The sequence below is a fragment of the Pseudomonas sp. NMI760_13 genome, from assembly GCF_021283245.1.
GTDB lineage: Bacteria > Pseudomonadota > Gammaproteobacteria > Pseudomonadales > Pseudomonadaceae > Aquipseudomonas > Aquipseudomonas peradeniyensis.
In genome coordinates this window covers 341,848-396,786 of the sequence record NZ_JAJSRC010000001.1, presented here as the reverse complement: position 1 = coordinate 396,786, position 54,939 = coordinate 341,848, and the positions used below count along the sequence as shown (strand labels likewise).

General features: G+C 64.6%; 56 protein-coding genes and 1 pseudogene (1 of these 57 only partly in view). 19 read left to right on the top strand and 38 right to left on the bottom strand.

Annotation, left to right across the window (positions count from 1 at the left end):
- The first annotated feature begins 729 nt into the window (after positions 1-729).
- The 3 genes from LU671_RS01770 (at position 730) to LU671_RS01760 (ending at position 2,219) form a co-directional block, all read left to right on the top strand.
- Positions 730-867, top strand: coding sequence for a hypothetical protein (locus tag LU671_RS01770; protein ID WP_155721688.1), 138 nt, complete (start codon positions 730-732; stop codon positions 865-867).
- Positions 860-1,090, top strand: coding sequence for a hypothetical protein (locus LU671_RS01765; RefSeq protein WP_186594201.1), 231 nt, complete (start codon positions 860-862; stop codon positions 1,088-1,090). Before LU671_RS01770 ends, LU671_RS01765 begins: the two co-directional genes overlap by 8 nt.
- A gap of 160 nt (positions 1,091-1,250) precedes the next feature.
- Complete coding sequence (locus LU671_RS01760; RefSeq protein WP_232854763.1) at positions 1,251-2,219, top strand: LysR family transcriptional regulator; 969 nt, start codon at positions 1,251-1,253, stop codon at positions 2,217-2,219.
- Between the two features lie 19 nt (positions 2,220-2,238).
- Here LU671_RS01760 and LU671_RS01755 read toward each other — a convergent pair whose 3' ends face one another.
- The gene (locus LU671_RS01755; protein WP_062575164.1) at positions 2,239-2,700 is read right to left on the bottom strand and encodes a RidA family protein; all 462 of its coding nucleotides are present in this window, start codon (positions 2,698-2,700) and stop codon (positions 2,239-2,241) included.
- Positions 2,701-2,959: 259 nt separating this feature from the next.
- Here LU671_RS01755 and LU671_RS01750 point away from each other — a divergent pair, with 259 nt between their 5' ends.
- The 4 genes from LU671_RS01750 (at position 2,960) to LU671_RS01735 (ending at position 5,819) form a co-directional block, all read left to right on the top strand.
- Positions 2,960-3,646, top strand: coding sequence for a hydrolase (locus LU671_RS01750; protein ID WP_096049340.1), 687 nt, complete (start codon positions 2,960-2,962; stop codon positions 3,644-3,646).
- A gap of 163 nt (positions 3,647-3,809) precedes the next feature.
- A complete protein-coding gene (locus LU671_RS01745) occupies positions 3,810-4,193 on the top strand; it encodes a helix-turn-helix domain-containing protein (RefSeq protein WP_232854762.1) in 384 nt (127 codons plus the stop codon).
- A 160-nt stretch (positions 4,194-4,353) separates the two neighbouring features.
- Positions 4,354-4,773 (top strand): organic hydroperoxide resistance protein, encoded by a 420-nt coding sequence (locus tag LU671_RS01740; protein ID WP_186714190.1) that lies wholly within the window; start codon positions 4,354-4,356, stop codon positions 4,771-4,773.
- Between the two features lie 32 nt (positions 4,774-4,805).
- Positions 4,806-5,819 (top strand): alpha/beta hydrolase, encoded by a 1,014-nt coding sequence (locus LU671_RS01735; protein ID WP_232854761.1) that lies wholly within the window; start codon positions 4,806-4,808, stop codon positions 5,817-5,819.
- A gap of 128 nt (positions 5,820-5,947) precedes the next feature.
- On the opposite strand, the gene LU671_RS01730 is transcribed toward LU671_RS01735, so the two are convergent.
- The 5 genes from LU671_RS01730 to LU671_RS01710 form a co-directional block, all read right to left on the bottom strand.
- The gene (locus LU671_RS01730) at positions 5,948-6,544 is read right to left on the bottom strand and encodes a transglycosylase SLT domain-containing protein (RefSeq protein WP_203648025.1); all 597 of its coding nucleotides are present in this window, start codon (positions 6,542-6,544) and stop codon (positions 5,948-5,950) included.
- A 258-nt stretch (positions 6,545-6,802) separates the two neighbouring features.
- Positions 6,803-7,504 carry a hypothetical protein gene (locus LU671_RS01725; RefSeq protein ID WP_186714187.1) on the bottom strand — a complete coding sequence of 234 codons (702 nt, stop codon included), beginning with the start codon at positions 7,502-7,504 and terminating at the stop codon, positions 6,803-6,805.
- Positions 7,505-8,284 carry a MarR family transcriptional regulator gene (locus tag LU671_RS01720; RefSeq protein ID WP_232854760.1) on the bottom strand — a complete coding sequence of 260 codons (780 nt, stop codon included), beginning with the start codon at positions 8,282-8,284 and terminating at the stop codon, positions 7,505-7,507.
- 283 nt (positions 8,285-8,567) lie between these two features.
- Complete coding sequence (locus LU671_RS01715) at positions 8,568-9,035, bottom strand: hypothetical protein (protein ID WP_186714185.1); 468 nt, start codon at positions 9,033-9,035, stop codon at positions 8,568-8,570.
- A gap of 42 nt (positions 9,036-9,077) precedes the next feature.
- Positions 9,078-10,118, bottom strand: a complete 1,041-nt coding sequence (locus tag LU671_RS01710; RefSeq protein WP_232854759.1) for a DMT family transporter — start codon at positions 10,116-10,118, stop codon at positions 9,078-9,080.
- A 199-nt stretch (positions 10,119-10,317) separates the two neighbouring features.
- On the opposite strand from LU671_RS01710, the gene LU671_RS01705 reads away from it, so the two are divergent.
- The gene (locus tag LU671_RS01705; protein WP_232854758.1) at positions 10,318-11,091 is read left to right on the top strand and encodes a carbon-nitrogen hydrolase family protein; all 774 of its coding nucleotides are present in this window, start codon (positions 10,318-10,320) and stop codon (positions 11,089-11,091) included.
- Positions 11,092-11,093: 2 nt separating this feature from the next.
- Here LU671_RS01705 and LU671_RS01700 read toward each other — a convergent pair.
- From LU671_RS01700 to LU671_RS01690, 3 genes and pseudogenes are all read right to left on the bottom strand, one after another.
- A pseudogene (locus tag LU671_RS01700) lies at positions 11,094-11,384 on the bottom strand (type II toxin-antitoxin system RelE family toxin).
- Positions 11,374-11,613: a type II toxin-antitoxin system RelB/DinJ family antitoxin gene (locus LU671_RS01695; protein WP_232854757.1), complete on the bottom strand. Its 240-nt coding sequence runs from the start codon at positions 11,611-11,613 to the stop codon at positions 11,374-11,376. The pseudogene LU671_RS01700 and the gene LU671_RS01695 overlap by 11 nt, the downstream one beginning before the upstream one ends.
- A gap of 92 nt (positions 11,614-11,705) precedes the next feature.
- Complete coding sequence (locus LU671_RS01690; RefSeq protein ID WP_232854756.1) at positions 11,706-13,193, bottom strand: methylenetetrahydrofolate reductase C-terminal domain-containing protein; 1,488 nt, start codon at positions 13,191-13,193, stop codon at positions 11,706-11,708.
- A 351-nt stretch (positions 13,194-13,544) separates the two neighbouring features.
- Here LU671_RS01690 and metE point away from each other — a divergent pair, with 351 nt between their 5' ends.
- The gene (gene metE / locus LU671_RS01685; protein ID WP_232854755.1) at positions 13,545-15,848 is read left to right on the top strand and encodes a 5-methyltetrahydropteroyltriglutamate--homocysteine S-methyltransferase; all 2,304 of its coding nucleotides are present in this window, start codon (positions 13,545-13,547) and stop codon (positions 15,846-15,848) included.
- A gap of 37 nt (positions 15,849-15,885) precedes the next feature.
- On the opposite strand, the gene LU671_RS01680 is transcribed toward metE, so the two are convergent.
- From LU671_RS01680 to LU671_RS01670, 3 genes are all read right to left on the bottom strand, one after another.
- Positions 15,886-18,360: a TonB-dependent siderophore receptor gene (locus LU671_RS01680; RefSeq protein ID WP_232854754.1), complete on the bottom strand. Its 2,475-nt coding sequence runs from the start codon at positions 18,358-18,360 to the stop codon at positions 15,886-15,888.
- A gap of 95 nt (positions 18,361-18,455) precedes the next feature.
- The gene (locus LU671_RS01675) at positions 18,456-19,406 is read right to left on the bottom strand and encodes a FecR domain-containing protein (RefSeq protein WP_232854753.1); all 951 of its coding nucleotides are present in this window, start codon (positions 19,404-19,406) and stop codon (positions 18,456-18,458) included.
- A complete protein-coding gene (locus LU671_RS01670) occupies positions 19,399-19,914 on the bottom strand; it encodes a sigma-70 family RNA polymerase sigma factor (RefSeq protein WP_186735844.1) in 516 nt (171 codons plus the stop codon). The genes LU671_RS01675 and LU671_RS01670 overlap by 8 nt, the downstream gene beginning before the upstream one ends.
- 168 nt (positions 19,915-20,082) lie before the next feature.
- On the opposite strand from LU671_RS01670, the gene LU671_RS01665 reads away from it, so the two are divergent.
- From LU671_RS01665 to LU671_RS01655, 3 genes are all read left to right on the top strand, one after another.
- The gene (locus LU671_RS01665; protein WP_232854752.1) at positions 20,083-20,709 is read left to right on the top strand and encodes a DNA-3-methyladenine glycosylase family protein; all 627 of its coding nucleotides are present in this window, start codon (positions 20,083-20,085) and stop codon (positions 20,707-20,709) included.
- 202 nt (positions 20,710-20,911) lie between these two features.
- Positions 20,912-21,970 carry a bifunctional DNA-binding transcriptional regulator/O6-methylguanine-DNA methyltransferase Ada gene (ada, locus tag LU671_RS01660; protein ID WP_232854751.1) on the top strand — a complete coding sequence of 353 codons (1,059 nt, stop codon included), beginning with the start codon at positions 20,912-20,914 and terminating at the stop codon, positions 21,968-21,970.
- A gap of 54 nt (positions 21,971-22,024) precedes the next feature.
- On the top strand, positions 22,025-24,427 hold the full coding sequence (locus LU671_RS01655) for a DUF3772 domain-containing protein (protein ID WP_203648009.1): 2,403 nt from the start codon (positions 22,025-22,027) through the stop codon (positions 24,425-24,427).
- 175 nt (positions 24,428-24,602) lie between these two features.
- Here LU671_RS01655 and LU671_RS01650 read toward each other — a convergent pair whose 3' ends face one another.
- Positions 24,603-25,820 (bottom strand): DUF3422 domain-containing protein, encoded by a 1,218-nt coding sequence (locus LU671_RS01650; RefSeq protein WP_232854750.1) that lies wholly within the window; start codon positions 25,818-25,820, stop codon positions 24,603-24,605.
- A gap of 256 nt (positions 25,821-26,076) precedes the next feature.
- Positions 26,077-26,334 carry a hypothetical protein gene (locus LU671_RS01645; RefSeq protein WP_232854749.1) on the bottom strand — a complete coding sequence of 86 codons (258 nt, stop codon included), beginning with the start codon at positions 26,332-26,334 and terminating at the stop codon, positions 26,077-26,079.
- 429 nt (positions 26,335-26,763) lie between these two features.
- Between LU671_RS01645 and LU671_RS01640 the strand changes: the two genes are divergently transcribed.
- Entirely contained in the window at positions 26,764-26,955 is a 192-nt protein-coding gene (locus LU671_RS01640; protein WP_181427794.1) for a hypothetical protein, read from the top strand.
- 519 nt (positions 26,956-27,474) lie between these two features.
- On the opposite strand, the gene LU671_RS01635 is transcribed toward LU671_RS01640, so the two are convergent.
- From LU671_RS01635 to LU671_RS01625, 3 genes are all read right to left on the bottom strand, one after another.
- On the bottom strand, positions 27,475-28,905 hold the full coding sequence (locus tag LU671_RS01635; protein WP_232854748.1) for an aldehyde dehydrogenase family protein: 1,431 nt from the start codon (positions 28,903-28,905) through the stop codon (positions 27,475-27,477).
- A 13-nt stretch (positions 28,906-28,918) separates the two neighbouring features.
- Complete coding sequence (locus LU671_RS01630) at positions 28,919-30,418, bottom strand: purine-cytosine permease family protein (RefSeq protein ID WP_110735906.1); 1,500 nt, start codon at positions 30,416-30,418, stop codon at positions 28,919-28,921.
- Between the two features lie 85 nt (positions 30,419-30,503).
- Positions 30,504-30,893, bottom strand: a complete 390-nt coding sequence (locus LU671_RS01625; RefSeq protein WP_203648005.1) for a YybH family protein — start codon at positions 30,891-30,893, stop codon at positions 30,504-30,506.
- A 467-nt stretch (positions 30,894-31,360) separates the two neighbouring features.
- On the opposite strand from LU671_RS01625, the gene LU671_RS01620 reads away from it, so the two are divergent.
- The 6 genes from LU671_RS01620 to LU671_RS01595 are packed head-to-tail and all read left to right on the top strand — an operon-like array spanning position 31,361 to position 37,039.
- The gene (locus tag LU671_RS01620; RefSeq protein ID WP_232854747.1) at positions 31,361-32,050 is read left to right on the top strand and encodes a hydrolase; all 690 of its coding nucleotides are present in this window, start codon (positions 31,361-31,363) and stop codon (positions 32,048-32,050) included.
- Positions 32,051-32,086: 36 nt separating this feature from the next.
- The gene (gene ycaC, locus LU671_RS01615; protein ID WP_110735902.1) at positions 32,087-32,707 is read left to right on the top strand and encodes an isochorismate family cysteine hydrolase YcaC; all 621 of its coding nucleotides are present in this window, start codon (positions 32,087-32,089) and stop codon (positions 32,705-32,707) included.
- 60 nt (positions 32,708-32,767) lie between these two features.
- Positions 32,768-34,924, top strand: coding sequence for an FUSC family protein (locus LU671_RS01610; protein WP_232854746.1), 2,157 nt, complete (start codon positions 32,768-32,770; stop codon positions 34,922-34,924).
- Positions 34,914-35,120 (top strand): DUF1656 domain-containing protein, encoded by a 207-nt coding sequence (locus tag LU671_RS01605; RefSeq protein WP_110735900.1) that lies wholly within the window; start codon positions 34,914-34,916, stop codon positions 35,118-35,120. Before LU671_RS01610 ends, LU671_RS01605 begins: the two co-directional genes overlap by 11 nt.
- Before the next feature lie 9 nt (positions 35,121-35,129).
- Positions 35,130-36,074 carry an HlyD family efflux transporter periplasmic adaptor subunit gene (locus LU671_RS01600; RefSeq protein WP_232854782.1) on the top strand — a complete coding sequence of 315 codons (945 nt, stop codon included), beginning with the start codon at positions 35,130-35,132 and terminating at the stop codon, positions 36,072-36,074.
- A 38-nt stretch (positions 36,075-36,112) separates the two neighbouring features.
- Positions 36,113-37,039 carry a LysR substrate-binding domain-containing protein gene (locus LU671_RS01595; RefSeq protein WP_232854781.1) on the top strand — a complete coding sequence of 309 codons (927 nt, stop codon included), beginning with the start codon at positions 36,113-36,115 and terminating at the stop codon, positions 37,037-37,039.
- Here LU671_RS01595 and LU671_RS01590 read toward each other — a convergent pair.
- The 21 genes from LU671_RS01590 to LU671_RS01495 all read right to left on the bottom strand — a co-directional run.
- Complete coding sequence (locus LU671_RS01590; protein ID WP_232854745.1) at positions 37,017-38,186, bottom strand: MFS transporter; 1,170 nt, start codon at positions 38,184-38,186, stop codon at positions 37,017-37,019. The genes LU671_RS01595 and LU671_RS01590 overlap by 23 nt on opposite strands.
- A gap of 470 nt (positions 38,187-38,656) precedes the next feature.
- On the bottom strand, positions 38,657-39,628 hold the full coding sequence (locus LU671_RS01585) for a hypothetical protein (RefSeq protein WP_232854744.1): 972 nt from the start codon (positions 39,626-39,628) through the stop codon (positions 38,657-38,659).
- Positions 39,601-40,305, bottom strand: coding sequence for a hypothetical protein (locus tag LU671_RS01580; RefSeq protein WP_232854743.1), 705 nt, complete (start codon positions 40,303-40,305; stop codon positions 39,601-39,603). Before LU671_RS01580 ends, LU671_RS01585 begins: the two co-directional genes overlap by 28 nt.
- Positions 40,302-40,841 carry a baseplate complex protein gene (locus LU671_RS01575; protein WP_232854742.1) on the bottom strand — a complete coding sequence of 180 codons (540 nt, stop codon included), beginning with the start codon at positions 40,839-40,841 and terminating at the stop codon, positions 40,302-40,304. Before LU671_RS01575 ends, LU671_RS01580 begins: the two co-directional genes overlap by 4 nt.
- Positions 40,838-41,740, bottom strand: coding sequence for a hypothetical protein (locus tag LU671_RS01570; RefSeq protein WP_232854741.1), 903 nt, complete (start codon positions 41,738-41,740; stop codon positions 40,838-40,840). Before LU671_RS01570 ends, LU671_RS01575 begins: the two co-directional genes overlap by 4 nt.
- 16 nt (positions 41,741-41,756) lie before the next feature.
- The gene (locus tag LU671_RS01565) at positions 41,757-42,401 is read right to left on the bottom strand and encodes a hypothetical protein (protein WP_232854740.1); all 645 of its coding nucleotides are present in this window, start codon (positions 42,399-42,401) and stop codon (positions 41,757-41,759) included.
- Positions 42,401-44,533, bottom strand: coding sequence for a phage tail protein (locus LU671_RS01560; protein ID WP_232854739.1), 2,133 nt, complete (start codon positions 44,531-44,533; stop codon positions 42,401-42,403). The genes LU671_RS01565 and LU671_RS01560 overlap by 1 nt, the downstream gene beginning before the upstream one ends.
- A gap of 9 nt (positions 44,534-44,542) precedes the next feature.
- Entirely contained in the window at positions 44,543-45,067 is a 525-nt protein-coding gene (locus LU671_RS01555; RefSeq protein ID WP_232854738.1) for a phage tail protein, read from the bottom strand.
- Complete coding sequence (locus LU671_RS01550; protein WP_232854737.1) at positions 45,064-46,236, bottom strand: baseplate J/gp47 family protein; 1,173 nt, start codon at positions 46,234-46,236, stop codon at positions 45,064-45,066. The genes LU671_RS01555 and LU671_RS01550 overlap by 4 nt, the downstream gene beginning before the upstream one ends.
- Positions 46,233-46,550: a DUF2590 family protein gene (locus LU671_RS01545; RefSeq protein ID WP_232854736.1), complete on the bottom strand. Its 318-nt coding sequence runs from the start codon at positions 46,548-46,550 to the stop codon at positions 46,233-46,235. The genes LU671_RS01550 and LU671_RS01545 overlap by 4 nt, the downstream gene beginning before the upstream one ends.
- The gene (locus tag LU671_RS01540) at positions 46,550-48,664 is read right to left on the bottom strand and encodes a phage tail tape measure protein (protein WP_232854735.1); all 2,115 of its coding nucleotides are present in this window, start codon (positions 48,662-48,664) and stop codon (positions 46,550-46,552) included. Before LU671_RS01540 ends, LU671_RS01545 begins: the two co-directional genes overlap by 1 nt.
- Positions 48,665-48,670: 6 nt before the next feature.
- Positions 48,671-48,817 carry a DUF6890 family protein gene (locus LU671_RS29625; protein ID WP_442964116.1) on the bottom strand — a complete coding sequence of 49 codons (147 nt, stop codon included), beginning with the start codon at positions 48,815-48,817 and terminating at the stop codon, positions 48,671-48,673.
- Positions 48,818-48,837: 20 nt separating this feature from the next.
- Positions 48,838-49,125 carry a putative phage tail assembly chaperone gene (locus LU671_RS01535; RefSeq protein ID WP_050703720.1) on the bottom strand — a complete coding sequence of 96 codons (288 nt, stop codon included), beginning with the start codon at positions 49,123-49,125 and terminating at the stop codon, positions 48,838-48,840.
- A gap of 55 nt (positions 49,126-49,180) precedes the next feature.
- Positions 49,181-49,387, bottom strand: coding sequence for a TraR/DksA C4-type zinc finger protein (locus LU671_RS01530; RefSeq protein WP_232854734.1), 207 nt, complete (start codon positions 49,385-49,387; stop codon positions 49,181-49,183).
- Positions 49,387-49,836, bottom strand: coding sequence for a phage protein (locus tag LU671_RS01525; protein WP_232854733.1), 450 nt, complete (start codon positions 49,834-49,836; stop codon positions 49,387-49,389). Before LU671_RS01525 ends, LU671_RS01530 begins: the two co-directional genes overlap by 1 nt.
- A gap of 3 nt (positions 49,837-49,839) precedes the next feature.
- Entirely contained in the window at positions 49,840-50,955 is a 1,116-nt protein-coding gene (locus LU671_RS01520) for a DUF2586 domain-containing protein (RefSeq protein WP_232854732.1), read from the bottom strand.
- Positions 50,956-51,048: 93 nt separating this feature from the next.
- The gene (locus LU671_RS01515; RefSeq protein WP_232854731.1) at positions 51,049-51,525 is read right to left on the bottom strand and encodes a phage tail protein; all 477 of its coding nucleotides are present in this window, start codon (positions 51,523-51,525) and stop codon (positions 51,049-51,051) included.
- A 664-nt stretch (positions 51,526-52,189) separates the two neighbouring features.
- Complete coding sequence (gene ychF / locus LU671_RS01510; protein WP_203648000.1) at positions 52,190-53,290, bottom strand: redox-regulated ATPase YchF; 1,101 nt, start codon at positions 53,288-53,290, stop codon at positions 52,190-52,192.
- 22 nt (positions 53,291-53,312) lie between these two features.
- Positions 53,313-53,897, bottom strand: a complete 585-nt coding sequence (pth, locus tag LU671_RS01505; RefSeq protein WP_023629555.1) for an aminoacyl-tRNA hydrolase — start codon at positions 53,895-53,897, stop codon at positions 53,313-53,315.
- Between the two features lie 79 nt (positions 53,898-53,976).
- Complete coding sequence (locus tag LU671_RS01500; protein ID WP_232854730.1) at positions 53,977-54,573, bottom strand: 50S ribosomal protein L25/general stress protein Ctc; 597 nt, start codon at positions 54,571-54,573, stop codon at positions 53,977-53,979.
- A gap of 119 nt (positions 54,574-54,692) precedes the next feature.
- A protein-coding gene (locus tag LU671_RS01495; RefSeq protein ID WP_016391678.1) for a ribose-phosphate pyrophosphokinase crosses the window boundary here: on the bottom strand, positions 54,693-54,939 show its 3' portion. Its footprint extends 695 nt past the window's final position; 247 of the gene's 942 nt are visible here — the last part of the coding sequence; the start codon falls outside the window, past its right edge; its stop codon occupies positions 54,693-54,695.

The window sequence follows — 54,939 nt, the reverse complement described above, 5'->3', positions numbered from 1 at the left end:
TATTTCCTTAACGGGTGGTGGCGTTTTGCCTCATAATCGCTTGAGTCGTGATTTTTTGCATGCTCGGGCGCCAAATTTTTTTACTCGGCCCAGTCAGCGTCCCCATGGCTTTATGGATAGAGCACACTGGCCAGGAGGTATGCAGATTCCTAATCTCGCAGGGCACCAATCAAAATAGCCTAGTATTTCCCGATGCGATTCCGCAGAAAGCCATAACTAGCTGATTTTTTTGTAGATACCTATGAGGTACATCAAAAAATCCACCAAATTCCAGCCCTACGAAAGCCGGGCCCTCACGCCTAACAACCGTCCGTCTGTCTCCGCACTGTTTTTCGTAGACCTCGATCAAGCCTCGTTCAGCTGCGCCGAACCGGCCTACTGAGGGGGCTATCTGAGCGCCCTTGTGATGTAGGCAGTTTCCCGCAGCACCAATCGCCTTTTCCCAGCCGTCCTAAGCTTGCATTAGCAGCCCTCAAGGAATAAATTCCCTCCGTCGCCGAAGCATCGGCGACGCGACCTTGGCCGGTCGGAATCGAAAGGCGCAACAGCGCCCAGTCTTCATCGCAGGCGCTTTTTTGTGCCCGCGATGTCGCGTCATGGCGGTGGTGCGCGGGACACCTTCGGGTGTGTCGGGCCCCTTTCGTCCCGGTCGGCCAACCCGCGTACTGCTGCCACCTAAACTTGCTTGGCCGCGAGCGGTGGCAGTTCCACAACGAAAGGAACTCATGCATGACCACCAAGATACTGAGGATCCTCGCATCCGCTCTCCGCCGCCCAACCCCTGCGGCCACCCCATCCCCAACCTTCTACCCGATCGACAGCCACTCCCTCGCCACCCGCGCCAACCGGGAGGTGCCCCATGCCTGACCATGAACGCCTGTCCACTCTCCAGAGCTACGTCTGGACCCTCGAACTGCTCGGCGAGGCGCTGGTGCAGCACGACGAGGTGCTGGAGTGCGAGCACAACCCGCAACTGAGCTTCCGCAACACGGCGGGCATCCACCAGGCGATCCGGATCATCAGCCGGTTGGCCAGCGAGCAGTTCGGCAAGCTGGAGGCGATGAAAGAAGAGTGTGTTTCTAGAGACTGATGCCACGCATCATCGGGGCCGCCTTGCGGCCCTACTGCGTGGCATGCCCTGATCGGCCGTCACTTGCACCGCCCCGTTCTCAACCATCGCCAGAACATTGTGGCTGCTTCACCCACCCCCTTCTCGTATCATCAGCGCCTTCGCATCCGGAACGAACTGTGTGAAATCGCCAACTGGAAAAGCGCCAACTGCCGCTGATGGGCCGAAGTGGGACGTCGCCGAGGCTGTCAATCAGCTCTCGTGGGACGACTTGCGCATCATCAAGACGCTCAGTGATTGCGGCAATCGTGCGGCGACGGCCAAGAAGCTTGGCATCAATGTCTCCACCGTTTCGCGCCGGGTTGCCCAGGTCGAGCGTACGCTCGGCATCGCGCTGTTCGACCACCGCAAATCAGGCTATCTGCTCACCGCCGAGGGTGCCGAATTGCGAGCACTCGCCGAGCGCGTGGAGCTGGATATCGTCAGTGTCACGCGACGTGTTTCACGTTCAGGCCAAGGCCACCTGGGGAAACTTCGCATCACTACCAGCGACTCGCTGCTGCTGTACTTCTTCACCCCCATCATCGCGGACTTCAAGGCCCTGAACGAGGGGATCAGCCTCGAGGTGCTGGTGGGCAATGAGACCCTCAGCCTCGCCCGGGATGAATCGGATATCGCCATTCGGGCGACGAGAAAACCTGCGGAGAGCCTGGTGGGCCGTAAACTGGCGAACATTGCCTGGGCTCCTTACTGCAGCGCCAAGCAGGTGACCGCCGAGCCCCTGTTCGAAGAGGGGCAGGCATGGGTGTCCTACTCGGCGGCGCTCTGTGGTTTGAGGGCGACAAGCTATGTCGAAAGCCGGGTCGCCGCTGAGCGCATTGCCTACCGCACCGATTCTGTTGCAGCCGCAAGCGTCGCCATCGCGGCGGGCCTGGGGTATGGATTCCTGCCCTGCATGCTGGGCGACATCACCCCGGGGTTGGTACGCGCAGGCCCGGTGGTGCCAGAGCTTCAGGACGAATTGTGGCTGCTGACGCACCAGGACATTCGCAAGTCGTGGCGCGTCAAAGCATTCATGACCTTCTGCGCCGCTGCCGTGGCCAGTCAAAAGCCCTTGGTCGAGGGGCAGTCGGTACTCCCGGTCAGCTGATCGCAACCGGGAGTGCAGCTTAGATTTCCCGGGCGCCAATCACGGCCTTGCAGGCGATCTCGATCAGCTGCGGGCGCTGGGCAAGCCGCGACACCCCAATGATATTGCTCGCGCACTGAGGCCGCTCAGTGCCATAGGCCGCCTTGCGCACTTTGCCGACCACCGCGAACGCGGCATCCATGTCCAGTACATAAAGCGTTTCCTCGACAACGTCTTGCAGCGTCGCGCCATACAAGGCGAGGAGCTTTGAGATGTTGTCGTAGGCGACCTGCATCTGCTCGCCCATCGATGAGAAATCGCTGGGCTTGCCGTCGGCGTTCAGCGGCGCGGGGGCCAGCAGATTACCGGCCTCGTCATGGTTGAACTGGCCTGAGACGTAGATCTCGTTGCCGACCCGCCGTGCCTGCGGATAGCCATACGCCTCCTCCCAGGAAACGCCCCAGTAGGCGGTCTGTTTATTGAACGGTTGTGAAGCTGCCATTGCATTCTCCTGCACATGACGGACCGGCTTGATCCGAATGGAACGGCGAATGCTAGCAGCGCGGCTGCGTATTCAATGGCGCAAAAATGAGCCGGTAGAGGCGCAAAAGTGCGCCACCGAGAAGCGCTTTGTTTCGTTATCTTCTGCTCGTCCTCAAGCAACGACGCTGAGGCGAGCACTCGTGGCTACGGTGATGCCCGCAACGTGCGGGCCCCGAAACGGGTGCGATCGAACTTCATCAAATTGAAAGGAAACAACAATGAGCAATCCTAAGACTGAAGTCCTGACCCCGTTCAACAGCCAGCTGATCTTCATCGACCAGCAGCCGCAGATGGCCTTCGGTGTTCAGAGCATCGACCGGCAAACACTGAAGAACAACACCGTTGGCCTGGCCAAGGCCGCGAAGATTTTCAATATCCCCACCACCTTCACCACGGTCGAGACACAAAGCTTCTCGGGTCACACCTACCCCGAGCTGCTCGCGGTGTTCCCCGACGCGCCGCTGCTGGAGCGCACCTCGATGAACTCCTGGGATGACCAGAAGGTGCGCGACGCCCTCAAGCGCAATGGCCGCAACAAGATCATCGTCTCCGGCTTGTGGACCGAGGTCTGCAACGCCACCTTCGCCCTGTCGGCTATGAACGATGCCGGCTATGAAATCTACATGGTCGCCGACGCCTCCGGCGGCACCACCAAGGAAGCCCACGATTACGCCATGCAGCGCATGATCCAGGCCGGCGTGGTGCCGGTGACCTGGCAGCAGGTGCTGCTGGAATGGCAGCGGGACTGGAAGAACCGCGACACCTACGACGCCGTGATGGAGCTGGTGAAGGAGCATTCCGGTGCCTATGGCATGGGCGTCGACTACGCCTACACCATGGTGCACAAGGCGCCTGAGCGCGTTCAGCATGGCCCCACCTTGGCGCCTGTCGCTGCCGCTGTCTGAGCCATCGCCAGCCCCTGCCCTGGGGGCTGTTCACTGACGTGCGAAGGGTGCGCAGTGGGCTGATCCGAATCAACGAGCCTGGCCTGGAACCTCTGGGGTCTCCAGCGCCCAGCGCTGTTCGCGTCAGGCGCTCGCATCCTGCTACCTGGATTAATGGGTGTGTATGAACAAGGACAACTCTACCGTGCTGGCGACGCTCACTCTGGCTTCGACAGGGCAGCTCAAATCCTGGCAGTTGAGAACGGCCAAACAGCTGATGCTGGACAGGCTGGATACCTGCCTATCAGTGACTGAAATCGCCGAAGCGTGCGCATTGTCGCGTAGTCACTTCTCACGCATGTTCAAGGAAAGTACCCGGATGTCCCCGCAACAGTGGTTGCGTGAGCAGCGGGTGATGAAGAGCAGGGAGCTATTGAAGACTTCCACGATGTTGCTCGCGGAGATCGCACTGGAATGCGGCTTCTGCGATCAATCTCACTTCTGCCGCACCTTTGTGAAGGCTGAAGGCATGACACCAAAGGCTTGGCAGCAACAAGCCATTGCCTGAGGTGTAACCCCCCCTTGCAAACCAATTTGTTACAGCGGCAGATTATTTCTAAAAACAGTGCGCACTAAATTATTGCGCAACAACTAATTGCGAATTTTTGGCGTACAAACAGTGAAATCGCCAACAGCATTCCCCAAAGACATTAAAAGTGAGGAAAGCCATGAACGTTCTCTACACCGCAGTCGCCACCGCAACCGGTGGTCGCGATGGCCGAGCCATCTCCAGCGACAAGCACCTCGATGTGAAACTCGCCACGCCGAAGGAACTGGGCGGTGCCGGTGGTGATGCCACCAACCCTGAGCAACTGTTCGCCGCGGGTTACTCGGCCTGCTTCATCGGCGCGCTGAAGTTCGTCGCCGGCCAGCGCAAACGCAGCATTCCAGCCGACGCCTCGATCACTGCGCAGGTCGGCATTGGCCAGATCCCAGGCGGCTTTGGCCTGGATATCGACCTGCACATCAACCTGCCAGGCCTGGAGCACGCTGATGCACAAGCGTTGGTGGAGGCGGCCCACCAGGTGTGCCCGTACTCCAATGCCACCCGTGGCAACGTCGATGTCCGTCTGCACGTCACCGTCTGACCTACCGCCTCAGCAGAATCAGGGGATTTGAAATGAACGTTTTGACCAAAGCACTCGCGGGCTCGCTCCTTGCCTTGTCGATCGGTAACGCATTCGCTGACGCTGGCGTCGAGCACAACACCCAGGCATTCCTCGATGCCTTGAACGCGGGCGGTGGCAAACCCATTGAGCAGCTTTCGCCGAAGGATGCCCGCGCGGTGCTGAGCGGCGCCCAGGCCGGGGTGAAACTGACACTGCCCAAGGCGGATGTCAGCGAGAAGACCATCACCGTCGATGGCCAGGCCATTCGCTTGACCATCGTGCGCCCGGCGGGTGTGAAGGGGACCTTGCCGGTGTTCATGTACTTCCACGGCGGCGGCTGGGTGCTCGGCGACTTCCCGACCCATGAGCGCCTGGTGCGCGACCTGGTCGTCGGGTCCGGAGCGGTGGCGGTGTTCGTCAACTACACCCCGTCCCCTGAAGCGCACTACCCGACGGCGATCAACCAGGCCTACGCGGCAACCCGATGGGTGGCCGAGCACGGCAAGGACATCAATGTCGACGGCAAGCGCCTGGCGGTCGCGGGCAACAGCGTCGGCGGCAACATGGCCGCGGTGGTCAGCCTGATGGCCAAGGACAAAGGCACTCCGGCCATCAAGTACCAGGTGCTGCTGTGGCCGGTGACCGACGCCAACTTCGAGACCGCGTCGTACAACCAGTACGCCGAGGGGCACTTCCTCACCCGCAACATGATGAAGTGGTTCTGGGACAACTACACCACCGACCCCAAGCAATGTGCCGAGATCTACGCCTCGCCGCTGCGCGCGACCACCGAGCAGTTGAAAGGCCTGCCGCCAGCGCTGGTGCAGACCGCGAGTGCCGATGTGCTGCGTGATGAGGGGGAAGCCTATGCTCGCAAGCTGGACCAAGCCGGTGTGCCGGTCACGGCGGTGCGTTACAACGGGATGATCCATGACTATGGCTTGCTGAACGTGGTCAGCCAGGTGCCGGCGGTACGTTCTGCAATGCTGCAGGCTGGCGAGGCGCTGAAAGTGCATTTGAAGTGAGCCCACCCAAGCCCGCAAGTGGATGCCAGGAACAGGCGATCACCGCTGGAAACGAAAAACCCGCCAGACAGCGGGCTTTTTCGTTTCTGGTTTGACGGTAGCGATCGGCAACGTATCGCCAGGCGGGTCTACCAGAACCACCCACCCCGCGCGAGCTCCTGCTCGCAACTCCGATACTGCGCCCCGAACACCGAAGCGCGGGTCTGGACCTTCTGCGAGACGTTCTTCAACCACGGCTTGGCGTCATAGCTGCGGTTGCGGTAGCCGCCCCAGCCTTCGTGGTAATTCAGGTACTGGCCATAGGCGTCCCACTTGGACACGCCGTTGACCTGCTGGCTCTTCTGCATGTACCAGCCCATGAAGTCGATCGCGTCGGCGAAGTCGTCGCGGGCGGCGCCCCAGCCGCCGGCATCGCGCTTGTAGTCGGCCCAGGTCTCGTCCTTGGCCTGGGCGTAGCCGTAGGCGCTGCTGACCCGGCCCCAGGGGATGAAGCCGAGGAAGTAGTAGCGCGGCGGCAGGGCGTCGTGCTTGAACGAGGACTCCTGGTACATCATCGCCATCGGCACCTGCACCGGCGCACCCCAGCGCGCCTGCATCTTCAGCGCCGCCTCGTGCCATTTCGGCTTCTCGCGGAAGATCTCGCAGAGGTTGTCGGGGTTGGCCGGGGGCTTGGTGGCGCAGCCGGCTACAGCCAGGAGAAGGGCCGGCATGGTGAGCCGAAGCATGGAGAGGGGTTCCTTGTGCGGACGTCGGGTCGCAGGGCGCTGACGCTTTATACATTCTTTTGAGACGTAGATGAATCAGCGGGCGATCACACGATTGCAGTGTGGTGGCGTAAGCCATTCGATCCCAGCCCCTGCCGTGACAAGCCTACAGCAATACTATTCATACGCGACGCTCAGGTAGCCGTTCGATATCACCCCCGACAGATAGCGGCATGTGCCTGTCAGGCGACGCTCCCTTGAGCGACCTCGTCGTGCACCTCATTTCAAGGCGGCCAGTTCATGCAAGCGTTGAAAGATCAGGCTTTCCCGGCCTGGGGTGGACCTTACGGAGTTGCTGCTCTGAACCGCATAGTCAATCCCGTCGAGTCTCAACAGTTCGGTGATCCCGGCGGCAACGTACTGCCTGAGCTCGTCTTCGGCCGCCTTGAGTTCCTGCATCAGTTCGGGGCGCCCATCGATCACGATCAGGATGTCTTCTACATCCTTGTGATAAGGGTCGTTTCCCCCTCGGCCTTTGAACGCTTCCAGTTTGGTAGCCAGGAAGTACGGGGCCCTGAATATTTTTATCTCCAAGCCACTTGGAAGTGGTTGTGTAGCGGAATGAGCCAAACCTTCGACAAACCATCTGTTGGTGTAGCCCAGGACTTCTGCGGCTGTGGGCATGATATCTACGATCACGTCGTTGAAACGAAACCGGCAATTGACGTCATCCTCGCCGGTTATTTTTATGTTTTTTGCGGCGAGCCGTTCCGTGAGGCGGGTCCATTGAACGATACCGGCCAACTCGATAACCAGGTCGACGTCCTCTGTGTAACGTATGTCATCGATGATTACCGGATCGGTAACCAACATGGCCGTTGTGCAGCCGCCCACGAATGCGACTTCATCCAGCAAGTCTTCACCAAGCCCGTGAGCGACCAACTCAAGGAGCTCGTAGTTGTGGTCAGCGCTGAAGGGCATTTACTTCACCCCCAATCCAGCTTTGAGAATGCCTACCGCGACACTTGTTTCGCGAGGGCCGCCTATACGTATTGCGTCAACCAGGGCCAGATAGTGGTACAGCGTACGGTCCTGCTTCACCGCATGGGGGACCGTCTTGTAGAGAGGTTCTATCAGCTGGCCGCGCTCGACCCCCAGTGGGTCGGGCCAGACGTAGAGGGTCTCTCCAGCACTGCGGATGCTGCGGTTCAATGCGGGAGCGGCGAAACAGGTCGGTATCCCGCGAACCAAAGCGCCTGGTCGTACGGGAAAGAAGTACTTGAGCGCGTGCTCGGCAAGCTTGAGAAGCTCACGGCGATTGACCTTCGGCAGCCCGGTAGCATGGTCGTTGATCAGCAGGCCTGATTCGCGGCACCTGCCCATGGCATTTGACACTTCGCTCTTGCTCAGGCCCAGCGATGCCGAAAGCGCCCTGACTGAGTAGCGATCACTCCAGGACGAGCGCGCTGCGTCAACAGGTTCAACGGGATCGGTCCAGCCCTCCCAGCTTTCGCCCCCCATGAGGATCAAACGCGCTTCCTTGGCGACATTTGAATAGGAAAGAGCTGGCGCCGAATCAGTGTCGGGATATTCAGAGCCGCTTGGCCTCAAAAACCTTCCCGTTCGGTTGTATTCCCAGTCAGGCGCCTGCATGGCGCTCTCAACCGCGCGGTCGAGCTGCTCGTTGTCTATCAGCAAGTTCTCCTCCTGGGCATAGAGGCTCGCCATCTTGAACAGGAGCAAAATATCTTGACTCTTCATTCGAGTAAAAGTCCTGGTCGTCCACATTCCATGATTCGTGGACACTTTAGCCTCTGACTTGCTGATTATGTCAAGAGTTTTGTAACTGCCCATAGGCTGGATTCGAAAGTGATAGAGAGGGTGGGGGCGACGTTCCACGCCCATCATCTGCCACTTTGGGTTAGAGGCCGATTCATCCCTTTCCTATACACCTGAAGGACCTTTCAGGTTGTCTTGAGGCTCGGCAATCGGGTGCTGATGCTACTGCTGGCCGGTTCCTAAGGGAGTAGGCGGTCCAGTGAATTTAGAACGCAGCGGTTACTTGGGCGTTTTTCCCTACGCTCACTACGCCAGACCCCAACCATTCCACCCGCTCCCTCAGTTCATCGAGCGCCATCTGGACGCGCTCATCTTGGGCATTGTCCAGGCTCAGGAACAGGGAAGCTGCATCGGCACGGTTGCCGGATGTATCGAGGGTGTCGTAGGCCCAGATTTCCACCCACGCCCGGGTGTCGTCCACCGATTGGCTGAGGCGCAACGAGCCATCGGCAAGCAGCGCATCAAAACGTCGCTTGGTCATGCCGTAGATGGGCTGCGTGGGTGCGGCCAGGAGCGTTTGGCTGGCCAGGGCCGTTTCACCGGCCAGGAAAACACCATGGCCGAGAGGTGGTTCGGTAGAAATTGCGACTTTGCGTTTCACAGGGGAGCGCAGGTAAGGCCGAGCCTGTTTGAACAGCTCGGGCGCGCTGGCGCTGAAGGCATAGGTCTGCACCGCGCCGTTGTGCTAGTTGGCATCAGCAGCTTGCAGACTGGCTCAGTGCCTATGCCGATGATGAACATCCGGAAAATGCGCATGGCTATGTCGAAGCGGCGCATGCACATGCGGGTGGCTGTGCGGCTCGGTGCCATCCCACTCAAAGTCATGCTCATGTTGATGGTGCTCATCGTGCGTATGCCGGTGGCTGTGATCGAGGGCCTCATGCTGATGCTCGTGAACATGATTCTCCATCAGGTGAATCCACACCCCCAAGGCCATCAGCGCCGCGGCGAGCAGGAACATCACGGACACCGTCTCACCCAGCATCAGGATCGCGACAGCCGCACCCAGGAACGGCGCCGTGGAAAAGTAAGCCCCGGTGCGCGCACTCCCCAGCCCGCGAAGCGCCAGGACGAACAGCACCAGGCTGACGCCGTAGCCGAGAAACCCAACCAGCATGATCGACCCCAGCGTGCCCAGGGCCGGCAGTTGCGAGCCGATGGCCAAGGCCAGGCCGCCATTGACCACGCCCGCCGTCATGCCTTTGCTGCCGGCGATGAACAACGCATCCGAGGCGGAGACCTTGCGGGTCAGGTTGTTGTCGATCGCCCAGCAAAGGCAGGCGAACGCCACCGCCAGCGGGCCGATCCAGTCATGGGCGGTCGCGGTCTCCTGCGGCCATGACAGCACGATACCGCCCAGGACGATGGCGACCATGCCGATCACGATCCGGCGGTCGGCGTTTTCCTTGAATACCACCCACGCCAGCACTGCCGTGAGGACGGATTCGAGGTTGAGCATCAACGATGCAGTGGCCCCCGCTGTGCGAGTGAGCCCGAACATCAGCGCCACAGGTGCAAGCACGCCACCGAAGAGGATGGCACCCAGCAACCAGGGCCATTCTCCGGCAGGCAGCCCGGGCCGCTGCCAGCCGCGATCGCGCACAAGGCGGACGAGAGTCAGGCCGATGCCGCTGCCCAGGTAGAGCAGCCCGGCCAGCAGGATGGGCGGGGTATCGACACCCAACAGTTTGGCGAGCGGCGTGCTTGCGCCAAACAATGCCGCTGCAACCAACGCGTAGAGAACACTCAGATTCATGATGGGGCCGCCCTGTCAGGCTGATTGCGTGCAGGAGAGCATCATAGCCTTTCTGCACAAGGGCTGGAGCCAAGCTGTGGGGCTAGTGGGAGAGCCATCGCGGGGCAAGCCCGCTCCCACGCTGATCCTATCGTTGATGTAACAGTTGTCTTCTGGGTGGTAGCCGAGCAGAGTCCACTTACCTTGTCAGGAGACGCCCATGCCATCCGCCGTTTTCGCCGCCGCCCAATGCGCCATTGGTGATGGCGACATCCCCGCCAACCTGGCCTTGCACCTGGCGTTCATGCGCCAGGCCCATGAGCATGGCGTGGACCTGTTGCTCTTCCCCGAACTGTCGCTCACGGGCTATGCCCCCGCCGTGGCCAGTGGCCTGGCGCAGGGCCTGGACACGCCGCTGCTGGCCCCCCTGCGCCGGTTCGCCCAGGAAGCGGGCATGACCACCGTGGTCGGGATGCCGCTCAAGGTGCCGGGCCAGGACAAGCCGCGGATTGCGGCCTGCATCCTCCACCCGGATGGCTCGATTGCGGTCTATACCAAGCAGCACCTGCATACTGGCGAGGACGTGTTCTTCAGTGCGGGGAGCGGCGGTGAGTTGTTGTCCGTTTCCGGGCTGTCCGTGGCCTTGTCGGTATGCGCCGATTTCAGCCATCCGGAGCATGCCGCCCAGGCAGCGCAGCGCGGTGCGCAGGTGTACGCGACGGGTGTGCTGATCGGGGAGGGTGGGTATCCGGCGGATAGCGCGTTGCTGCAGGGTTATGCACAGCGGCATGCTATGGCCGTGCTCATGGCCAACCATGGCGGCACCACGGGAGGCTGGGCGGCGGCTGGGCGCAGCGCGTTCTGGGACGAGCAGGGGCGGTGTGTCGTGGCTGCTTCAGGGGACGGAAATCGGTTGTTGGTTGTTTCTGGGCAGTCGGGCAAATGGCAAGGACGCGAGGTATTCGTGTCTCTCGATGTCGCGGGGTCAGCCTGAAATCACTTGGCTAATCGCTCGGCTGCTTTGCGGTAAACCTGATCACGCTCACGTTTATCCACGGCGATCACGAATACCACGACTTCCTGGTCGATGACCTGATAGATCAATCGATATCCACTGCTGCGCAGCTAGATCTTGTAGCAGTCCGGGAAGCCATGCAGACGGTTGGCTTCGACCCTCGGGTTGAGCAGCACGGTTGCCAGCTTCTTCTTGAGCTGTTGGCGAATGGTGTCGCCGAGCTTCTGCCATTCCTTGAGTGCGCGCGCATCGAAATCGAGGTTATAGGTCATCCAGCGTTACCCTTACCCTCTGCGGCGCGGCCAGGCGTTCGCGTACCGTGGCGAGCAGTGCTTCGTCCTCTTCGGTCTGCAACACGGGTTTGAACGGCAGTTGTCCGCGCTCAGCGACGTATTGCAGTGCCTGGCGCATCAGCTCGGAAGGGGTTACACCCAGTTTTTCCAGCTCACGGTAGGCGCGCACCTTGAGTTCGTCGTCGATACGCACATTGATGGACGCCATGCTTGCAGTCTCATTTGTAATGACAGTGGTCTGTACAATGTGGCAAAGCAGTCTGTTGGACAAGGGTGGCAACGAGATTACCGACAGGCATATTACTCGTTGAACTCCGGAGCGACATCGGGCTGCAGGGAGGGCGATTTCGAGGTGGCCGCTTCGAACCACACGGGCCACGAACTGCGATGCCGGCTCTCCACCTGCACACAGTGAATCAACCGCTCGCGCAACACCTCGGTCCTGCCCACGCTCACCGCCAGCCGATACTTGGCACTGTGCACGCACTCCCGGTCGCCAAACTCGCAACGGTCCAGGCTCGTGCCGCCGCATGGCCCGTTCGCCAGGCCTTTGGGGCAGGTCTCGGGGCAGATGTAGAGCGTGTCCTCCAGCCGGCAACTGCCGCAGGTATCGCACCCCACCAGCGGGCGTTTGATACGCCGCTCCAGCTGATGCAGCCACGTCGCCGCCGTGGGGTTGGCCCACAGCGGCCGGGTCACGGCCCAGCCGAAGGCCTTGCTCAAGGCCGTGGTGCGGCTGAACAGCTGATGGTGCATCGCCGAGAGCAAGTGATAGCGGGCCTTTTCCTTGTTCGATGCATTGATCTGCCGTTGCCCGAGGTACCAGGCGTGCCCGGGTGGGTGGAAGGTGACCGGCGCCAGGCCAGGTGCCTGCCAGGCTGCTTGCCAAGCCGGGGCCCAGTCCTGCAGTGAGGTGAACTGCGGCTGCAGCGCGTCGATGGCCTGCTCCAGGGCCTCGAACTGAGCCACCTCGTGGATGCCGGACAGGTGCACGCCGGCATAGCCCATCAGTTTCAGGCCGATCACCTGCAAGGCCAGGCGATGGTTGGCGCGTTCCCTGGCGTAAGCCTTGGACACCGCCGTTTCGGCGGCCAGCAGCGCGCGCATCGACGGCGTGACGGTTACCCCGGCAACGTGATCGAGCATCCCGGCGCGGCCTTCGGTCAGCGCCATGATGCAGGCCATCAGTGGCTTGGGCCGGGGCTGGCGCTGCATCCAGTCGAAGGCTTCCTGGTGTTTGTCGATATCGAAACCGAGCTGCAGGATGAACAGGTCGGCGCCGGCGGCGAGTTTCTTTTCGGCCTTGCAGTACTGCGCGCCGCCTTCGGCCTCCTGGTACTTGAATGGGTTGAGCGCGGCGGCCAGCAGCCAGTGGGGGCGGGCCTGGCGGACGATCTGCAAGGCGGCCACGGATTCCAGGTAGCGTACCGGCCGTTCGCCCGGGTTGTGGCCGGGCAGGCGGTCGCCGGTCAGCAGCAGGAGCTGGTCGAGGCCGGCGGCATCCATGCGTTGCAACTGGGCTAGCAGGTCGCGGCGTTCGCGGTCCTTGCCGGAGAAGTGCAGCAGGGCGGGGACAGGGTTCGAGAGACTGCTGAAGGCCTCCAGCGGCGACATGTCCAGGGCGCTGGCGACGCGGTCGCCGATGGCCACGGTCATGGGCCAGCCGCACAGCCGGGTGCGGGCCATGAGGGTTTCGAGGGTGGCGAAACGCTCGGCGCCGGGCTTGGGGACGAATTCCAGGATGCAGGCGAAGGCGTTGGCGTCCAGGGTCGTTTTCAGCAGGCTCATGGGGTGCGGGCTACCGGGTTGGGGCAGGGTGGCAGTGTGCGGCAGATTGGCGGGTGGGGCATGTCTGATTGCGCGGGGGAATGTGTTGATTGAGACATCCTAGGCGACCCAGCCCCCTGTAGGAGCGGCCTTGTGCCGCGAAAGGGCTGCGCAGCAGCCCCAGGATGTCAGTGTTGATGCAACGATCGCCGGGGCCGCGTTGCGGCCCTTTCGCGGCATAAGGCCGCTCCTACAGGCAGATCACCGATCATGAACAGATCTTGAGTTCATCTCAAATTTAATGAGTTTGTCTCACCTTGTTACAGCGCCCAGAATCCCCTCATTCACATTCAAGGCTCGAGGGACGACAACATGGCACTGGCACACAACCTGGGGTTTCCGCGCATTGGCCGCGACCGCGAGCTGAAGAAAGCCCAGGAAGCCTTCTGGAAGGGCGAGCTGGACGAAGCCGGCCTGCGTGCCGTGGGCCGTGGCCTGCGCGCCGCGCACTGGCAGGTGCAGCAGGCCGCGGGCATCGAGCTGCTGCCGGTGGGCGACTTCGCCTGGTACGACCAGGTGCTCACCCACTCGCTGACCTTCGGCGTGATCCCCGAGCGCTTCCGTGCCAAGGACGGTGCCAAGCCGACCCTGCAGACCCTGTTCGCCATGGCCCGTGGTGCCGTAGGAACAAAGGGCAGCGACAACTGCTGCGGCGGCGCCCACGCCCAGGAAATGACCAAGTGGTTCGACACCAACTACCACTACCTGGTCCCCGAATTCACCGCCGACCAGCAGTTCGCCCTGAGCTGGGAGCAGTTGTTCGAAGAGGTTGAAGAAGCCAAGGCCCTGGGCCACGCCGTCAAGCCCGTGCTGATCGGTCCGCTGACCTACCTGTGGCTGGGCAAGACCAAGGGCGCCGACTTCGACAAGCTGGAGCTGCTCGACCGCCTGCTGCCACTCTATGACCAGATCCTCAACCGCCTGGCCGTGCAGGGTGTGGAGTGGGTGCAGATCGACGAGCCGATCCTCGCCCTCGACCTGCCGCAGGACTGGAAGAACGCCTACGAGCGCGTCTACAACATCCTCCAGCGCGCACCGCTGAAAAAGCTGATCGCCACCTACTTCGGCGGCCTGGAAGACAACCTGGGCCTGGCCGCCAACCTGCCGGTCGATGGCCTGCACATCGACCTGGTGCGCGCCCCGGACCAGTACCCGACCATTCTCGACCGCCTGCCGGCCTACAAGGTGCTGTCGCTGGGCGTGGTCAACGGCCGCAACGTCTGGCGCTGCGACCTGGACAAGGCACTGTACGTGCTGCGCCACGCCCACGAGCGCCTGGGGGATCGCCTGTGGGTGGCGCCGTCGTGTTCGCTGCTGCACAGCCCGGTGGACCTGGCGCGTGAAGACCAGCTCGATGAGGAACTGCAGAGCTGGCTGGCCTTCGCCGTGCAGAAGTGCCAGGAAGTGGCGCTGCTGGCCAAGGCACTCAACCAGCCCGAGGCGGCCGATGTCGTCGCAGCGCTGGCGCAGAGCCGCGCCGTGCAGCACGCCCGCGCCGCCTCGCCGCGCATTCACAAGCCAGCGGTGCAGGCCCGCGTCGCCGCGATCAAACCCAGCGACAGCCAGCGTGCAACCGCCTTTGAGCAGCGTATCGTCAAGCAGCGCGCCGGGCTGAACCTGCCAGCCTACCCGACGACCACTATCGGTTCGTTCCCGCAGACCTCGGCGATCCGCCTGGCACGCCAGTCGTTCAAGCAGGGCAAGCTGACCGAGGCCGATTACGTCGAGGCCATGCACAGCGAGATCCGCCATGCGGTGCAGATCCAGGAGAACCTGGGCCTGGATGTGCTGGTCCACGGCGAGGCCGAGCGTAACGACATGGTCGAGTACTTCGCCGAGCAACTGGACGGTTATGTGTTCACCCGCTTCGGCTGGGTGCAGAGCTATGGCTCGCGTTGCGTGAAACCGGCGGTGATCTTCGGCGACTTGAGCCGCCCGAAGGCCATGACCGTGGACTGGATCAAGTACGCCCAGGGCCTGACCCGCAAGGTGATGAAGGGCATGCTGACGGGCCCTGTGACCATGCTGATGTGGTCCTTCCCGCGCGAGGATGTGAGCCGCGAAGTACAGGCCCGCCAGCTGGCGCTGGCGCTCCGCGACGAGGTGGTCGACCTGGAAGCCGCCGGCATCAGGATCGTGCAGATCGACGAGGCCGCCTTCCGTGAAGGGTTGCCGCTGCGCCGCAGTGCCTGGCCGCGCTACCTGGAGTGGGCCACCGAGGCCTTCCGCCTGTGCGCCTCGGGCGTGCGTGACGAAACGCAGATCCACACCCACATGTGCTACAGCGAGTTCAACGACGTGATCGAGTCGATCGCGGCGATGGATGCCGATGTGATCACCATCGAGACCTCACGTTCGGACATGGAACTGCTGGAGGCCTTCGAGCGCTTCGACTACCCGAACGAGATCGGCCCGGGGGTGTACGACATCCACTCGCCGCGGGTGCCGAGCAAGGAGGAGATGGTCAACCTGCTGCGCAAGGCGGCCCGGCGGATTCCGGCCGAGCGCCTGTGGGTCAACCCGGACTGCGGCCTGAAGACCCGCGCCTGGCCGGAGACCGAGGCGGCGCTGGTGAACATGGTGGCGGCGGCGCGGGCGTTGCGCGCCGCAGTCTGAAAACCGCGCTGGCTCCCGATGCGGCAGCCAATGCGCTTCAGAAGGTGCCGCGCAGGGTCACCGAGACATTGCGCGGATCGCCCCAGTAGTAACCGGTCGGCGTCGGCGCCACCTGGCGGTAGTACTTCTTGTCGAACAGGTTGTTGGCGTTCAACTGCAGCGAATAGTTGTCATTGAAGCGGTAGTTGACCATCGCGTTGTACACCGCATACCCCGACTGCGAGGCTTCGGCGCTGCCGCTGCGGTTGTAGATGTCGCTCTGCGCCTGCACGCCGCCGCCCACGGTCCAGGCCTGCAGCTCGCCCGGCAGGCGGTAGCTGGTGAACAGGCGCAGCAGGCGCTTGGGGTCGGTGGTGCGGATCGGGTTGCCGTTGTTGCCGGTGGTGTCCTTGAGGTATTCGGTGGTGTTGTAGGTGTAGCCACCGGTCACGTTCCAGCCCGGCAGCACTTCGCCGGAAATCTCCAGCTCGAAGCCCTGGCTGCGGTTCTTGCCCGCGGCGACCTTGCAGTAGCCGCTGGTGTAGTTGGGCAGGCACGGGTTCGGCCCGCTGAGATCGTCCAGCGCGTTGCCGACCTGGTAGATGCGGAAGAACGCCAGCGAGGTGTTCAGCCGGCCCTCGTAGAACTCACCCTTGATCCCCGTCTCGTAGGCTTCGCCGGTGACCGGCTCGAGCACGGAGCCGGCGGCATCGGTGTTGGTCTGCGGGTTGAAGATCTCGGTATAGCTGGCGTAGGTGCTGAAGTTCTCGTTGAGGTCGTAGATCAGCGCGGCGTACGGCACGATCTCGTTGTCGACGCTGAACTTGCCGCTGGCCTTGGTGTTGTTCTCCTGCTCGTAGTCGTACCAGTTGGCGCGGGCGCCGATGATCGCGGTCAGCGGGTCGGCCAGGGAGATGCGCCAGGTGGCGTAGGCGCCTTCCTGGGTAGTGCGGGTGCGCACCGGGTGGGCGGTGATGTCGATGTGCGGATTGGCCAGGCTGGTCTTCGGGTCCCAGGTGCGGATGTCGAACACGCCCGACTGCACATTGTTGGTGGCCGAGGCGTAGGAGTCGTTGCGGATGCGCTCGACGCCCAGCATCAGCTCGTGGGTGCGGCCAAGCAGGTCGAACGGGCCGTTGAGGGTGGCGCTGAGGTTGTTCTGCAGACTTTCGCCGCCATCGCCTTCGGTCACCTGGTAGCTCATCAGGTAAGGGTTGCGGGTCGGGTTGGCGGTGCCGGTGGCGCGGCTGAAGTAGGTCTGCTTGAAGCCGTTGTCGTCCAGCTCGAAGTGGGTGCGCTGGGCCATTAGCTTGAGCGTCCAGTCGTTGTCGAAACGGTGCTCGAGCTCGGCGAAGGTCTGCAGGTTGCTGCGGTTCCAGCGGTTCCAGTCGGCGCCCAGGTAGGTGCTGCGACCGAACGGCAGCGGCGAGCCGTCGTAGTCGGCTGGCAGGTTGCCCCAGGCGCCGGTGGCGTCGAGCTGGGTCCATTCCAGGCCGGTGGTCAGGGTGGTGCTGTCGTCGAGGTCGAAGGCCATCACCCCGTACAGCACGTCCTTGCGCTCCTGGCGCGATTGCTGGAAGTGGTCCTTCTCGTCGTGCACCGCGATCACCCGGCCACGCACGTTGCCGGTCTCGGTCAGCGGCCCGGAGAGGTCGGCGACGTAGCGCTGGGCGTCCCAGGTGCCGAGAGTGACGCTGCCTTCGCCCTGGAACTCGTAGGTGGGGCGCTTGCGCACCAGGTTGACGGTGCCCGAGGGGTTGCCGGCGCCGCGCAGCATGCCGGTGGCGCCGCGCAGGACCTCGGCGCGGTCGAGGATCGCTGAGTCGCTCTGGATGAACGAGCCGCCGCCGCTGCTCTGCACCACGGTGGCGCCGTCGTACTGGATGGCGTCGATCTGGTAGCCGCGCGAGTAGTACTGCACCCGCTCGCTGTCGGTGAGGTTGACCACCACGCCGGGGGTCTGTTCGAGCAGGTTGGTGAGGTTGGTGATGTTCTGGTCGTCGATCCGTTGGCGGGTAACCACGGTCACCGACTGCGGGGTGTGGCGGATGCTTTGCGGGGTCTTGCCGATGGTCACCGCCCCGGTGGTGTAGGAGCCGCTATGCTCGGTGGTTTCGCCCAGGCGGTTGCTGGAGATGCTGGTGGCACCCAGCTGCAGGGCGTCGCCGACGTCCAGGGCCGGGAGCAGCAGGAAGCTCTTGTCGCTTTCCTGCTGGACCTGCACGTCGCTGCCTTGCAGCAGGATCTGCAGGGCCTGGGCACTGTCATGCCGGCCTTGCACGCCCTGGGTGGTCTTGCCCCGCAGGCTGGTGGCGTCGAACGACAGGTTCAGCCCGCCCTGGCGCGCCAGCTGGTCCAGCGCGGCGGCCAGCGGGCCGGCCGGGATATTCCAGTCGCGCTGCTGGCTCTGGCTGGCGGGCGCGGCAAGGGCGAGGGTCGGCGGCAGGCCGGCACAGGCCACGCCCAGGCCCAGGGCGGCGGCGCGGATGGCATGGCGCAGGGTGGCGTTGCGGGGGGAACACGGGCGGATCATGAAGCGCTCCTGAAGGTTGGCAGACCACTGTTCGGGCTTGTTTCCTTCAGGCCGGACGAGAATGAGATTCCACCTCATTTATTTTTTCGATGTTTTCAGGCGGCGCCGATGCTCACCCAGAAGCGTGTGCGGTAGTCGACGCGCACCGGCAGGCTACGGGCGACCAGCAGCAGGATCTGGTCGGTGTCGGCCAGCTGGAAGGTGCCGGAAACCTTCAGCCCGGCGACTTCAGGCGCGCAGCGCAGCAGGCCGGGGCGATAGCGCGACAGTTCGTCGATGAACTCGCCCAGGGGCATCTGCTGCACGCTGAGCACGCCGTCGGTCCAGCCCCAGGGGTCGTTGTGCAGGGTGGCGGGCTGGAAGTCGCCCTGGGCGAACACCTGCAGCACCTCGCCGGGCTTGACCCGATGCGCGGCGGCAGAGGCGGGGAACAGCGTCACCTCGCCCCGGCGCACGGCCAGCAGCAGGCCCTGGGCATTTTCCCGCAGCAGCAGTTGGCCGCCCTGGGTGCTCAGGGCGCCGACGCGGGTGTCGATGCTGAACGGGCGGTTGTCGTTGGCGTTGCCGTCCAGGCTGACCTCGCCGCGCAGCAGGGTCAGCCGGCGCTGCTCGGCGCTGTAGCGCAGGTCGATGGCGCTGGCGGTGTTCAGGCGGATCAGGCTGCCGTCACTGCCCAGCAGCTCGCGGCGCTCGCCGGTGGCGGTGCGGCTGTCGGCCATCAGCGCCGGCAGGCCCAGGGGCTCGCGCGCGGCCCAGCCGACGCTGGCGCCGAGCGCCAGCAGCGACAGCAGCTTGAGGTGGTCGCGCCGGCTCATTCGGCGGCGTTCGCTGCCGGCCAGGGTCTGGCGGCTCAACTCGGCGGGCAGGCTGGCCAGTTCGTCACCGAGGCTGCTGACCCGCTGCCAGGCCTGGGCATGCTGCGGGTGGCTGGCCAGCCAGCGCTGGAACTGCTGTTCGCTGCGTGGGCCGGGGCTGTCGTAGCGCAGTTTCACCAGCCATTCGATGGCCTGGTCGACCTGGGCCTGGGTCGGGTTCTGGTCAGGCATCGGCGTAGCGGATCCGGTAGCAGACACCCAGGGCCTTGGCCAGGTCGCGCTCGACCGTGGCCCGGGAGACGTCCAGGCGTTGCGCGACCTGGGTGAGGGTGAGGCCGTCGAGCTGGGCCAGCAGGAACGCCTGGCGCACTCGTGGCTTGAGGCGTTGCAGGGCGCGGTCGAGACGCTCGAGGGTGTCGAGGATCAGCAGGCGCTGTTCCTCGCTGGGGGCTTCCAGCTCGGGCAAGCTGGCCAGGCTCTCGAGGTAGGCTTTTTCCAGGGCACGACGGCGGAACTGGTCGATCATCAGGCCGCGGGCGATGCTGCTCAGGTAGGCCCGTGGCTCCTTGAGCGGCGAGACCTGGCGCGCCTTGAGCAGGCGCACGAAGGTGTCCTGGGCCAGGTCCGCGGCGTGCTCCCGGCAGCCGACCCGGGCACCGAGCCAGCCGCGTAGCCAGCGGTGGTGCGCCTGATAGAGCAGATCGACCTCGGCCGGTTTCAGCGTGTCTTCGATCTGCATCGTCTGGAGAGCCTGCCCGGATAATGTGATTGTTAATAGTTCTCAATTCTATGCGGGGCGTTGCGGGCGGATCAATGGTATGCCAGTAATTCGATGAGCAAGATTGAGCGTTTCACCGATGAACGGTTGCGCTAGGCTGGAGGATCGTGACGTGAGCGAATGCCCTTGATGATCCTTGCAGACCTTTCCCCGCAGGCCTTTGACGATGCCGCCGCCTGGCTGGCCGGGCAGGACCCGGACTGGGCGCGGCATATTGCCGCCGTGGGGCCTTGCCTGCACCGTGCCACGCCCGGGCGCGAGCCGTACGAGGCGCTGGTGCGGGCCATCGCCTACCAGCAGTTGCACGCGCGGACGGCCGAGGCGATCCTCGGGCGATTGCTGGCGCTGTTTCCGGAGGGGGCGTTTCCCGCGCCCGAACAGTTGCTGGCGGTGACGCCGGAGGCGATGCGCGCCTGTGGGTTCTCCGCGAGCAAGATCGCCACGGTTCACGGGATTGCCCAGGCGCGTGTGGCGGGCGTGGTGCCCAGCCGGGACGAGGCGCTGCGCATGTCGGATGCCGCATTGGTCGAACGCCTGGTGGCGTTGCGCGGGGTGGGGCGCTGGACCGTGGAAATGCTGCTGATCTACAGCCTGGAACGATCGGATATCCTGCCGGTGGATGATTTTGGCGTGCGCGAGGGGTATCGGCGCATGAAGGGGCTGGACAAGGCGCCGACGCCTGCGCAGATGCGGGTATTGGGCGGGGCGTGGAGCCCGTATCGCACTGTGGCGGCCTGGTACCTGTGGCGGGCTTGAGGCCTTCCTGCATGGCCCTATCGCGGGGCAAGTCGCATCGGCGCACCGCCGCTCCCACGCCGAACACTTATGGCGTGGGAGCGGCGGTGCGCCGATGCGACTTGCCCCGCGATAGGGCCCGTGAAAACACCGCAAGAATCGGAGTTCCACGCATCATCCACCCTGCCAGGCTGACGGTATCGAATCCCAGGAGAGGCCCCTGATGAAGCCCGCCCCGACCACCTACACCACCGACGCCGAACGCTGGCACGCCGTGCAGGCCCGCGACACCGCCGCCACCGGCCATTTCGTCTACGCCGTGCGCACCACCGGCGTGTATTGCCAGCCCGCCTGCAAGTCGCGTCTGGCCAAGCGCGAGAACGTCGAGTTCTTCGGCAACGCCACCCAGGCCGAGGCCGCCGGCTACCGCCCGTGCAAACGCTGTAAGGGCGGGCAGGGCAGCCGGCGCACTGAGCTGGTGGCCCGCGCCTGTCGCCTGATCGAGGCCAGCGAGACCGCGCCCAACCTCGACCAGCTTGGTAGTGAGCTGAACGTCAGTCCGTTCCACCTGCACCGCCTGTTCAAGGCCGAGACCGGCCTGACCCCCAAGGCCTATGCCTCGGCCTTCCGCGCCCAGCGCCTGCGGCAGCATCTGGACGCCGCCGGCAGCGTCACCGAAGCCATCTTCGACGCCGGCTACAACTCCAACAGCCGCTTCTACGAAAGCGCCGGTGAGCGCCTGGGTATGCGGCCGAGGGAATACCGTGCCGGCGGCCAGGGCGCGACCATCCGCTTCGCCCTGGCCCAGTGCGCCCTTGGCGCGATCCTGGTGGCCCAGAGCGAACGGGGCATCTGCGCGATCCTGCTCGGTGACGAGCCCGAGCCCTTGCTCAAGGACCTGCAGGACAAGTTCCCCAAGGCCCAGCTGATCGGTGGCGATGACGCTTTCGAGCGGCTGGTGGCGGAGGTGATCGGCTTTGTAGAGGCCCCGGCCCTGGGTCTGGCGCTACCCCTGGATGTGCAGGGCACCGCGTTCCAGGAGCGGGTCTGGCAGGCGCTGCGCGAGGTGCCGGCCGGGACCACGGTCAGCTACACCGATATCGCCGAGCGCATCGGCGCGCCCAAGGCCGTGCGGGCAGTGGCCCAGGCCTGCGCGGCCAACGCGATCGCCGTGGCCATTCCCTGCCACCGGGTGGTGCGCCGCGACGGCGACCTCAGCGGCTACCGTTGGGGCATCGAACGCAAGCGCCAGTTGCTGGACCGAGAGACGGCACTCTCCTGAGCCTCCAGACCGCGTAGAATTCACGCCCTGTCGAGTTGTGTAGAGGAACATTCGATGAGGCGTGTCAGCCTTGACCGATTCTATGCGGGGATTTTCGCCCTGCTGTTGTGCCTGGCCGTGCCGGCCTGGGCCGCGCCAGCCACGCCGGTATCGCGCCTGGCCGTGGCCGAGCAGCAAGTGCTGGACGAGAACGCCAGCCTGGAGGAGTTGAGCGAACGGCTCGACCAGATCCGCCAGGGCGTCACCAGCAACGCCAACGACGACCTGCTCGCGCAGTTGCGCCAGTCGGCCTTGCAGGTGCAGCGCCAGGCCGATGTGCTGGTCACCCAGCGCACCGCCGACGTGCAGCGCCTGGACGACCAGCTCAACGTGCTCGGCCCGCCGCTGGAGGAGGAGGCCGAGAGCCTGACCCGCCAGCGCAAGCAGCTCAACGACGAAAAGAACAAGCTGGTCGCCGAGCAGAAGGACGCCACCACGCTGACCCAGTCGGCCCGTGACCTGTCGACACAGATCGTCAACCTGCGCCGTAGCCTGTTCAACTCGCAGATCACCAGCCGCGCCGCCAGCCCGCTGAGCCCGGCATTCTGGTCGAGCCTGATCCGCCCCACCGACGACGACGTGGCGCGCCTGCGCGACCTGCGTGGCGAGGTGTCGGACGCCATGGCCAGCGCCTTTAGCGCCGAGCACCGATGGCTGTTCATCACCGCGCTGGTGGCGGCGGTGCTGGTCTGGACCCTGGTGCGCCGGGTGCTGGAGCGCCTGCTGGCCGATGCCATGATCCGCTGGCTGCCCGAAGGTCGCCTGCGCCGCAGCGCCCTGGCGCTGAGCGTCAGCCTGGCGACCCTGGGCACCATCTCCGGCTCCGTGTCGCTGCTGCGCTGGGGCCTGGAGAGCAGCGCCGACCTTGGCACGGACCTCGCCAGCCTGACCAACCATATCCTCGCCCTGGTGATCTTCAGTGCCTTCATTTCGGGCCTGGGCCGCGCCATGCTGATGCTGCAGCGCCCGTCCTGGCGCCTGCCGCCGATCGCCGACGAAGTGGCCAGCGCCCTGGGCTGGTTCCCCAAGGTCCTGGCCCTGGCGCTGATGGTGCTGCTGACCCAGGAGCGCATCAACAGCGTGATCGGCACCAGCCTGGCGCTGACCCTGGCCACCAACGGCCTGACCGCGCTGGTGGTGTCGTTGCTGTTCGTCGTGGCCCTGCTGCGCTATCGCCGTGCCCACCGCCAGCATGACCTGGAGCGGCCCAAGGGCCTGGCCGGGCTGATCCCGTTCGTGATCGTGGTGTGGGTGCTGGCGATCCTGCTGACCCTGCTTGCCGGCTACCTGACGCTGGCCTACTTCCTTACCGCCAAGCTGCTGTGGATCAGCGTGGTGGTGGTCTGTGCCTACCTGCTGGTCACGGTGTTCGGCGACCTGTGCGAGACCTTGCTGTCGCCTCGCCAGCCCGGTGGCCTGGCGCTGGCCTCGGCGCTTGGCTTGCAGCAACGCCACCAGGCCCAGGCCAGCACCGTGCTGGCGGGCATCGGCCGCACGCTGCTGCTGTTCGCCGCCGCGTTGCTGGTGTTCATGCCTTCGGGCACCAGCCCGGGCGAGCTGCTGCTGAGCCTGGCGGACTGGGACGGCACCGGCGGCAAGGTGCTGGGCAACCTGAACATCGTGCCCCAGGACATCTTCCTGGCCGTGGCGATCTTCCTCGGAGGCTGGTTCGCCATCCGCGTGGTCAAGCGCTGGCTGAGCGAGCGCCTGCTGCCGGAAACCGACATGGACGCCGGCATGCGCGCCTCGCTGGTGACCCTGGTCGGCTACCTGGGCTTCCTGTTCCTGGCCATGCTGGTGATGTCCACCCTGCACATCAACCTGACCAGCCTGACCTGGGTGGTCAGTGCGCTGTCGGTGGGTATCGGTTTCGGCCTGCAGCAGATCGTGCAGAACTTCATCTCCGGCCTGATCCTGCTCACCGAGCGCCCGGTGAAGGTGGGCGACTGGGTGAGCCTGGCCGGTGTCGAGGGTGACATTCGCCGGATCAACGTGCGCGCCACCGAGATCCAGATGTCCGACCGCTCGACGGTGATCGTGCCCAACTCGCAGTTCATCTCGCAGAACGTGCGCAACGTGACCATGGCCAATGCCCTGGGGGTGGTCAGCGTTACCCTGACACTGCCGCTGGAAACCGATGCCAACCATGTGCGCGAGCTGCTGCTGGCGGCGTACAAGGAGCATGAGTCGATCCTTGATGCGCCGGCCACGTCGGTGACTTTCAAGGACCTGACCAGCAGCGGCATGGTGATCGGTGTGAGCGGTTACGTGGCGTCGCCCCGGCAGGTGTCGGGCACGCGCAGCGACCTGCTGTTCACCATCCTCGGGCGTTTGCGAGACGAAGGCATTGCACTGTCGTCGCCGCAGAGCATGGTGTTGGTGCAGGAAAATGGGCGACCGGCCGACGAGCCGGCGTGAGGCCATCTCGGCTCTTGTAGGAGCGGCCTTGTGCCGCGAAAGGGCCGCAAAGCGGCCCCGACGATCTTTGCTCAACACTGAAATCTGGGGCCGCTACGCGGCCCTTTCGCGGCGCAAGGCCGCTCCTACAGGGATCGTGCAAGAATTGATGACGCGGGTTGGCCTCGCGATGTTTTCAATGCTGCTTGGCTCGTCGAATCCGCAGCAGGATGACCAGCAGCACCAACCCCGCCACCGGTGCCATCCCCAGCATCGCCTCCCGCGCCGTCAATCCCGCCCCCAGCACATTCAACCCGCCATACAGCAGCTTGAACAGGTTCAGCAGGTAGTAGGTGATGGCAATGATCGACAAGCCTTCCACCGCCCGCTGGATCTTCACCTGGGCGTCGGCCCGGGCATTGAGGCTGCGCAGGATCTCGGCGTTCTGCTCCTCCATCTCCACCTGCACCCGCGCCTGCAGCAGGTCGCCCAGGTTGGCGACGTTCTTCGCCAGCTGTTCCAGTCGTTGCTCGGTGGCCACGCAGTAGCGCAGGGTCGGCTTGAATCGCCGCTCGATGAACACCCCCAGGCGCTGGCAGTCGGCGACATGGCTCTCACGCAGCTCGCCCAGGCGTTCGAACACCAGTTGCGCATAGGCCTGGCTGGCGCCGAAGCGGTGTCGGGTCTGCACCGTGCGGTCGACCACCTGGCGCGACAGGTGGGCGATGGCTTCGAGCAGGGCCTTGGAGTCGTGTGCCGCGCTGCTGGCGCCGCGCTCGGAAAGGCTCACCAGGGTGGCGTCGAAGTCGTCCAGCTCCTGGCTCAGGGCCTTGGCCGTGTCCAGGGTCAGCGAGGCCATCATGCGGTAGGTCTCGATCTCCAGCAGGCGGCGGATCATGCGGCCCTGGCGGTAGGCGTTGAGCCGGCGGTTGATGAACAGGAAGCGGTTGGTGCCGTCCTCGGTCAGGCGGAAATCGCTCCACACCACCGCATCGCCGCCGCCGACGCTGGACCCGCAGGGGTCCTTGAAGCCATAGCGGCCGAGGTCGAGGTCCTGTTCGTCGCGAACCAGTACCTGCACGGCGTTGATCACCTGCGCCGCCTGCGGGGCGATGGCCTCGGCGAGCACGGCGGGCAGGGGTTGCCAGTCGCTGTCGTGGGTCGTGCAGGGCACCACCAGGGTCAGGGTGAAGAATTCGGTGTGGCGTTCCCACTTGAACGGGTGGCCGTACAGCCGGGTGATGCCCTGGGCCGCATGGGTATCGGGGGCCTCGGGGCAGCAGCGTTGCAACAGGGTCTGACAGGCGCTGGCGTCGCCGAGCACGGCAAGGTGGAAGACATGCGCCGGGTCGTCGAAGTACAGCGACGGGCGGGCGTGCAGTTCGTTGTGCAGGGCGGTGCGAAGAGGATGCATGGGTGGGCTGGCCTGGTGTTGTGATTGTGGGGCTACCAGGAGGTGTGACTTCGCAGGGCAGGGCAAAAGTCACGGGGTGCCGGGGCCGTGTGTTCGGGATTTACACCTGCCTGTGTAGGAGCGGCCTTGTGCCACGAAAGGGCTGCGAAGCGGCCCCGGCGATCTGTCTCGTGGCGCAGACCCTGGGGCCGCTACGCGCCCCTTTCGCGGCACGAGGCCGCTCCTACAGGGATCGCGCAGGGCAGGTCTCCTGGCGTCAGCCGCAAGAGCAGCGGTTCAGCGCATGTTCCGCCAACGCCCGCCCCATCTGCATGTTGTGCGCGGCGTTCACCAGCATTCCCAGTCCGGGTTCGCCGGCCAGGGCGCAGCAGTACTCGTCGATGGTGTCTTCGATACCACGCATCAGCTGGATGGCGTGAAGCAGCGCCTCGGTGGTGGGCATATCGTCGTTGATGGTGAAGAAGGGGCGGTTGAGCGATTTGGCAGGGGGTGGATTGGGAACGATCTTTTTCATGGGAAGCACTCATTTCGATTGGAAAGGTGCCGCCTCCAGATCCCTCTCACAGGATGAGGGTGGCAGCCGTACGCGGGGTGAGAGACCGGTCGAAATGAGCAAATGCCGGCCAGGCCTGGGCCTGCCCGCGCACAGCCGCCATGGCAGTGCTGCGTACTTCATTTCGACGGTGGCAGGCTCTCACCCCTGGTCGCCGGTAAGACGACCTAGGGAAGTTAGTCCTGCTGATGGTCCTCGACAATTCAGACGCGTCGGCAGCGTGCGTAGGGTAATTCCCAAGCTGTTCTGCTTTGAAGCACTTTGTTTCAGGTTCGGAAATCTCTGACAGGCAAGGCTGATTTGCACAGGCAGGGTTTTTATCGCTCTGAGATTGGCCAGAATGATTGGCCTGGCGATGTGGTTCTGGTCATTGCTTCCAAGGAGGTGATTTTGAAAGACACGAATCTTGCGTATGACGAAAGGCCGAACAATCCTGTCTCGGAGGTGGATGAATTGGAGTCTCAGCCATTCGTGGTCGGTGATGAGGCATTTGAAGCGTTCATCGACAACCTCGAATATTACCCGCTCAAGGAAAACCAATGCCTTCAAAACCTTATGAGTAGGCCGAAGCGTTGGATTTGAGTGTGGCAGGTGATGCAAATGATCAGATCGCAAGTGCGCCATTCCCCGCTGGATCAATGAGGCTGGGCAGAAGTAGCGCGGGTTGTCGTGGGAGCGGGCTTGACCCTCGATGGGAATGGAGGGCTGGGCTTTCGAGGATACTGAAGACTGTCGCGTGCCGGCGCCCAGGTGTACGACGTTTGTTTTGAGGCGCTTATGAGATCGAGCGCCGCCCGCGCGGCGCATCGCGACGCAAGGCCGCTCCTACATCTGTTTCGGGCCAATCAATCCTGTGCCATTACCGGGTCCGCCTTGTTGGTACGACGCGGTTTCAGTGTAGGCACCACTGGCGCCTCACCTGTCTCAAGGCATGCACCAAGGCGGGCAACCATGGCCTGACAGGTTCGGCACGTTGCAACAAATGTAGGAGCGGCCTTGCGTCGCGATGCGCCGCGCGGGCGGCGCTCGATCTCGCAGGCGCTGCAAGGCTGCCGTCGAACACCTGCCAGCCTCACGCGCCCTGTGAAAGGGCTCAGCTACTCACCCCAAACACCGCGTCACATGCTTCACCGACTGATACCCCGAAAGCCCCCAAGGCCCAAGCTCTCGGCCAATGCCGCTGCCCTTGGTCCCGCCCCACGAGGTTTCGACGAACACCGCCTGCACCGAATTGATCCACACATGCCCGACCTCCAGCGCATCGGCCACGCACTCGGCGCGGTCCAGGTCGGCGGAGCAGACAGTGGCCACCAGCCCGAAGCGGCTGTCGTTGGCCTGGGCGATGGCCTCGGCCTCGTTGCCGAAGCGCCGTGCGCACAGCACCGGGCCGAAGATCTCCTCGCTCCACAGGCGGCTGCTCACTGGCACATCCACGTACAGCGTCGGGCTGACGAACCAGCCGTCACGGTCCAGCGCCTTGCCGCCGGCCAGGCACTTCAGGCCCTCTTCGCGGGCGGTGGCGAAATAGCCGGCGACCTTGAGCCACTGCGCCTGGCTGGTCAGCGGTCCCATGTCCACTTCTTCCGCCAGCGGGTTGCCCACCCGCAATGCTTCCAGCGCCGCCTGCAAGCGCGGCAGCAGGGCGTCGGCGATGCCGTCCTGCACCAGCAGGCGCGAGGTGGCCGAGCACATCTGCCCGGCGTTCCAGGTGATGCCGGCGACGATCCACTCCACCGCCTGGTCGACATCGCAATCGTCGAACACCACGATGGCCGACTTGCCACCCAGCTCCAGCGTCACTGGGCGGCATTGGGCGGCGGCGGCGCGCATCACCTGGCTGCCAACGCCGTTGCTGCCGGTGAACGACAGTTTGTCCAGGCCATTGTGACCACTCAGGGCGGCGCCGGTCTCGGCCTTGCCGCCCACGATGTTCAGCACGCCGGCCGGCAGGCCCAGCACCTCGGCGATCTGGCCGTAGGCCTGCTCGATCAGCGGGGTGACCTCGGAAGGTTTGAGCACCACGGTGCAGCCGGCCGCCAGGGCCGGGGCGAGCTTCCAGGCACTGGTCACCAGCGGGAAGTTCCACGGCACGATCAGGCCGACCACGCCCACCGGTTCCAGACGGGTGCGGGCAGTGAAGCCCGGCGCGGCCAGGGGCACGTCGCGGTTCTTCGCCGGCAGTTGCTCGGCGAGGTCTGCGTAATAGGCGAAAGTGGCGATGGCGTCGTCCAGGTCGATTTCGGCCTCATGGCGCGGCTTGCCGTTGTTGCGCATCTGCAGGGCGATCAGTTCGTCGCGGCGCTGACCCAGCTGTTCGGCGAAGCCGCGCAGGTAGGTGGCGCGCTCGGCGGCGCTGACCGTCTTCCACGATGCCAGAGCACGGCGCGCGGCGGCCACGGCCTGGTCGACCTGGGCGCTGCTGGCGGCCATCAGTTCGGCGAACGGCTGACCGTCGGACGGGTTGTGCACAACGATGCAGTCGCTGCCCTGGCCTTCGACCCAGCGGCCGTCGATGTAGTGAGGTGTGGTCATGGTCGGATTCCAGTCAGGCCATTTCGGCGGTGGTCACGGGCTTTACGGGCGTACTTTTGCAGCGCACCCAGCGCGGGCCACGAGGGCCGTACACGCCAGCGGGTTCAGGGAACAGGTTGAGCAGGATCAGGTACAGCACGGCGGCGATGCCGAGGGTCACCGGCAGGCTCAGGTCGATACCGCCGGCCAGTTCGCCCAGCGGGCCGACGAACTGCCCGGGCAGGTTGACGAAGCACAGGCCGATGGCCGCGCTGGGGACCCACGCGCCCATGCCGCGCCAGTTCCAGCCATGGTCGAACCAGTAGTGACCGCCCTGCTGGCCACGGGTGAACACCTGCAGGTCGTCGGCGTGGTAGAAGCCGCGGCGGGTGATCAGGCCGAGGATCATGATCACCATCCACGGGCTTGTGCAGGTGATGATCAGCACGGCGAAAGTCGACACGCTCTGCACCAGGTTGAAGGTGAAGCGGCCGACGAAGATGAAGCCGATGGCCAGCACGCCGATCAGCAGGGTGGCGGCGGCGCGGCTGAGCAGGCGCGGGAACACGCTGGACATGTCCAGGCCGGTGCCGTACAGCGCCGTGGTGCCGGTGGACATGCCGCCGATCACCGCGATCAGGCACACCGGCAGGAAGAACCAGCCCGGCGAGATCGCCAGCAGGCCGCCGACGTAGTTGTTGGCGGCGATGTAGTCCGGCGCCTGGCTGGCCACCAGGGTGGCGGTGCACAGGCCGAACAGGAACGGGATCAGCGTGGCGGCCTGGGCCAGGATCACCGCCAGCATGATGCGTGACTTGGCGGTTTCGCGAGGGATATAGCGCGACCAGTCGCCGAGGAACGCGCCGAAAGACACCGGGTTGCTCATGGCCAGGATCGCCGCGCCGACGAACGCCGCCCAGAAACCGGCCTGGCCGAGGTTGACGCTGCCGGCGTAGCCCGCGTCAAAGGGCCCGGCGAAGGCGAAGATACCCAGCAGGAACAGCAGGCTCGAGGCCCACACCGCGATCTTGTTGACCCACAGCATGAAGCGAAAACCAAAGATGCACACCACCAGCACCAGCACCGCGAACAGGCCGTAGGCCAGGCCCAGGGTCAGGTCGGTTTCCGGCAGGCCGACCAGGCGCTTGGCGCCGCCGACCAGGGCATCGCCCGAGCTCCACACCGACAGCGAGAAGAATGCCACGGCGGTCAGCAACGACAGGAACGAGCCGACGATACGCCCGTGCACGCCGAAGTGCGCGCCGGACGATACCGCGTTGTTGGTGCCGTTGAGCGCGCCGAACAGGCCCATCGGCGCGAGGATCAGCGCGCCCACGCCGACGCCGAGCAAAATCGCCCAGACCCCGGCCTGGAATGACAGCCCGAACAGCACCGGGAAGCTGCCCAGCACGGCGGTGGCGAAGGTGTTGGCGCCGCCGAAGATCAGGCGGAACAGGTCCAGCGGGGCGGCGTCGCGTTGATCGTCGGGGATCTGTTCGACGCCATTGGTCTCGATACCGGTCGAGTGGCTCATGGTGGTGCTCCAGCGCGAATGTTGTCGGCCGTCGGGCGGCCTTGTTGTGGGTGCGATGGCAGTGCGGCAGGGCCGCTTAAGGGAATCAGGCCGGCGAGATGACCGACAGGTGCTCGTGGCAGGCCAGCCAGCGTTCCCCGTGCAAGCGGAAGACGATGGTCTCGCGCTCGTTCAGGTCGAGGGTTTCGCCGGCCACGCGCAGGCGCGTGGCTACATCGTGCATGAAGATCGCCACGTCGCCCTGCAGGCTCACCTGCGCGTTGCTGGACTCACAGCCGAGCACGGCGAATCCGTCTGCCTGCCAGCTGGCCCAGAGTTCTTCATAGGCGCGGCGTGACAGCAGCGGTTGCGGCACGGTATGGAAGAGAAAGGTGGCGTCTTCGCTGAAGCAGGCGAAGTAGCGGGCGCTGTCGTTGCTGGCGAAGGCGGCGACGAGGTCGGCGGCGGCCTGCCGTACCTGGAGTGTCTGGTCCACGGGAGTGGCCTCACGGTTTATTGTGATTGTTGGTGAAGCGATTCTGGTGGCGGTGGGCGAGGGGAAAAATCGCTGTGGGCAAATAATCAGTTCAGGAAATCGTGAACCAATGGGCTGACCGACCAAGTAACCGACCAAGTAACCGACCAAGTAACCGACCAAGTAGCGCTGCTAAAAGTTGCCGATCCATCAGGCTGGTGATTGGGGCAGGCACTTCATCATCGTTCCCCCAGCGCAACTCTGAGGGTTCACCCATGGGCCTACCGGCCCGCGTCTCTCCTCTCTACCGTTAGCCCTGTCGCCCGTCTGGCCCCAGGCCGCACGGGCATCTCTCACGGCCCGCCGACTGACGGTCGCTTCGTTCAGCCTGCGTTGCCTACTCTCATAGTCCCCACTGTGGATGTGTGGGGCGCGGCCAGACCGCAGCGGCCAGGATGGCCTGTTCTCCACACCTGAAGGAGAGAACGATGAGCAATTTCTCGCAAGCCGCCAACTTCGAAGGCCAGGTGCCACGCATCGACCCCGACAACGCCACCATGCTGCTGATCGACCACCAGAGCGGCCTGTTCCAGACGGTCAAGGACATGCCCATGACCGAGCTGCGGGCCAATGCCATCACCCTGGCCAAGTTCGCCAGCCTGGCGAAGATCCCGGTCATCACCACCGCCTCGGTACCCCAGGGCCCCAACGGCCCGTTGATCCCGGAAATCCACGAGGCCGCGCCACATGCGCAATACGTGGCCCGCAAGGGTGAGATCAACGCCTGGGACAATCCCGAGTTTGTCGCCGCGGTGAAGGCCACCGGGCGCAAGCAGCTGATCATCGCCGGTACCATCACCAGCGTTTGCATGGCCTTCCCCAGCATCAGCGCGGTGGCCGCCGGCTACCAGGTGTTCGCTGTCATCGATGCGTCAGGCACCTACTCCAAGATGGCCCAGGAAGTGACCCTGGCGCGGGTGGTCCAGGCCGGCGTGGTGCCGATGGACACCGCCGCCGTCTGCTCCGAGGTCCAACGCACCTGGAACCGTCCGGACGCCGCCCAGTGGGCCGAGGCCTACAGCGCGGTGTTCCCGCACTACCAACTGCTGATCGAGAGCTACACCAAGGCCCAGGCCGTCGTCACCGGTCATGAGCAACTGGACTCGCAACGCAACTGAACCTGGCTGTTCCCTATCCAAGCAAGGAGATCCACCATGGCATTCCAATACAAGCGTCTGGACAAGAACAACGCCGCAGTCCTGCTGGTCGATCACCAGACCGGTTTGCTGTCGCTGGTGCGCGATATCGACCCGGACCGGTTCAAGAACAACGTGCTGGCGCTGGCCGACCTGGCCAAATACTTCAAGCTGCCGACCATCCTCACCACCAGCTTCGAGACCGGTCCCAACGGCCCGCTGGTGCCCGAGCTCAAGGAGCAGTTCCCCGATGCGCCCTACATCGCCCGTCCCGGCAACATCAACGCCTGGGACAACGAGGACTTCGTCAAGGCGGTGAAGGCCACCGGCAAGAAGCAGCTGATCATCGCCGGCGTGGTCACCGAGGTGTGCGTGGCTTTCCCGGCGCTGTCGGCGCTGGAGGAGGGCTTCGATGTGTTCGTGGTGACCGATGCCTCCGGCACCTTCAACGAGCTGACCCGCGACTCGGCCTGGCGTCGCATGGAGGCCGCCGGCGCGCAGCTGATGACCTGGTTCGGCGTGGCCTGCGAGCTGCACCGTGACTGGCGCAACGACATCGAAGGCTTGGGCACGTTGTTCTCCAACCACATTCCCGACTACCGTAACCTGATGACCAGCTACAGCAAGCTGGCCAAGTGACGGTGTGTCCGGGCCCCGGTGCCGGGGCCCGGATCCGCCTTGTCGGTTACGAGGTAATGGATGGCTCCACTGATTGCCTATTTCAGGCTTGCCCTGCGCCCCGGGCGCGATGTGCTGCTGTTCGCGCTGCGTACGGTGGTGGCGGGCCTGCTGTGTCTCTACCTGGCGTTCCTGTTCGACCTGGAACAACCGAAATGGGCGCTGATGACGGTGATCATCATCAGCCTGCCGCTGGCCGGCATGACCCTCAAGCGCAGCCTCGCGCAGGTGCTCGGCACCGTGATCGGCGCGGCGGTGGCCGTGCTGCTGATGGCGTTGTTCGCGCAGATGCCGTACACCCTGCTGGTCAGCCTGGCGCTGTGGCTGGGGCTGTGCACCGCCGGTGGCACCTTGCTGCGCTATACCGATTCCCATGCCTTCGTGCTCAGCGGCTTTACCGCGGTGGTGGTGGCCATGCTGGCCGTACCCGAGCCCGAGGGCACCTTCATGCTGGCCGTTACACGGGTTACCGAGACCTTGCTGGCGGTGGCCTGCGTGGCCGTGGTCAGCCTGCTGACGGCCCGCCCGCAGGCGGTGGCCAACAGCTATTTCGCCAAAGTCGACAGCCTGCTGAAACTGATCGCCCAGCATGCCGCCGAGGTGATCCGCACCGAAGAGGACGAGGCCGCATTCGGTCAGCGTCAGGCCCGGTTGATCGCCGAGGTCAGCGCGCTGGAGGGGTTGCGTCGGCACCTGTACTTCGATGCCCCGCACCTGCGCAGCGGCGATGGGCTGGTGCAACTGTTCGCCAACCAGCTGGTGCTGCTGGTTTCGCGACTGCTGGTGCTGCGCCAGCAGCGTGAACTGATCAAGGCGCACTGGCAGGGGCCGCTGCCCGCGGATATCCAGCTGCTGCGCGACGCCGAACTGGCGAGCCTGGATGCGCTGGCACGTGACGGTATGGCGCTCTCGGCAGCGGATCGCGAGGCCCTGCGCACCCTGCACAAGGGCTTCGATGACGCCGCCGACCGTGCGGAGTTTCTCAATGAGCCATTGCCCCCGCACCTGCGCGCCCTGGCCTGGGCCTTGCGCTGGGAGCAGGCGCGCCTGCTGCAGCAACTGGACGAGCTGATCGAGCTGAACGAGGCGATCCAGCAGGGCCGTCTGGCCAGTTGTCCCCAGCAGCAGGGGCGCGCCAGCGCCTTGCACCTGGACTGGCCGCTGGCGGCGATGAACGCCGTGCGCGCCTGCCTGGCCCTGTTGCTGATCGGCGGGTTGTGGATCGAGAGCGCCTGGGATGGCGCGCGTTCGGCGGTGATCCTGATGGGCGTGATGTGTTCGCTGATGGCGACCTTGCCTCGACCGCTGCTGGCCAGCCAGAACTACAACCGCGGGCTGTTGGTGGGCATGGGCTTGTCCGCGCTTTATCAGTTCGCCCTGCTGCCGCTGTTCACCGACTTCGAGATGCTTGCCCTGTGCCTGGCACCGTTGCTGTACCTGGCGGCGGTCGGCCTGGCCAACCCGATGACCGCGGGGATCGGCATGGGCATCGGTCTGATCAGCCTGCTGATGATCGGGCCGCAGAATATCGGGGCCTATCACAACAGCGATATCCAGTGGTTCGAGTTCGCCGGTGGCTACCTGGTGGCCGGGGTGCTGGCGATGGCTGTGTTCGCGCTGGTCTTTCCGTTCAATGCGCAGAAACGCATCGCCCGATTGTTTCGCCAGACCCGTGAGGATGTGCGCCGCCAGGTGCTCGGGAGCGGTTCGCTGGCCGGGCAGTTCGCCTTCGAGAGCCTGCTGCTTGATCGCCTGTCGGCGCTGATTGGTCTGTTGCCGGCCGCTGCGGACATGGCCTCGCGCGAGCGTGTCGAGTGCGCGCTGGTATGCCCGGCGCTGGCCATAGCCCTGGGCCAGGCGCGTGCCTTGTGCAACAGTGACCTGGCGTTGCCGTCGGCGACCCGCACACGCTTGCGGGAAAGCCTGCAGGGCGTCGCCGACTTCGTCGGTGGCCAGGGCGCGGTGGCCCTTGATCCGCTGTTGCGGGAACTGGACGATCAGGCGCAGTTGCTCGATGCCCTGCATGGCGCGCCAGGGCAGATGGGGCGTGACGCCTTGCGCCGACTGTTCATCCTGCGGGTGGCACTGGCGGTGGCCGGGCAGTTGCTGGCGCGTTATCGCCAGGTGCTGGAAGCTGAACGATCGCGGCTGTTGCCGGAGGTGGCCAATGCCCATTGATTTCGAGGTAGGCGGGGTCTACCTGCCGCCCATCGCCCAGGCGCTGCTGCTGGCGCTGCCGTTGTTTGTGCTGGTCGATGCCCTGTTGCGCCGGGTGGGCGTGCTGGCATTCGTCTGGCATCCGGCGCTGTTCCAGGGTGCCTTGTACACCGCGATTTGCGCGGCCTTGTTGTTGTGGATGGGAGTGAGCAGGTAGATGTCGTCGATCAAGCCGCTGTTGTCGCGCAGCCTGACCCTGGTCATGCTGGCCGTTGCCATCGTGCTGGGCTGGTTGGCCTGGACGCACTATACCCAGGCGCCCTGGACCCGCGACGCACGGGTGCGGGCCGATGTGGTCACCCTGGCCGCGGAGGTCAGCGGCCGGATCGTCGCCCTGCCGGTGCGGGACAATCAGTTCGTGCGCAAGGGCGACCTGCTGTTGCGCATCGACCCGGCGCGCTATGAACTGGCCGTGCTGCATGCCCGGCGCGCGGTCGAGGTGGCACGGGCAGCCTTGGGGCAGTCGCAGGCGAACATCGTTGCCAACCAGGCGTTGCTCAAGCAGCGGCGTAGCGAGGAACAGCGCCGCGGCAAGCTGCAGTCACTGTCGGCCATTTCCGCCGAGGAGTGGGAAAAGTCCAAGACTGATGTGGCTGTGGCCCAGGCCGACCTGCTGCGCGAGCAGTCCAGCCTCGGCCTGGCGCAAGCCAATGTGCAACTGGCCGAAGCCACGCTGGAACAGGCACAGCTCGACCTGCAGCGCACCGAGGTGCTGGCGCCGGTCAATGGTCATGTCACCAACCTGCTGACCCGTCAGGGCGACTTCGCGCAACCGGGGGCCGCGTTGCTGGCGCTGGTGGACAGCGATTCGTTCCATGTCAGTGGTTACTTCGAGGAGACCAAGCTGCCGCGCATCGCCGTCGGCAGCCGGGCGCGCATCGTGCTGATGAATGGCCAGACGTTGCAGGGCACGGTGGAGAGCATCGCCTACGCCATCACCGACCGTGAGAACCAGCCGGGCAACCGCCTGCTGGCCAACGTCAACCCGAACTACACCTGGGTCAAGCTGGCCCAGCGCGTGCCGGTACGCCTGCGCCTGGAGCCCCAGGCTGCCGAGGCGCCTCCTTTGCGGGCCGGGACCACCGCCACTGTGACGATCCTCGAAGAATGACGGATGATGCAGCAGTGAGCCGTGGACGAGTGTTGCCGATGTTCGACCTGAACGACCTTTATCTCTACGCCAAGGTGGTGGAGCATGGCGGCTTCGCGCCTGCCGGGCGCATCCTTGGCCTGCCCAAGTCACGCCTCAGCCGGCGCGTGGCCAAGCTCGAGGAGCGCCTGGGTGTGCGCCTGATCCAGCGCTCCACGCGGCAGTTCCAGGTGACCGAGGTGGGCCTGGAGTATTACCGCCATTGCCTGGGCATGCTCGAGCAGGCCGTTGCCGCCGAGGATGCGGTCGAGCGCAACCGCGCCGAGCCTCGCGGCATCGTGCGCCTGGCCAGCAGCACCGCGCTGCTCGATTCGCGCCTGGCGCCGATGCTGGCGAGCTTCATGGCGCAATGCCCGGTGGTCGAGCTGCTGGTCAAGAGCTACAACCGGCGGGTGGATGTGATCGGCGAGGGTTTTGACCTGGTGCTGAGCGTGCAGCACCAGCCACTGGAAAGCAGCGAGCTGATCATGCGTCGCCTGGCCCCGAGCCGGCAGTGCCTGGTGGCTGCGCCGGGCCTGCTGGCCGAACACGGGCGCCCGGTGTCGCCGGAAGGGCTTCAGGCTCTGCCGAGCTTGAACTGGGGCGCCAATGTGCAGGACGCCAGCTGGATGCTGGTCGGGCCCGCAGGCGCCGAGGTTGCCGTGCGCCATCGCCCCCGTGTGGTGTCGGACGACCTCGCGGTACTGCGCGAGGCCGCCCTGGCCGGCGTGGGTGTGGTGCTGCTGCCCGAGGAGGCAGTGCGCGACGATCTGGCTGGCGGGCGGCTGGCGCATGTCCTCGACGACTGGGCGCCCCGGGAAGGGGAGGTGGTGGCGCTGTTCCCTTCCCGTCGCGGGTTGATGCCCGCGGTGCGCAAGCTGATCGACTACCTGGCCGATGCCTTCGAGCAGGAGCAGCAGGCCGTTACGCCGGTTCGCGCTCGCTGAAGCCAGGCACGGCAGGTGGACGCGCCGACCAGAACGCCAGGCCCGCCGCCAACGCGGTCAGCGCGGCGCCAGCCCAGGGGGTGGCCGCCAGCGTAGCGCCGGTTATCACCGCGCCGCCGATGGCCGAGCCGAGCCCGACGCCCAGGTGCATGGCCGACAAGTTCAGGCTCATGCCGGCCGGGAAGGTGTCCGCGCCACGGGTCGCCAGGTAGCTCTGCACCACCGGCGAGGTGGTCCAGCTCAGCCCGCCCCAGAGCATCATCGCCGGCAGGAACAGCCAGGGCGTGCCGACGCTCAGGGGCAATACCAGCAGGCTGGCGAGATAGAGCAGTGGCGCCAGGGCGATGGAGCGACCTGCACCGAGCCGGTCCGCCATCCAGCCGCCGACATAGCCGCCCGAGACGCCGGCGATACCGAAGACGGCGAACAGGGCCGCCAGCCATTGCACCGGTATGTCGGCGACCTGTCGGGCATAGGGGGCGAGGTAAGCGAACACCGTGAAGTGCCCGGCGATCATCAACAGCGATACGCCCTGGGCGGCCACCAGGCGGCTGTCACGCAGATGCCGCAGGTAGCTGCCCAGGGCGATGCGTTCGCTGCTCTGCAGTTGCGGCAATCCGCGCCAGGCCATCAGCAGCACTGCGATCGCCAGCAGGCTCAGGCCGGTGAACACCCCGCGCCAGCCCAGCACGTCGCATAGCAGCATTCCGGCGGGCACGCCCAGCACGAGTGAACTGCAGATACCCATGAATATCACGCCGATGGCTCGGCCACGCAAGGCCTCGGGTACCAGGCGCGTGGCCATCAGGGTGCAGGTCAGGCAGGTGAGGGCGCTGGTCGTGGCCATGCCGATGCGGGCGAGCAGCAGCGCGGTGTAGCCGGGCGCCAGGGCCGCGGCGAGGTTGCACAAGGCGAACAGGGCCAGGGTGATGCAGAGCAGTCGCCGCAACGGGAAACGGGTGGTCAGCAGGGGAGAGAAGGGTGCGGCGAGGGCGAAGCTCAGGGAGAAGACCGTGGTCAGTTGTCCGGCGATCCCCAGCGGGACCTGCAGGCCATCGGCCAGGGCCGGCAGGATGCCGACCGTGATGTTTTCCGCCATGCCCGTGGCGAATGTCGCCAGGGCCAGCAGCCAGATACGCGGGCTCATGTGTTGCCTCCGATAAACGGGCCGGCCAAGGTCCGGACCCATTTGTCCCGACGGTTGACCGGCAGTGGTCAGGTCCATCGGGTTTCGAGGCAGTGCTTCGGTTATCCCGGTTCAAGCAGTAGGGATTGTAGACGGTTGTGCGCAGGCGATGAAGCCTTGGGTTCTTTCAGGCTGAACAGGACTCTATGGGCTGGGAGGTCGCGCAGGGAATCATCACCAGCGTGCGGGCTTGCCCCGCGATTATCTGCATGGCACCGGCTTCGCCGGTGATCGCGGGGCAAGCCCGCTCCCACGCGGGTGATGCTGCAAAGCTGTTCCCGATGGGTTAAATCCAAGTCTTCTGGCAGTCAGTCGTGTGAACACTCGACTTTTTCCGCCCCAAACGCAACGCGGGGCCATCCCGCTCCCACAGGCTCAAGGCTGAACCTGTGGGAGCGGGCTGGCCCCGCGAATACGAAATGCCTTGAAGATCACAGCGTGATCGGCTTCAACTTGAGTCCCATGGCCTGGGCCCGCACCGCTGCGCCGCTGAAGGCTGCCGCATTGCCAGGTGGTGGCGTGGGACCGTGCACATGCCCGGCCAGCTCGGTGTTCATCTCCTGGACCAGGTCGAGCAGGTCGCAGAGCACCTGCAGCACGTTCACCGCCTCGGAACCCAGCCAGGTCTTCGGCGCCTGCAGGCGCTGGCTAATTTTCACCACGCTGTGGCGCAGGCCCTCGATCCGCTCCTGGACGTCGCCGCCGATCGCCGCGTTGAGCTTCTGCCCCACCGCCAGGTTCAGGTCGCGCCCGGTGGCCTGGTGCAGGTCGTCGAGGGCGGCCAGGCTGGCGGAGCCGCCGGACAGCAGCTTGAGCGCGCCGAGGGCCTCGATCTTCTTCACCCCGCCGACGGTCTCGGTCGAGTGGTCGTCCACGTTCCGGGCATGGCTCTGGAACTGCTCGGTGTTGGCCAGCGCCTCGACCTCGCGCTCGATCGCCTTGTCGCGGATCCGGCCGTCCGTCTGTCGCAGCCAGTTGCCGTCGGCGTCGGCGCGTTGCTGGCAGGCCTCGCTGTGCTGCCACACCAGGTCGCCCTTCGGCACCTTGGGCAGGCTCAGCCCGTGGGGCAGGATCTGCTGGATGAACGGCTTGTGCGGCAGCCCGTAGGCGAACGACAGCACCACGGTGGTGCCCTCCTCGGGGAAGCCGAACATGCCGCGCTCCTGGCCGCCCATGGGTGCCGGCAGCGGCAGGCTGGTGAACACCGGCAACGCCGGGTCGGGCTCGCCGTCCGGCAGCAGCACCTGGACATCGACGCCGAAGCGCGGGCGGAAATCGTCGCACAGCCCGGGCGCCGTCGGCGCATCGGGCACCGCGACCACGCGGCCGAAGCGCGGCAGGTGATAGCCGCCGGTGATTTCGGGGAACTGGCGCGCTACGGCGCGGCGGATTGCGTCTTCCATCGTATGGCCATCTGGCTGTCGGCCAGCGCGACGTGGGTCACGCGCTCGCCGTGGTTGATCGGTGCGCCCGGACGCAGCCCCGGCAGGGCCGCAATGCAGGCGCTCTGGTTGCCCTGGTAGTTGTCGAACAGCTCCATGGGCAGTTGCAGCGCGGGGCGCGCGCCGAAGTAGCTGTCGGCCCAACTGCCCACGTATACCTCGCCGTTGCCCTGCTGCTGCCAGATGAAGTCGGGGATGTCGAAGACCTGGGCCAGGCTTTCCATGGCCTGGAAGCCGGCGGCCAGGCTGTAGAAGAACGGCGCGCGCACCGACGCGTAGGGCCGCTCGGGCACGCGAAAGCGCAGGCCGGTCTGCTGGCCGACCTGGTCGAGCACGCCGCGCAGGTCGACGTGGCGCAGGTTCATCGGCAGCGGCCTGGCCAGGATCGCCGCCAGTTCCCGGCAGAACAGCAATTGCTGGCTGGCGTTGGCACTGGTGCAGCGCTCGACGTAGCCGATGAAATGCCGTTGCAGCGGGCTGTCGTTGTAGCCGATGTCGAGGGTGACCAGGCCCTTGAGGGGCGCGTCGGCCCGGACGATGAAGGTCGCCCGCCCCGGGTTGCGCAGTTCCAGGCGCACGTCCGCCCTGACCAGGTCGTAACGCTCGCCGCCGACATTGAGTACCTGATGCAGCTTCATGACTTCTCTCCCAGCCAGTCATCCACTTTTTTCAGCAGGCGCTCGAAGCTGGTCAGCTCCGGGTCCTTCTCCTCTTCCTCCTCTTTCGCGCCCACCGCCGCCCCTGGAGCGGCCTGGGCCTTGACGCGTTTTTTGGCGCGGCGCTTCTCGACCTTTTCCGGGTTGGAGGTCTTTTCGGCCAGGCCAAACTGCACCCGCCAGCAGGCCAGCGAGTCGTCTTCCCGGGCGCTGACGCTGTCGGCGAAGCGCACCTGGCGGATGCCGAAGGCCTCGGCGGTGTCGTTGACGATGCGGTAGGTCTTGAGCTGTCCGCCGCTCTCGGTGGCTTCGGCCAGGCGCATCAGGCTGCGCAGCCAGGTGCCGTTGACGTAGGGGATGGTCAGGGTGACCGTGAGGGTCTTGGGCTTGAAGCCCTTGTGCGCGGAGTCGGTGTTGCTGGTCTGGCCGGACAGGTCCTCGGCTTCGATGCGCAGGTTGCCGGTGACTTTCAGGGTCTTGCCTTCGACGGGCTGGCCGTCCAACAGTAGCAGTGTCATAAACCCACCATTTCACGAACGAAGCTCAGGCCCTTGGCCGAGCCGACCAGGATCACGCCAGCGCTCATCACCCATTCATGCCCCGGGGCATCGCCTTCGAGCAGCATGCGGCGCAGTTGTGTGTTGTTGCCCGGACCCAGCAGGCGGGTGCGTACCGAGCTGTCGGCCTGGCCGCCTTCCAGCAGCTGGCGCAGGTCGGCCAGGCGCTGGTCGCGGACCTGCTGCTGGCTGGCTTTGCGCGCCGCCAGCCCGGCCAGGTCGCTCATGGGCGAGCTGTCGGCGGCGTAGCTTTCCAGCACCGCGATCTGCCCGGCCAGCGATTGCTGCGCCGCCTTCAACACCGTGCAGCGCTCCAGCGGCAAGGCCTCCCAGCGCGGCAGGGTGGTGGCCTGGGGAATCTGCCATTTCTCGGTTTCGAGCCGGGCCAGGTGCTCCGCGCGGCGTTGCGCGCGCACCAGTTCGGGGATCGGCATCAGGGCGTTGAAGCGGGCCAGGCCGGCGGCCAGCTGGTCGTGGCGGGTGCCCAGGAACAGCAGGCACAGCGCGTGCTGCTCGCCCTGGGGGCTGCCGTCGTCGGTGGCGTCGGTCAGCTTGTTGGCCAGTTGCTGCAGCAGGTTCGGCGCGGACAGGAAGCGCTGGTAGCCACGCCCCTGGCCGATACCGCTCTGGAACGGCGTTACCACCAGGCACCTGGGTACTTCGCCCAGTTGCTCTGCCAGGGCCTGGCGCCCGGCCTCTATTGCATCCTTGGCCGCGGCGCCGACCGGGCCGGGGTTGGTGCTGGCCAGTCCCTGAAGACCGCTCAGGCGCTGCGCGGTACTGGCCAGCTCGCTACCGGCCAGGGCCTTAGCGGCGTCGAGCTGGCCCATCCAGCGAGTTGCCTCGGTGGGCCAGCGCATCGTTACAGCTGTCCAGTCAGACATTGGACAGTACCAGCTCAGGCAATTCGGTAACGAACTCTACACTGGTAGGGGCTTCGCGCCTGCCGTGTTCGATCACCTCCAACTGCTCATAGCAGTAGGCCCAGGACAGTGAACGCCAGGCGCGGAACGCGAGTGCTTCAGCCTGGAACTTCGGAACTGCGGCTTCCTCTGCGTAGCTGATCGCATCCTTGATATCGCTGTATCCCGCTGTTTGCGCAGCTTTGTCCATAAACTGCTGTACGGCTGCGAGGTATCCATTTTTGCGCTGTTCCCAAGTTAACGGAGGCGGTTCTATTGCCGTGGGCCGGCCGTCCATGGTGGCAATAACTTTTCCGGCTGATTGAGCCCTGAACAGTGCTTGATATTCGTTCAGAGTGATTTCCATCAGTTCGGCCGCTGGCGGCAAACAACACAGAGGGTTTTTGACTTGGACGTTAGGATGAGCCGACTTCGGATCCCTTTCCCTGACGGTGGGCGCTTTGGTCTTGCCAACGGTACCCTCTGGCTGTATCCATTTCGGGTCTGGCACCTCGATCATGGCTGGTTTCCAATCGGGATCAGGGATCAGCATTGTTCGCTCGCCGTGGACTCTGGTGTCATAGAATCCACCGGTTGCTGCATGAAAGTAGATAGTCATCAGTACCCTGTTGCCTCCCAGTAGATGTCATCGGGCGAGTTGAATGGGCCGGAGATAACGGAAAATTGGCTATTGCTAACGATCAGTGTGTTAGTACCGGTGTTGGCATCGGCATAGAAGAGGCTGGTTCGAGATGCCACCAGAGAAACGCAGCGGTTTGGAAAGGCGATGGGGAAGCTGCGATGGGTGGTCATGTCCGACGCACCCTGGGTAAGTCCCCACTGTTTGATAAGGCCAGTTTGGGCACACCGCCACCAACCGTTCTGCCCGAGTGATGCTGTATTTTTCTGAACTGCGCCTGGCAAGCTTGGAGTTGCTTGCGGCAAATTGGTCAAGCCTGAGGCATCACCGTGGTAGGTCCCGGAAATCCACAGGTGACCACCTTCCACGACGGTCATTGCATTGTTGGTTGCCCCTACATGGGTGACTACTTGGGCGGGCGTCGTAGGTCCTCCTCCGGAAAATGCCTCCATGGCAGCCAAGTGACGAACTCCCCAATTGGTCGCCCGCCAGAGCAGATAAGCTCCTCCATCCTCTGGGCTGTTTATCTGCACGGCTGGAGTACGCTGTCGCCAATCAACGAATGCGCCGCCCATGCCCGGACTTGTGAAGGTAATCGGCCCTGTTACCGTGCCACCTGCCAGTGGCAATTTTGAGGCATCAACAACAGTGATGTCTGAGCTGCCGTCGAACGACACACCATTGATCTTGCGAGGGACAGAGAGTTTGACCGCTTTGGCGGCAACCCCGGCGATATCGATGGTATAGGTGCCTGTTAGTCGTTCCGCAGGCACGTAACCCTTACTCAGCTGGTTCGCATTCAAGCCGGTTAGAGATCCGGCATCACCACCGTAGCTACCCTTGATGGTCAGCGACCCTGTGCCGTCGAATGTGAATGCATTAGTTGTGGTGCCAACATGCATCACCACAGAGGGTTGACTCTGGGTTGTACCACCGGCCCATACGTCCAAGGCAGCCAGATGTCTTTCGCCCAAGTTTGATGCTTTCCACAGAGAGTAAGCATGGACGTTGGCGGGGCAATTCAACTGCAGGGCTGGTACACGCGTCGCCCAGTCCACGAAAAAGCCGCCCATCTGCTGGTTCTCGAAGCTGATGGTGCCGGACATATTGCCGCCCGTTAACGGCAACTTCGTAGTGTCTCCTACGGTGATATCCGTTGAGCCGTCAAACGGGATTCCGTTGATCTTGCGTGGGAACTGCAGTTTGTCAGCCGAACCGACACGCATGCCATTGTAGTAACCGGTCTTGGCGGCGAAGTGCTCCACCAGCGGGGTGTTGATCGGGAATGATCGGCGACGGTCCGTGATGGCTCCAGAGGCTGATATATCTGCGAGCGGAATGCAGTAGACCCAGCTGTCATTCTTCAGGTAGTCCAGCTGGTCAGGTTCGAAAACCACAGTCCAACTGGGTACAACATCGTTCCGTTCACGATGCAGCGATACATGTAGCCATACCTGAGATGGCGTCTTGGCCTGAGGGAGGGGCAGGGGCCTGGCCAGTTCGATGCGAATGCCTTCAAGATAGGCTAGACCAGTTGCCAGTTGATAACCTGTACCGCTTTTCACGACCCCGAGGCCGTCGCCGAAGAAGCACGCTCGCCCATACACGTCGCGGTTGCTCAGGCGCTCGCGCTCGTCGATGCCCTTCAGGCGCACGGTGAAATCGTGCTGCCAGGTGCTGGCATCGATGGTAATGCCGGTCAGTTCCTGGGCGCCGCTGTACTCCACCAGGATGTTGCGGGTGACGTTGTTGCCGATCTGCAGCGGCGGGATGTTGCGCCGCTTCTGCTGCAGCGGCAGGTAGGCCACGGCGAACAGCACGCCCTCGGCGCTTTCCAGGCCCATCCAGTTCCAGTCAAAGTCGCCGATGTCGCTACCCAGCATCGAGCTGTAGACGACCTGGTTGGGGTTCACGTAGCCGCTGTTGCCCGCCGGGATGTCGTAGCTGTGCACGATCTGGCTGGCCGGCGGTTTGGTCGCGGCGCGGTCGATTGGCGTGTTCGGGTCGAGCCCGGGCACATTGGCGTAGATGAAGCGGGTGATCTGCAGGACTTCTTTGGCCCCCTGCTTCTGGGCGATCAGGCTTTCGCCCGCGAAAGTGATTCTGGCCACGGCGGACTCCTAAAGCGTGGCGACCAGCGTCTGCTGGTCGTCGTTGAATTGAGCTGCGCCAATGCGCAGGGGCACGGGGGTGATGCTGACGAAGTCGTAGCGGCGGCAGGTCCGGCCGTACTGCTGGATCAGTACCCGCAGCAGCTCGGGGTTCTCCGACAGCTGCGAGTCGGAAAGGCGCAGCAGGACCACATCCCAGTCGCGGCCGGCCAGGCGTTCGTCGATCTCGACATAGCCCACGCCGAGCCGGCGCAGGATGCGTTTGAGCCCCGCGGTGCTGCCGGCATCGACCGCGTTGATGAAGGCGTACTTCACCCGCAGCCGATACAGGCTTTCCGGTTCGTCCTTGAAGCGGGTGATGTCCCGCTGCCAGGCGAGCAGGTCCAGCACGGTGAGGTGGCAGGTCTCGGCGTCCATCTGCAGCAGCGGCCAGCGCAGCCACTCGGTCACCCTGGCCCACCAGGTCTGGGCGGCGTCCTTGAGCTTGGTCAGTTCGGGGCCGGTGAGCCAGAACGGCAGTTTCAGCGGGCTCATACCAGGCCCACCCGCAGGTTGGCGATGCGCGCGATGCTCAGCTGCGAGACGATGTCCTCGCTGGCGAAATGCAGCGACTCGATGTCGGCGAAGGCCTGGTGCAGTTCCTCGGCCAGGCGGCTGAAGGAGAACCGCGACTGTGGGTAGGTCAGCGTCGGGCGATAGTCGCTGGCCGTGCTTTCGCGGAACGCCGCACGGATGAACTGGGTGATGCCCTGCTGCAACTCTTCGCGCCGTTTCGCCGTCAGGTTCGCCCGCGGCCAGACCGTCAGCGCAATGTCGTGCCGGGTCTCGGGCATGACCATTACCAGCAGGTCGTCGCCGTGGCCGTGGTTGCCTTGGTCGCGCACGTGGGCGTTGATCTGCTCCAGGTACGCCTGCGCCGGCACGTCGGCGTCGAACAGCACGTAGACGTTGGCGCTGCCCGGACCACGCGGTGCGTCGTGGAGGAAGTACACCCCATCGGGGCGCACCCCCGGGAAGGCGGCGATCATGGCGCGGTAGACTGCGTCGGTGTGCCACTGGTTGACCGCGCTGAACTGGTTGCGGGTGCGCAGGCGCAGTTGGTCGTCGGGTTCGGGGTCGGCTCCGGGCGAGGTCATCCAGCCGTCGTCGTTGACCACCTGGACGATCCCCGGCACCGGCTCGGGCAGGATGGCGTAGTAGCCGGGCGCCAGGTTGTAGCCGCTGCCGACCTGCTGCGCCTGGACCTTGACCGACTGTTGCAGGCGGCCGTCGGGGAACACAGCATCCTCGACCGTCACCAGCTGGTAGACGTGGCCGTTGATCGCGGCGGATTGCACCACGACGCCGGCGCGCATCAGCAGCTCGCCAGCGCTGTTCTCGCGGGTGAACAACAACTTGCCCTGGGCCTTGGTAGCGTCTTTGCGTTCGACGTTCACCGCCCAGGCCAGGCTGTCCAGCCAGGCGCCACTGGCCGTCTTGACGAAGAAGTTGGGCAGCACGGTGTCGCTGATAAAGCCGACCAGCCACAGCACCGGCTTGGTCACCAGCGCCGTCACCACGCGCCAGAACGGCGAGTAGGCGCTGGTGTTGCTGAGCTTGCTGCCCTGGGCGGCCACTTCGGCCTCCCAGGCCTGGTGTAGGGCCGCCTCAGTGGTGGGAATGCCGGCGTCGGCCAGCACCTTGCGAAAGTCCAAGTCGCTCACAGGTATACCTCGATGTCACCGAATTTCAGGGTTTTCGCCGTGACCAGGTAGCGGCCCGGATGCTCTTCCAGGACGCGGGCAGTACCCGGCAGCAGGCGCTCGTCGTCCTCCACCAGCAGCTCCAGTTGCAGGATGCAGTCGGCCTGGCGCTGGCGGCTGCGCTCGGCCACCAGGGTCACCAGCAGGCCGCTGTCGCGGATCATGTGGGCGATGTCCTGGGCGATGCTGGCCCGGTCCTCGATCAGCAGCGGTTGATGGGAAGGGTCCAGGACCAGGTCGTTGTTGTGGATCAGCAGGTCGATGTACTCGCTCATCAGCCCACCGCCATTGCCATCATCTGTTCCAGTTCCAGCGGGTTCATGGCCTTGCTGGTATTGATCTCCACCTTCTCGACATGCATGCGCCGGTCCTGCGTCTGGGTGGTGTTCTGGATCTGGTTCATCAGGCCTCCCTGGGGAACGCTCGTCGGGCTGGCCGGCGAGAGGTTGAGTGCGGTCTGGGTCATGCGCTGGCGCTGCTGCTCGAGTTGCTCGACCGGCGCGCTGGCCATGCTGGGGGCGACGGCGGCGGGTGCCATCGAAGCCATGTGCGGGGCCGCTGATGGCACCTGCATCAGGGTCTTGAGCAGTGGCTGCGTGTTGCTCATGGGCAGTACGCCGATCGGCGCGACCTGGCTGGCAAGTCCTGGCACCTTGGGTGCTTCTGGCAGATCGGCGAATGAGGTCTCGATGTTGACGCCCGGGATCTTGTTCAACCACTCGATCACCAGGTCGAGCGAACTCCGGAAGACCTTGACGATGCCGTCCCAGGCAGCCTTGGCCATGCCGGTCCAGCCGCCCATGTCGGTGAACCATTTGCTTAGTGCGTCCAGCTGTGCGCTGACCCACTGGAAGGCGGCACTGTCCAGGAACGCGGCCTTGAGCTCGTCCCAGTAGGCGATGACCAGGACCACGGCAGCGACCAGCGCGACGATGCCCGCGATGATGAGGATGATCGGATTGGCCAGGAGTGCGGCGTTCACCAGCCAGAGTGCGCCTTGCCAGGCAAGGGTGGCGAGCCTCACGATCCCCATCCAGGCGTACATGGCGATCAGGCTTGTCAGGAAGATCGACAGCACCAAGGCGTGCCGGAGGAACATGAAGATACTCTTCAAACCGGTCATGTTGAGCAGGGCCCAGGCGGCCTGTGCCCCCAGCATGGCTATCCGGGCCAGTCCGCTCAGAACTGCAAGCGCGGTCAGCGCGGCGCTGGTGCCAAGGATCGCCAGGGTGGCGATGGCGATCACCCGGGTGATGTTGGGAAACAGCTTGATCCAGCGGACCAGGGTCTGGGCGATCTCGACCAGGCGTGTCATCAGCGGCTGCAGGATGGGTATCAGCGCCTGGCCGAAGGCGATGCGCAGTCCTTTTACCGCAGCCCCGAACTGCTGCCAGGGGTCGACCATGGCCTTGGCCATCTGTTCGGCCTGTTCCAGGCCGCGTACCTGGCCGAGTTTGTCGATGCCGTTCTTCAGGCGGTCGGTGTCCTGGGCCAGGGCGCCGATGAGCTGGGCCGCCTCACCGCCGAAGGCCTCGGTGATCTTGGCGTTGGCCGCCGCGCCGCGCAGGTCGCCGAACTTGCCCTGCAGCTTGGCCAGGATGTCGAGCATCGGCAGGACCTTGCCATTGGTGTCGGTGAACTTCATGCCGAGCTTGTCCGAGGCGTCCTCGATGTTCTCGAAGAAGGCTTTGTAAAGCCCGCCGGCCGCGCTGCCGTCCATGCTGCCGGACAGGCTGCCGATCACGGCCATCTGCTCGGCCAGGTCGATGCCGGCGGCGGAGGCCTGGGCGCCGGCCTCCTTGAAGCCATCCTTCATCTGTTCGCCGCTGGTGCGGAACAGCTGGACCGCCAGGGCGGTCTGCCCGCCCAGGATCTTGACCCACTGGCCCTTGCCCATGGCGTCGGCCTGCTGCTTCTGCAGGTTGTACATCGTGCCGACGTACTCGGCCATCACGCCCTGGTCGGTCTTGGTGGCCTTGGCCAGCACGCTGCTGGCGTAGGTGAATGTGGCCAGCTGGGAGCCGGACAGTCCCTTGATCGCGCCCTCGATCTTGTACGCCGAGGCAACGAAGTCCCGGGCGTTCTCGCCATAGGCGATGGAGAACATCAGGGCTTTCTTGTTCAAGGCCTCCAGGGCGTCCTCGGCCACGCCGAGCGAGCGCACATCCCCAAGGGCACGGTTCATTTCCAGGGCGGGCTCAAGGAAGGTGCCGAAGCTGCCGGCAGAGCTTTGCAGCTTCTGCGTGCCATCGCTGATCTGCTTGATGGCGGCCTGGCTTTTTTCGCTCAGATTGTTGAACCCTTGGGTCATCCTCGCCAGCGGCGCGGTGACTTTGTCGGTCAGCGACAGGATGAAATCCAGCCGGCTGATTGCGTTGTTCGCGCTCATGGGATGTCAGCCTCCATTGAATGCACGGGCGATGCCGTTGGCGATGGCGATTTCCATTCGCCGCCAGTGCTCGTCCTCCAGCCACTTGGCCGTGCCCAGGTTCTCGGGCGTGGTCGGGGCACCTGGCAGCCAGCGTTCGGTCAGGGCCAGCAGCTGGCCCAGGCCGTCCTCGGTCAGTCGCTCTGCGTGGCCGAGCGCTTTTTTACGGTGACTTCCACGGTCGGGGCGTACTCCTCGACCAGGGCACCGGCCAGCTGGATCACGGTCATCGGGTTGGCCAGCAGCGGCTTGAGCTGGTCCTTGTGCTCGGGCTTCACGGCGGTGACCAGCAGGTTGTTGGCCGGGGCGACCTTGTTGGAGGGGGTCAGGGCGTTGATGTACTTGGTCATCAGCGCCGGATCGATGGCGAAGTCCAGGGACAGGTCGCCGACTTCCAGGGTGATTTCGGTGCGTTGGGTCATGGGGTACTACTCCATTGGAATACGGGAATCGAAAAGAACGTGGCGGGCGCCGTGCTCAGCGGCCGCGCTCATGAAGGTGCTGGCAGGGAACGCAGCGGCGCATGCCGCCCAGGGCGCGGCGCGCCTCGGCGATCTCGTCGCCGCAGTCCGTGCAGTGGGTGAGGCTGGGCCCAGTCGCCACGCGTCGGCCACGGACGGCGGCGATCGCCAGATCACGCCTGAGCTGTTCCAGGGCCTGGGCGCGGTCGAATGGGCACACCATCAGCTCAGGCCCTCGACCTCGGCGAAGGACAGGTACGGCACGCCGTTGATGTGGACGAAGTCCGGGCTGGTGACGTCGTACGGCAGCTTGTGCTTGGTCTTCTCGCCGCCCTTGGCGTCGATGTTGAGCAGGTTGGAGATCTTGAGGCGGCAGCCGAAGGCCTCGACGCGGATCTCGTCGGTGGGGGTCTTGGCGTAGAACAGCTGGTCGAAGGTCCCCAGCTGACGGAAGCTGCCGGCCTTGGCGGCGGCTTCGATGATCAGGTTGAAGTTGCTGGTGTCCACTTCCAGCTCGCCGCTGGCGGTTACGTTGCCGGCGACCCAGCCGTCAGGCACGCCCTTGGTGTGCGCCACGGCGCTGTTGTCGGCGATGTCGAGGGTTGCGCTTTCAACGTGAATCTTCAGGTCGCCCACGTTGATGTCGAAGTTCAAGCCACTGATCTTGGCCATGGGTTACTCCTGGTTGTCCTGGGAAAGGTCCAGCGCGATGTTCGCGGTGATGTCCTTGGGGCAGTTGTGCGGGCGGATGCGAATGAACACCTCCACCTGGGTGTGGCTTTTCCAGACGATGACCAGGTCGCCGTCGCGCGGCGGCTGGATTTCGCCGGGGAACACTTCGCCGGCGAATTTCACCGCCTTGGCCATCCGTCGTAGCGGCGCCATCAGCGCGCTGGTGTTGGCGGCCATGCTGGCGGGGCTGTTGTTCAGGCGGCGGTCGCCGATACGGCGGATCAGCAGCGGGCGGACCTGGCGGGCGGCCTTGTCGGCCAGGCGCAGGTACTCCAGGACCTGGAAGTCGCTGGCGGCGGTGTCGAGCATGTTGGCATCGCCCCAGTACACGCCCTCGTAGTCCGGGTAGGTCTGCGAAACGGAGTAGCGTGCCTTGTCCAGCTCGCTGCGCACCGCCGATGGCAGTGGCACGCCGTCCTTGTCCGCGGGCACCGCGCCCAGGCCCAGGACAGGGCCGCTGGCGACGCGCATCGGGGTATCGGCGATGCTCCAGGCGGCGTTGGCCAGGCGCCCGGCGAGCACGCCCAGGTCGTTGCCGTGCAACTGCGGCACTACCACGACGCGTGGCGCGGCGATACCGTCGGTGAGCGCCTTCTGCTCGAGCAGGTAATCCGACCAGGTCACGGTCGGCAGGATGCCGGCGGACGCGGCCAGGACGAACGAGCGCCGGCCATAGCGGGCGTTCAGCTGTTCGGCGGCGGTGTGCATGGCCAGCAGTTCCGCGCCGGCGGTCGCCGGCTTGGTGATGACGATGCCTTCGACCGAGTAGCCATGTTGCTGGGCGTATTCCAGGGCGCTCGCCCAGTCGCCTTCGGCGCCGATCGGCGCGGCCAGGCAGGCCCAGCGGTCGCCGCCGTTGGCCCGGGCGGCGATCAGTTGGGTCTTCAGGTCGCTGGCGGCCACGCCCAGCTCGTTGTCCAGGTCGCTGTCCGTGTTCAGGGTCAACAGCTTGCCGACGTTCTTGGCGGCAGGGCCGATGAAGAGGAAGTAGCGTTCGATCTCGGTCACGGCACCCTGGCCGAGGTTGAGATTGTTCACGCTGATTTTACCGAGTGCCATAGGTTGCCTCGTTAGCGGGGTGATTGAAGGGGTGTGCCAGGACTTGTCGATCAGGTCGCGGGCGGGTCGGGCGTTGTTGCCCGGGTAATCGGGTCAGGGGAGGGGGCTGCCCTGGGGCAGCCCCTGCAGGGCGATATCGCCTTGCTCGGCGACCCACAGGTCGTAGGGCTGGAATGACCAGGTCTTGCCGAAGACCTCGATCTCGCCTGCCACGTCCTCGGTCAGGTAAAGGGGCTCGACGAACTCCAGGACCAGCGACACATCGAGCAGGTCGCTGCCCGGGACCTTCTGCTTGACGGCGAGGGTCGGTGCCGGCAGGGCGAATAGGTGACGCCCGGGGTCGTTGGTTTCCAGCCAGCTGCCGGCGAGCGCCATCAGGCGCCCGGGATGACCGCTGAAGTCGTCGAAGTCGAACAGGGCGCGGTAGCGCAGGTTGCCCATGTGCAGGCCCAGTTCGGTTTGCGTCCAGGCCAGTTGCAGGTCCAGCTGCTGGGCCCAGGCGTGCAGTTGCCCGGCAGGCACCAGCTTGCGTTCGAGCAGGTAGGTGGTGAGTGCTTTCAACTGGTTCATGGGGAGGCCTCCGGACAGGGCGGGGTGGCTGAGAAATTCATCGTTGAGTGCTCGCTAAGGGGCTATCCCCAGGGCTGCGCTGTCGCGCAGGGAACCGAGTTCGCAGGGAGTACGCGCACTCTGTGGGAGCGGGTTTACCCGCGAACACCGGCGTAGCCGGTGCCAGGCTCCGCGTTGGGCTCTTCGCGGGTAAACCCGCTCCCACAGTGGTCGCGCCAGATCAGTGGGGGCTTCGAGCCTCTCTTAATTGCCGAAGCCATGCTCGGCATTCCAAAAAGCCCGCAGTGCAGGCTTTTCAGTAATGCGTTGTCGAACCGCTGGCCACGACTGGTGACGCCATGCGGTTGCACTTCGAATTGGTGACTCCGACCGCGGCCGTCTGCCCGCCGGAAAACTGATCGTGGTGCTTTACGCTGCACACCCGGGCCAGTTGCCAACCCTTTGAACAGTCGAGGCCTGTTCATCGCTGCCTGTGTCACAACCGGTTGCTGTCCGGCTCGAGATACAGATTATGCATGCGTGCATATGCAGTCAATGCATTTATGGAAATATTTGGGCATGCAAATTTGCCGATATGCATGTCGGTCTTTACGGGCGCGGGTTGTAGGGCTTTTCTGCAGGCGAAAAAAAACCCGCCGAAGCGGGCTTTTTCAGGAGCGGTGCATCAGACGTTGAAGCGGAAGTGCATCACGTCACCGTCCTTGACGATGTAGTCTTTGCCTTCAAGGCGCCATTTGCCGGCTTCCTTGGCGCCGCCCTCACCCTTGAACTGGATGAAGTCGTCATAGGCCACCACTTCGGCGCGGATGAAGCCTTTTTCGAAGTCGGTGTGGATCACGCCGGCCGCCTGCGGTGCGGTGGCACCCACGCGCACGGTCCAGGCACGGACTTCCTGCACGCCAGCGGTGAAGTAGGTCTGCAGGTTGAGCAGCTCGTAACCGGCGCGGATCACGCGGTTCAGGCCAGGCTCTTCCAGGCCCAGGGCCTCGAGGAACATGTCCTTCTCCTCGCCGTCGTCCAGCTCGGCGATTTCGGCTTCGATCTTGTTGCACACCGGTACCACCACCGCGCCTTCTTCCTCGGCGATGGCCTTGACCACGTCCAGGTGCGGGTTGTTGTCGAAGCCGTCTTCGGCAACGTTGGCGATGTACATCACCGGCTTGCTGGTCAGCAGGTGGAAGCCACGGATGACGGCTTTTTCGTCGTCAGCCATGTTTTTCATCAGGCTGCGCGCTGGCTTGCCTTCGGTGAAGTGCGGGATCAGCTTTTCCAGGATGGCCTTTTGCGCCAGGGCATCCTTGTCGCCGCCCTTGGCGTTGCGGGCGACCTTCTGCAGTTGCTTCTCGCAGCTGTCGAGGTCGGCGAAGATCAGTTCGAGGTCGATGATCTCGATGTCGCGCTTGGGGTCGACGCTGTTGGAAACGTGGATCACGTTCTCGTCTTCGAAGCAGCGCACCACGTGGGCGATGGCGTCGGTCTCGCGGATGTTGGCGAGGAACTTGTTGCCCAGGCCTTCACCCTTGGAGGCACCGGCGACCAGGCCGGCGATGTCGACGAACTCCATGGTGGTCGGCAGGATGCGGTTCGGCTTGACGATCTCGGCCAGTGCCGCGAGGCGCGCATCGGGCATCGGCACGATGCCGCTGTTCGGCTCGATGGTGCAGAAGGGGAAGTTCTCCGCCGCGATGCCAGACTTGGTCAGGGCGTTGAACAGGGTGGACTTGCCGACGTTGGGCAGGCCGACGATGCCGCAATTGAAACCCATGGGTATTCCCCTTTCTAAAGTGTCAGGCCTTCTGGCTGTGCAGTTCGCGCATGGCCTTGGCGAAGTCGCCGGCCAGCACGTCGGGCATCACGCCGAGGGCAAAATCGATGCTGGCGTCGAGCTTCTCCTGCTCGGCGCGTGGCGCCCGGCCCAGGACGAAGTTGGAGACCAGTTTGGCGTCGCCCGGGTGGCCGATGCCAAGCCGCAGGCGGTGGAAGTCGTTCTGGTTGCCGAGCTGCGCGATGATGTCGCGCAGGCCGTTGTGCCCACCGTGGCCGCCGCCTCTCTTGAGCTTGGCGACGCCGGGAGGCAGGTCGAGTTCGTCGTGGGCCACCAGGATCGCTTCCGGCTTGATGCGGAAGAAATTGGCCAGAGCCGCCACGGACTGGCCGCTACGGTTCATGTAGGTGGTGGGGATCAACAGGCGAACATCGTTGCCCTGATGGCTGAATTTAGCCGTCAGGCCGAAATACTTTTTGTCAGCGGACAGCGAAACGCGCTGGGCGCTGGCGAGGCGTTCAACGAAAAGAGCCCCTGCGTTATGCCGGGTCTGTTCGTATTCGGGGCCGGGGTTACCCAGGCCGACGATCAACTGGATGGCGGTCACGTCAGGGGCTCTTCCTTGGAGTTGGTGGGTTACAGTGCGCGCGGCACTGTAACCCGATCAACGCCGGCGTGCGAGTGGATTACTCGGCAGCGCCTTCAGCAGCTTCAGCGGCAACGCGCGGGGCGTGGACGTTGGCAACAGCTTTGTCATCACCGTGGGCCAGAGCGACGAACTCTACGCCTTTCGGAGCTTTCAGGTCCGACAGGTGGATGATGGTGCCGACTTCGGCCTTGGACAGGTCGACTTCGATGAACTCAGGCAGGTCCTTGGCTTCGCAGGACACTTCGATCTCGGAAACGACGTGCGAGATCTCGCCGCCTTTCTTGATCGGGGCTTCTTCGCCGACGAAGTGAACTGGAACCTTGGCGGTCAGCTTCTGGCCAGCAACGACGCGAACGAAGTCGGCGTGCATGATGAAGCCTTTGGCCGGGTGACGCTGCATGGCCTTGACCACGACGTTCTGCTTGGCGCCGTCGACGTTCAGTTCGATCACGTGGCTGAAGGCAGCTTCGTTTTCGAACAGCTTGGCGATTTCCTTGGCCACGATGGTCAGGGATTGGGCTTCTTTATCGCCACCGTAGACAACGGCAGGGATGTTCAGCGAGTGACGCAGGCGGCGGCTCGCACCTTTCCCCAGGTCAGTACGCGCTTGGGCGTTCAGAATGAAATCAGTCATTTTGTTTCTCCAAAATAGCCCCCCGAGGGCGTTTGCGACCAGCGCCAGACGGGGATGGCAAAAAAGCCCCGCCCCAACACATGCTGGGGCGGGGCGCTTCATATCAACACATGTTCCGCTTAGCGGAACATCGCGCTGATCGATTCTTCGTTGCTGATGCGGCGTACCGCTTCAGCGACAACCGGTGCGATATCCAGCTGGCGGATACGGTCACAGGCCTGAGCAGCGGCGGACAGCGGAACGGTGTTGGTCACCACCAGCTCGTCCAGTACCGACTTCTCGATGTTCTCGATCGCACGGCCCGACAACACAGGGTGCGTGCAATAGGCGTAGACCTTGGCGGCACCGTGTTCTTTCAGGGCCTTG

What these genes read in the sequence shown, in the direction of transcription:
- LU671_RS01770 (WP_155721688.1), top strand. Translation starts at nt 730, where the DNA reads ATGACCACCAAGATACTGAGGATCCTCGCATCCGCTCTCCGCCGCCCA.
- LU671_RS01765 (WP_186594201.1), top strand. Translation starts at nt 860, where the DNA reads ATGCCTGACCATGAACGCCTGTCCACTCTCCAGAGCTACGTCTGGACC.
- LU671_RS01755 (WP_062575164.1), bottom strand. Translation starts at nt 2,700, where the DNA reads ATGGCAGCTTCACAACCGTTCAATAAACAGACCGCCTACTGGGGCGTT.
- LU671_RS01750 (WP_096049340.1), top strand. Translation starts at nt 2,960, where the DNA reads ATGAGCAATCCTAAGACTGAAGTCCTGACCCCGTTCAACAGCCAGCTG.
- LU671_RS01745 (WP_232854762.1), top strand. Translation starts at nt 3,810, where the DNA reads ATGAACAAGGACAACTCTACCGTGCTGGCGACGCTCACTCTGGCTTCG.
- LU671_RS01740 (WP_186714190.1), top strand. Translation starts at nt 4,354, where the DNA reads ATGAACGTTCTCTACACCGCAGTCGCCACCGCAACCGGTGGTCGCGAT.
- LU671_RS01735 (WP_232854761.1), top strand. Translation starts at nt 4,806, where the DNA reads ATGAACGTTTTGACCAAAGCACTCGCGGGCTCGCTCCTTGCCTTGTCG.
- LU671_RS01730 (WP_203648025.1), bottom strand. Translation starts at nt 6,544, where the DNA reads ATGCTTCGGCTCACCATGCCGGCCCTTCTCCTGGCTGTAGCCGGCTGC.
- LU671_RS01725 (WP_186714187.1), bottom strand. Translation starts at nt 7,504, where the DNA reads ATGCCCTTCAGCGCTGACCACAACTACGAGCTCCTTGAGTTGGTCGCT.
- LU671_RS01720 (WP_232854760.1), bottom strand. Translation starts at nt 8,284, where the DNA reads ATGAAGAGTCAAGATATTTTGCTCCTGTTCAAGATGGCGAGCCTCTAT.
- LU671_RS01710 (WP_232854759.1), bottom strand. Translation starts at nt 10,118, where the DNA reads ATGAATCTGAGTGTTCTCTACGCGTTGGTTGCAGCGGCATTGTTTGGC.
- LU671_RS01705 (WP_232854758.1), top strand. Translation starts at nt 10,318, where the DNA reads ATGCCATCCGCCGTTTTCGCCGCCGCCCAATGCGCCATTGGTGATGGC.
- LU671_RS01695 (WP_232854757.1), bottom strand. Translation starts at nt 11,613, where the DNA reads ATGGCGTCCATCAATGTGCGTATCGACGACGAACTCAAGGTGCGCGCC.
- LU671_RS01690 (WP_232854756.1), bottom strand. Translation starts at nt 13,193, where the DNA reads ATGAGCCTGCTGAAAACGACCCTGGACGCCAACGCCTTCGCCTGCATC.
- metE (WP_232854755.1), top strand. Translation starts at nt 13,545, where the DNA reads ATGGCACTGGCACACAACCTGGGGTTTCCGCGCATTGGCCGCGACCGC.
- LU671_RS01680 (WP_232854754.1), bottom strand. Translation starts at nt 18,360, where the DNA reads ATGATCCGCCCGTGTTCCCCCCGCAACGCCACCCTGCGCCATGCCATC.
- LU671_RS01675 (WP_232854753.1), bottom strand. Translation starts at nt 19,406, where the DNA reads ATGCCTGACCAGAACCCGACCCAGGCCCAGGTCGACCAGGCCATCGAA.
- LU671_RS01670 (WP_186735844.1), bottom strand. Translation starts at nt 19,914, where the DNA reads ATGCAGATCGAAGACACGCTGAAACCGGCCGAGGTCGATCTGCTCTAT.
- LU671_RS01665 (WP_232854752.1), top strand. Translation starts at nt 20,083, where the DNA reads ATGATCCTTGCAGACCTTTCCCCGCAGGCCTTTGACGATGCCGCCGCC.
- ada (WP_232854751.1), top strand. Translation starts at nt 20,912, where the DNA reads ATGAAGCCCGCCCCGACCACCTACACCACCGACGCCGAACGCTGGCAC.
- LU671_RS01655 (WP_203648009.1), top strand. Translation starts at nt 22,025, where the DNA reads ATGAGGCGTGTCAGCCTTGACCGATTCTATGCGGGGATTTTCGCCCTG.
- LU671_RS01650 (WP_232854750.1), bottom strand. Translation starts at nt 25,820, where the DNA reads ATGCATCCTCTTCGCACCGCCCTGCACAACGAACTGCACGCCCGCCCG.
- LU671_RS01645 (WP_232854749.1), bottom strand. Translation starts at nt 26,334, where the DNA reads ATGAAAAAGATCGTTCCCAATCCACCCCCTGCCAAATCGCTCAACCGC.
- LU671_RS01635 (WP_232854748.1), bottom strand. Translation starts at nt 28,905, where the DNA reads ATGACCACACCTCACTACATCGACGGCCGCTGGGTCGAAGGCCAGGGC.
- LU671_RS01630 (WP_110735906.1), bottom strand. Translation starts at nt 30,418, where the DNA reads ATGAGCCACTCGACCGGTATCGAGACCAATGGCGTCGAACAGATCCCC.
- LU671_RS01620 (WP_232854747.1), top strand. Translation starts at nt 31,361, where the DNA reads ATGAGCAATTTCTCGCAAGCCGCCAACTTCGAAGGCCAGGTGCCACGC.
- ycaC (WP_110735902.1), top strand. Translation starts at nt 32,087, where the DNA reads ATGGCATTCCAATACAAGCGTCTGGACAAGAACAACGCCGCAGTCCTG.
- LU671_RS01610 (WP_232854746.1), top strand. Translation starts at nt 32,768, where the DNA reads ATGGCTCCACTGATTGCCTATTTCAGGCTTGCCCTGCGCCCCGGGCGC.
- LU671_RS01605 (WP_110735900.1), top strand. Translation starts at nt 34,914, where the DNA reads ATGCCCATTGATTTCGAGGTAGGCGGGGTCTACCTGCCGCCCATCGCC.
- LU671_RS01595 (WP_232854781.1), top strand. Translation starts at nt 36,113, where the DNA reads ATGTTCGACCTGAACGACCTTTATCTCTACGCCAAGGTGGTGGAGCAT.
- LU671_RS01590 (WP_232854745.1), bottom strand. Translation starts at nt 38,186, where the DNA reads ATGAGCCCGCGTATCTGGCTGCTGGCCCTGGCGACATTCGCCACGGGC.
- LU671_RS01585 (WP_232854744.1), bottom strand. Translation starts at nt 39,628, where the DNA reads ATGGAAGACGCAATCCGCCGCGCCGTAGCGCGCCAGTTCCCCGAAATC.
- LU671_RS01580 (WP_232854743.1), bottom strand. Translation starts at nt 40,305, where the DNA reads ATGAAGCTGCATCAGGTACTCAATGTCGGCGGCGAGCGTTACGACCTG.
- LU671_RS01575 (WP_232854742.1), bottom strand. Translation starts at nt 40,841, where the DNA reads ATGACACTGCTACTGTTGGACGGCCAGCCCGTCGAAGGCAAGACCCTG.
- LU671_RS01570 (WP_232854741.1), bottom strand. Translation starts at nt 41,740, where the DNA reads ATGCGCTGGCCCACCGAGGCAACTCGCTGGATGGGCCAGCTCGACGCC.
- LU671_RS01565 (WP_232854740.1), bottom strand. Translation starts at nt 42,401, where the DNA reads ATGACTATCTACTTTCATGCAGCAACCGGTGGATTCTATGACACCAGA.
- LU671_RS01555 (WP_232854738.1), bottom strand. Translation starts at nt 45,067, where the DNA reads ATGAGCCCGCTGAAACTGCCGTTCTGGCTCACCGGCCCCGAACTGACC.
- LU671_RS01545 (WP_232854736.1), bottom strand. Translation starts at nt 46,550, where the DNA reads ATGAGCGAGTACATCGACCTGCTGATCCACAACAACGACCTGGTCCTG.
- LU671_RS01540 (WP_232854735.1), bottom strand. Translation starts at nt 48,664, where the DNA reads ATGAGCGCGAACAACGCAATCAGCCGGCTGGATTTCATCCTGTCGCTG.
- LU671_RS01535 (WP_050703720.1), bottom strand. Translation starts at nt 49,125, where the DNA reads ATGACCCAACGCACCGAAATCACCCTGGAAGTCGGCGACCTGTCCCTG.
- LU671_RS01530 (WP_232854734.1), bottom strand. Translation starts at nt 49,387, where the DNA reads ATGGTGTGCCCATTCGACCGCGCCCAGGCCCTGGAACAGCTCAGGCGT.
- LU671_RS01525 (WP_232854733.1), bottom strand. Translation starts at nt 49,836, where the DNA reads ATGGCCAAGATCAGTGGCTTGAACTTCGACATCAACGTGGGCGACCTG.
- LU671_RS01520 (WP_232854732.1), bottom strand. Translation starts at nt 50,955, where the DNA reads ATGGCACTCGGTAAAATCAGCGTGAACAATCTCAACCTCGGCCAGGGT.
- LU671_RS01515 (WP_232854731.1), bottom strand. Translation starts at nt 51,525, where the DNA reads ATGAACCAGTTGAAAGCACTCACCACCTACCTGCTCGAACGCAAGCTG.
- ychF (WP_203648000.1), bottom strand. Translation starts at nt 53,290, where the DNA reads ATGGGTTTCAATTGCGGCATCGTCGGCCTGCCCAACGTCGGCAAGTCC.
- LU671_RS01500 (WP_232854730.1), bottom strand. Translation starts at nt 54,573, where the DNA reads ATGACTGATTTCATTCTGAACGCCCAAGCGCGTACTGACCTGGGGAAA.